The organism is Corynebacterium mucifaciens, assembly GCF_012396315.1.
Taxonomy (GTDB): domain Bacteria; phylum Actinomycetota; class Actinomycetes; order Mycobacteriales; family Mycobacteriaceae; genus Corynebacterium; species Corynebacterium mucifaciens.
Map to the genome: position 1 here is coordinate 1 of NZ_JAAXPF010000011.1, position 52,091 is coordinate 52,091.

A 52,091-nucleotide genomic window follows, 5' to 3' on the forward strand; every position below is an offset into this window, starting at 1 on the left:
CCGGGCAACCACCGGGACCTCAACAGCCGGAGCCGACGTCAACACCGACGGCACCAACTGAGGCAACTGCGAATCGGTCATGAACAAAACCTCCTACGGTTCGTCGTTCACAACCACCTTGGCACTAGGGGTGACGCAGGGATTTATTCACTGTCGACACCGAGGTGGGTGAACGAATTTGCCCGTCGCTCTAGGCGTGCTCCTCTTCGCGCAGCAGCTCCTTGAAGGAGTAGGTGCCGGTGGGGCGGGTGTCGTGGTCGAGCAGGTAGAGGCGCTTCACGGCGACCACCACGGCCTCGGCGATCGCGTCGCGCTCGTGGGGGTCGGTCAGCACGGCCAAGTCGCCCGGGTTGGTCAGGTATCCCGCCACCAGCTCCACAGACGGCATCCTGGTCATGCGCAGCATTTCCCAGGTGCGGGCGTGGTTATGGCAGTTCTGCAACTGAGTGCGGGCGGCGATCTCGCGCTGGATGTAGCCGGAAAGGGTTTCCCCAGTCAGCGAGGAACTGCCATGCTCAGAGCCGAAGTAGAACGTGGCTGCGCCGTTGGCCTTCTCGTTGGGGTAGGAATCCAGGCGCAGGGAGATGAGCAGGTCGGCCTTGAAACCGTTGGCGAGGTCGGCGCGCTCCTTGTTGGAGGGGTTGTCCCCGCGGGGCCGGGAGATAATCGTCTCCATGCCAGCGGCAACCATGCGGCCCTCGATGCGCTGCGCCAGATCCCAGAGGATCTCCTCCTCGGTGATCTGGCCGTAGGGGCCGTCCACCACCATGCCGCGGTCGCTGCCGCCGAGGTCAGGGTCGATCACCACACGCTTCCCGGCGAGGTTCGGGCCCGCCTGGCGCACGGATTCGCGCTCGCGGATGGCCTGCGCGGACCCGCCGGTGATGCGGCGGCCCAGCAGGGAAAGGGCGTGCAGGGTGTCGGGCCCGCATGTGCCGTCGTCGTCGAGGCCGGAGTTGAGCTGGTAGTTCATCAGCGCCTCGTAGGTGTACGGCCCGAAACGGCCGTCCACCCGGTGCGGGTAGAACCCCAGCTCGTGCAGCTGGGACTGCAGCTGGGCAACGTCGTCGCCGACCATCTCCTGGCCCGGCTGGTAGCTCAGCACGCGGGCGCCGAGGGTGTAGGACGCCTCGCGTAGTTCCCGCAGCGTCGAGTCATCGATGGTGCCGGTGGGCATGATCCCGCGCGACTGCTGGAAGGCTTTGACGGCTTCGCACAGGATGTCGTCGAAAAGCATCTCGCTCTCAGAGAAGCGGCGGGTGGTGTCGATGTCGCCCTCGTAGCCGTCGAGGAGTCCCAGGCGTGCAAGGGACATCCGGACCTCGGCAACTCGGGTGCTGGAGTCGCCAACGTGCAACATCTCTCGCATGCGGGCCTTTCTGGTTCAGATGGACAGAAGCAGTATACGCGCTGTTAAAGCTGCGCCTGGATCTTCGAGACGATTTCAGACTTCGGGCGAAGGCCGACAAACTCGTCGACCTTCTTGCCGTCCTTGAACAGGAGGACGGTGGGGATGGACATGACCTGGAACATGGCGCCGAGCGCGCGCTCGTTGTCCACGTTGACCTTCGCCACCTTCACCTGGCCGTCCATGTCCTGGGCGACCTCGTCCAGCAGCGGGGACAGCTTGCGGCAGGGACCGCACCACTCCGCCCAAAAGTCCACGAGCACCGGGGTGTCCGCCTCGATGACCTCGTCTTTAAAGGTTGCCTGGGTCACATCAACTGGTGCGCTCATGCGGACAGTCTACAGCGCCGCGAGGTAGTGCTGCGCGTCCAGCGCTGCCCGGCACCCGGCGCCGGCGGCGGTGATGGCCTGCTGGTAGGTCTTGTCCACCAAGTCGCCGCAGGCGAAGACGCCAGCAACGCTGGTGCTTGTCGACGGCTCCGCCACCTCCACGTACCCCTGCTCGTCCACGGCGACCTGACCGTCCAGGAACCCGGAGCGCGGGTCGTGGCCGATGGCGACAAACAGCGCGGTGGCATCGAGTACCGACTTTTCGCCGGTGGCCACGTTGAGGATGTTCAGGCCGCCGACCTTGCCGTCGGCCTCCGCCACGGACTCGACGATGGTGTTGGTGAGGAACTCGATCTTCTCGTTCTCTCGCGCGCGCTCAAGCATGATGCGGGAGGCGCGGAAGTTCTCGGAGCGGTGAATCAGGGTCACCTTGGAGCCGTACTTGGTGAGGAAGGTGGCCTCCTCCATCGCGGAATCGCCGCCGCCGACGACAGCGATGTGCTGGTCCTTGAAGAAGAAGCCGTCGCAGGTCGCGCAGGTGGATACGCCGCGTCCGGTGAGTTCCGCCTCGCCGGGGATACCCAGGTGGCGGGGTGCGGCGCCGGTGGCCAGGATGACGGCCTTGGCGCGGAATTCCGCGCCGTCCACGTATACCTTCTTCACGTCGCCGGAGAAGTCGACGCTGTCCACCAGCTCCTGGCGCAGGTCCGCGCCGAACTTCTCGGCCTGGGCTCGCATGTTGGCCATGAGGTCCGGGCCCATGATGCCGTCCTCGAAACCGGGGAAGTTCTCCACCTCCGTGGTGTTCATCAGCTCGCCGCCGTACTCGTAGCCCTCAAACACGAGGGGCTTGAGCTCGGCACGGGCGGCATACAGGGCGGCGGTGTATCCGGAGGGGCCGGAACCGACGATGATGAGGTCGTGGACCTTGTCGGTGCCGGCGGCGGCAGGTGCGGCCGCCGCTTCGGTCTTAGGGGTGACAAAGTTGAAGCCGGGGGAAGTCATGGTTGCAGATCTTAGCGCGCCGGAGCGCCCTCCCCTATTGCCGCAGCGACGGCCTCGCGGGCCCGGTAGCGGCGCGACTTTACGGTGCCCGGCCGCACCCCGAGTTCCGCTGCGGCGTCGCCCACGCTCATCCCCGCGACGTCGATAAGCCACAGCGCCTTGCGCTGCGCCGTGGGCAGGACCGCAAGCGCCTGGCGCATCGCCATGGTGCGCTCCATGCTCTCCATGGGGTTGTAGGCGAGGTACTTGTTTGCGTCGATGTCCACTGCTGCGTCGTCGTCCAGGCTGTACTTAGCGCCTGCGCGGTCGTCCTTGCGCTGGTGGTCTATCGCCGCGTTGATGGTCATGCGGTGCAGCCAGGTGGAAAGCTTCGCGTCCCCGCGGTAGGTGTGCAGGCTGCGCGCCGCCTTGAACAGGGCGTCCTGGACGATGTCCTGGGCATCATGCTCGTTGCGCGCGTAGCTGCGGGCCACCAGGTGCATGCGCTGGCGGTGGCGCCGCACGATGATCTTGAAGGCGTGCCGGTCCCCGCCTACGTAGTCAGCCACCAGCTGCCGGTCGTTTCTGTAGTCCATGGTCCCCCCGAAAAGTTGTCTCCCCCACTATGGCCCGGCCAAAGCCCCCTGGCTAGGGCCGGGCTGCGCATTTCAGTAGACACGCACGCGGCCGACGAGGGACACATCGTTCACTTCTGCCTCCCCGTCTACCTGCAGCACCACGCGCAACATGGGTTCGCTGGTCTCCACGTCGGCGGAGACCTGCCCGGAGCGCAGCGTGCCCTCCGCGAGCACGGGCGGCTGCGCCGCTTCCTGCTCCACGGGGACGCCGTAAAGCGTGTAGGGGGCGGAACCGGAGGCGTCGATAAGCACCTGCTCCAGCGAGAAGGCGGAACCGTCCTCCGGGGTGATCTCGATGGAGCCGTCGTCCAACACCTCTTGGCGCAGCGGGGCGATGACCACCGGCAACCGTTCATCCACCGTCGTGGTGGGGGCGGCGGAGGGCCGGTCCACCACATCCTCGCCCGAGACGTAATCCACCAGGTAGGTGGTGAGCAGGCCCACCAGCACCGCGGCGATGACGGCCGCGAAGGTGAGCAGGCCCACCAGCACCGGGCTCAGGCGCTGGCCGCCGAAACCGCCGCGCAGCGCGTCCGGGTCCTCCACGTGCTCCGTAACAGGCTCGACGGGCTCCACAATCTCCACGACGGGGATCTCGTCCGTCGGCGCGTCGGCGTTGGGCACCGGCAGGTTCGCCGCCTCGCGCAGCGCCTTCTCGATGTCGCGGAACGCCGCCTGGTCCACCGCGTCCGCGTCCACGAGGGCGCGGGTGCGCGCCGTGACGTCGTCCAGGTCGTCGGAGCTGACGTTGCTGGTCAACAGCGCCAGTGCGGAGGCGAAGGAATCCGCGTCCGTCGCCGGGGAGGCGTCCGGGAGCACGGCCGGGAAGGCGAGGCGGACGTGGCCCTCGGTGTCGATGCGCAGCTGCTGGCGGTTTGCCAGGCCCAGCGGCACGTCCGCCTCGTGCGCGGCGGCCATCGCGCCGGCCAGGGGTGCGAGCGCGTTGGCCACGGCCTCGGTGTGCAGCGTCTGCCCCGATTCCGCCACGGCTTTCACCGAGGACCCCTCCACCCAGTCAGCCACCACAAGCGCGCCGGAGCGGTAGGACAAGATCTCGATGTTCTCGGCCACCGCCGGCAGACCCAGCTTGGCCAGCTTGCGGGTGCGCCGGGCGACGCCGGCCGCCTCAAGCGCCGCCTCGCGCGGGGTCGCGGGGGCCATGGGCGCGGAACCCGTAGTGTCCACGAACGTCAGCGCGACGTCCCTGCCGGTAGCCACCTCGCGCGCTTGCCAGAAGCGGGCGCCGGTGGCCGCGCCGTGGTCGCGGATGAGGCGGAAGCGACCGTCGGAGACCCCCGCACCGGGCACGAGGCGTGGCCCGCGGACCACGCCGGCGGACATCGGCGGCGGCACCGGGGAGGCGTTGAACGTGTCGGAGGCGAGGAACTGGTTGGATACGTCGCGCAGGTCCACTTCGCCCACCTCCAACGCGCGGTCCTCGTCCGGGCGGATGAAGCGGCTCATGCCCGGGATGCGCTGCAGGGCACGGCCCAGGTTCTGCACCTCGGGCAGCTTCGAGCGCGACAGCACCAGGCCGGTCACCACAAGGAAAAGGATGCCCAGCAGCGCGACCTCGATGAGGTTGCCCAGGCTCGGGGCGCCGATGAGCCGGCCGAGCGCCTGCGGCAAGTGCAACCCCGCCACATCGCGGACCAGCCAGCGGATTCCGAACACCACGGCCACGCCCACCACTGCCGCGCCGGCCGCCCACGCGGAGGTTCGCAGCACGTCGCGCGCCCGGAGCGTGCCCAGCTTGCGTCGCAGCAGCAGCGCGCCGATGAGCGCACCGGCGACGAAGCCGAAACCGTTGGCCGCGCCGAGCAGCACCACCACGTGGCTCGGCTCCCGCGCGATGTGCGGCGCCAGTGCGGACAGCAGCACCTTCGTGCCGGTGATGCCGGCGATGATGAAGGTGGGTGTCCACGCCTCCTCACGCGCGTAGAACACGCGCAGGTGCAGCATCACGAGCGCGTACGGGATCAGCGTGAACGAGGACGCGGAGATGGTCAGGCCCAGGGTGTTCGCGGCCTCCGGGCTGAAGGAACCGTAGGCGAACAGCGCGCGTGCGATATCGGGGCCCAGGGCCGTCATGAAGATGATGATGGGGATCAGCGCGATAAACGTCAGCTTCGTGCCCATGGTCAGGTCCGCCACCACGGCTTCGTCGTCGCCGTCCGCGGCGTTGCGGGACATGCGCGGCATGATCGCGGTGAGCAGCGTGACGCCGATAATGCCGTACGGCATCTGCAGCAACATCCAGTGCTGCTGGTAGATGAACTGGGCCGCGGCGTCCGCGTTGAAGGCGATGCGGGTGGTGATGATGTAGCCGAGCTGGCTGATGGCCACGTACGTGACAATCGCCAGCGCCATGCCGCCGAACTGCTTCAGGCGCTCGTCGATGCCCCACAGCGGCCGCAGGTCGATGCCCAGCTTGCGCAGCGCGGGCAGCATGATCAGGCACTGCACCACAACACCTGCCGTGGTGCCCAGGCCGAGCAACAGGACGTGCGGGTTGCTTATCGACGTCGGCGCTGCGGGATTCAACTGTCCCGGCAACGCCATGTACGCCACGAGCACCGCGATGGACACGACATTGTTGGCCACCGGCGCCCAGGCGCCCGGGCGGAAGTGCTCTTTCGTGTTCAGGATGGCCATGAACAGTGAGAACATGCCGTAGAAGAAGATCTGTGGCAGCACCAGGTAGGCAAACGAGGTGGTTTGGACGAGGTTGCCCTTGGAGTCCTCGTCCATCATCATCCTGGTCAGCAACGGGGCGGTGGTTACAGCTACGAGGGTGACCACGGTCATCAGCGTGAGCGTGAGGGTGAACAGGCGGCGGATGAAGGCCGCGCCGTGGTCGGCGTCCTCCTTCTCCGCGCGCACGAGCACCGGCACGACGAGCGCGGTGAGCACCGAGCCGAGGACGATCTCCGTGATCAGGTTGGGCAGCGTGTTCGCGGTGTTGAAGGACGCCGCCACAACCTCGCCCAGCGCCGCGCCGATGAGCACGGTGCGGATGAAGCCGGTGACGCGCGAGATCAGGGTGGCGATGGCCATGGAGCCGGTGGCTCGGACGACCTTCTCCCCGCCGTCGGCTGCCTGCGGCTCGCCCACTGCCACCGAGTCCGCCGTTTGCGGCGGGGCGATGGTCTCGCCCTTGGGGCTGGTGGTAAGCAGCGACTTGTCCGGCGCGCCGCTGTCAGCCGTGTCCCGGGTGGGCTTCGGCTCCCGCGGCGCCGGCACTGGGGCGGGCGGCGCGGGGGTGACGATGCGCCGACGCAGTCCTTGCTTCACTCCCTGCCCCACTCCCTGTTCTGTCACGTGGTTCTCCGATCATGTGGTGTGCTGTCTGGCTTGCGTTCACGCTCGGAGGGCGGACTGCCGCGCGCGCCGCGCACCACAAGCAGAACCCCCAGGCCCGCGACGCCGAGCACTCCGGCCGCAATCCAGCCGTTCACCGTGAAACGGGTGGTGCGCACGGTGATGTCCACGGGCCGAGAGATGGGCTGGCCATTCGGGCTGGTCAAGTACAGCTTGAGGTCGGTTTCCCGGGTACTGTCCGGCAGGTCGGCCGTCATCTGCACCGTCACGGACCCGCGCGCTGGGATGCGCAGCACGCTGGGCGTGTTCAGCTGGGCGTCATCCGGGCCCGAGACGCCGATGGCGGTCTCCACCGGCAGTGGCAGCCCGTTCTGGGCCACGATGAGCAGGGGGCTGGACGGCGATGTGCGGGTGTACACGTTGCCAGGCGGGATGAGGTCGACGGACGCCCGCAGGTCGTTCAACACCGCGCGTGTGGCGCCGAGGCGTTCGCTGGTGGCCTCCACGGCGGCGTTGTAGCGCGACTGCGCGCGCCGGCCGTCGATGGTCAGCGCCTCCAAAAGGTCCCGGCGCAGCGGCAGCGTGAACCCGTAGCGGGTCAGGGCAATCGCGGGGTCCGGCACCATTAGTGCGGTGAGGTCGTTGATAAAGCCGGCCTGCTGCGTCACCTGCAGCACCTCGGCGTCCGTGTACGCAGTGGGGTCGGTGTGCTCTGCCGGCGCCCCGGCCGGCTCCACCTCTGGCGGGGCGGCCAGGTACGTGCCGAACGCCATCGGCGTGGCCGTACCGCCGCTGACCAGTTCAGCGACGGTGCCCAACACAGCCGCGGCGGTCTCCGCGTCCCAGTCGGCCGGCGGGGCCACCAGCACTGGCTCGGGTGCCTCCTCGGCGTCGTCGGGAACCCACGCGGATTGGGCGGATAGGCGCACCGCGGCGGCGGCGCTGACGTCGCGGGCCAGTTTGGAGTCCAGGGTGTAGTCGTAGCGCAGGTTGGGCTCGGAAAACCCAGTCGTCTCCGGGTCCGTTCCCGTGGCGGCCAGGATGGAGGCCAGGGATTGCTGGTAGCCGACGTCCATGACCCCTGGCGCGATCCACCCGATGTCCCTGCCGCGCGCGGCGGTGAGCACCTGTACCGGTTGCTCGGGCACTGGCGCGGCGGACCCGGCCAGATCCGCCAAGTCGTCTCGCTCGAGGGAGCTTACGGCGCCCGCATGCGCCTTGGGCACCGCAGCGTCCATCGCCCGTTCCCACGCGGCCTGCATGCCGCCTTCCATAACGGTGGAGCGCGAATGGTCCGCCCAGCCCAGCGCGGGCGCGGCCCCGTCTTCCACGTAGCCTGCCCCCGTGACCACGGTGTTTTGCACGCCGGTCGTACCCAGGACGCGCTGCAGCACGAATGGGCCGCGCTCCACAGCCTCGCGCATGAGCCATGTGTCGCCGGTGCGCGCCACCGCGTTGAGGTCCGCGTTGGCCCACGGCAGGGAAATCACGCAGCCGGTGGCGGCGATGTGGCGCACCTTGTCCAGCCACACCGCCGCGTCCTGCGCGCCGGCGCCCGGCTCACCGTCGGGCTCTTCTGCTCCTCCCCAGGAGTCCCGCAGCCGCTTCGGCTCCTCCACCACCGCGGGGCGCTCGTCGTCGATGGTGTACCCCGCCGTCATGCGGTCCACGGTGTCGATGAGCGCCGGGTCCAGCGCCACGCAGGTGGCGTAGCCGACCTCGGGCGCGCGGGTGGCCTCGATGTACTGGTCCACCAGCTTTGTGAGCCGCCCGTCGGGTGCGAGCTCCCCCGCCAACGAGTCGCTGGAAAGCACAAGCGGCGGGTCCTCCGGTGCCTCGCCCGTCTCGCCGGGGAGGATGTGCGTGTCGGCGGTTACTGGGTACAGCGCGGTCAGCTCCGGGGCGCGGATGCCGTCGCGCGTGCCGCGCACGCCGATGTGGAAGCGATCCGTGTCGAGGGGGGCACCGGAGGCGTCGAGAAGCTGCAGCATGATCGGGTACGTGCCCACATCCGGCAGGTCGAGGCCGAGGCCAAGCTCGAGCTCCATGGAGTCGCCCGGGGGCAGTTGCCTATCGACGTCGCGCGTGTCCCCGACCACCCCATATTCCTGCGCGTCCGCGATGGCGGCGTAGCGCTGCTCGGTCAGGTTGCCCACGGCCGACGCGCGCCGCGGTGCGACCGTGAAGCCGTCGAGCGTGTCCTCGGAATGGTTGGTCACGCGAAGTTTCACGTGAAACGGATCGTGCGCGGACAGCGAGCGAGGCGCGTCGACGAGCTCGACGCTCGCGATCTGCCCCTCCCCCGGACGGATGGACTGGTTGGCCCACTGCTGTGCAACCTCGGGGTTATTCGGTGCCAGCGGCACGGCGGGGGCGGCGAGAACGACGGCCGCCAGCGCGGCAATCCGGTTCATCGCGGCGTCGCCCTTCCGGCTTGAGCTTCCTTCCTGGCCAGGTCCGGCATGCGGTCGCACGCGATGCGGGCAAGCTTGCGTTCATCCGCGTAGGCGAGGTGCTCCATCAGCTCGCTCATGGGTACCCAGGCCACCTCGGTCACCTCGGGGTCTTCATCGTTGAAGACGCCGTCCACGTAGCGCAGCAGGTTGTGATGCACGGTTTTGTGGATGCGGACGCCGTCCGAGACAAACCAGTAGTCGATCGTGCCCAGCGTGTCGAAGGCCTCGCCCGTGATGCCGGTTTCCTCCCACACCTCGCGCTCAGCCGTCTTCCACTGGTGCTCGCCGTTTTCCACGTGCCCCTTCGGCATTGACCACAGCAAGCGCCCCCGGCGGTCCAAGCGGCCGATGAGCGCGACGTAAATCCGGCTCATGTCCACCTTGCCGTCCGGGCCCACCGCCTCCGCCATGCCGGAGACGACAAGCCCGCCCGCCGAGGTCTCGTCCCGAGTCTCAATGGAGCTGTCGTGCCGCTGCTGGTACTGCGACTTACGCCGGTTGTTCTGGTTGCGCCCGCCGCGGGAATTCTTCCCCCGCCGGTTATTCCGCTTCCGCTTCGGCTTGTCTCCCTGCTGCTGCTCGGCCGGCCTGCCCCCGCGCCGGCGCCGCGGACGGCGCTTGCCGCCGCCGGAGCCCCCCTTGCCGTCGGCGGGCCCCTGACCCGGGCGCTGGTTGTCACTCATTCGTGTCATGGTATCGGTCTTGCGGCCGGTTGTGGTACTTCCCGCGCGGGGGTGGCGGGTATCGTGTCCCAGGTGACGCAGAAGCTCTTCGATATGCCAGATCCAACCGACCCGCTCGCGGCCACTGCGCTCATGGCGCGGGCACAGGATGTCGTCGTCAAGCACGCTGCTTCGCTCGAGCCCCTCGCGCGGTTGTTCGCGGACCGCGGCGAGACCTTATATATGGTCGGCGGTTCCGTGCGTGACGCGATGCTTGGCCGCGGGGTGCACGACCTGGACTTCACCACCTCCGCGCGGCCCGACGTGGTGCAGGAGATCCTGGGCGAGTGGGGCGAGAAGGTGTGGGACACCGGCATCGAGTTCGGCACCGTCTCCGCTATTCGCCGCGGCGAAACGGTGGAGGTGACCACTTTCCGCTCCGACCTCTACGACGGCGTGAGCCGTAACCCTGAGGTCACGTTCGGCGACACCCTCGAGGGCGACCTCATCCGCCGCGACTTCGCCTGCAACGCCATGGCCATCGAGCTTTCGCTTGACGACGAGCTCCGCCTCTCCCCCACCTTCCACGACCCCGTGGACGGGCTGGCGGACCTTGCGCGCCAGGTCTTGGACACCCCGCAGGAGCCCGAGGTGTCCTTCCGCGACGACCCGCTGCGCATGCTCCGCGCCGCCCGCTTCGTCTCCCAGCTCGGCTTCACCGTGGCGGACCGCGTGTTTGCGGCGATGCGCGACATGGCCCCGGAAATCAGCCGCATCACCGCCGAGCGCGTGCAGGCGGAGCTGGACAAGCTGATGCTGGGCGCGCGCCCGTGGGACGGCATCGACCTGCTCGTCTCCACCGGGCTGGCGGAGTTCATCCTCCCGGAGATCCCGGCCCTGCAGCTGGAAACCGACGAGCACATGCAGCACAAGGACGTCTACCGCCACTCCCTGACCGTGCTGCGCCAGGCCACCGAGCTCGAAGACGACGGCCCGGACCTGAAGCTGCGCTGGGCCGCCTTGATGCACGACATCGGCAAACCCGCGACGCGCGCGCTCAAACCGGGTGGCGGCGTGACGTTCCACCACCACGAGGTCGTGGGCGCGAAGATGGCCCGCAAACGCCTGAAGGCATTGAAGTACCCCAAGCACGTGATCTCGGACGTGGGCCAGCTCGTGTTCCTGCACATGCGCTTCCACGGCTTCGGCGAGGGCCAGTGGACCGACTCCGCCGTACGCCGCTACGTCACCGACGCGGGCGAGCTGCTGCCGAAGCTGCACAAACTCGTCCGCGCGGACTCCACCACCCGCAATGCCAAGAAGGCTGCCCGACTGCAGCGCACCTACGACCACCTCGAGGAGCGCATCGCGGACATCGCCGCCAAGGAGGACCTCGCGCGCGTGCGCCCGGACTTGGACGGCAACGAGATTATGCAGATCCTCGGGCTGGAACCCGGCCCGGAAGTGGGCAAAGCGTGGAAGTATCTCAAAGAGCTGCGCCTCGAACGCGGCGAGCTTGCACGCGACGAGGCCATCGCCGAGCTGAAAGCATGGTGGGAGAAGGAACATGCCTGAGTATTTCTACGCAGACCGCTTATTCAACGCCCTCGAACGCGTCGACCCGGAACCCGGCATGCTCCTCATCGCCGCCCCGGGCATGCTCTCCCCAGACTTCGCCCGCACCGTTGTGCTCGTGCTGGAGCACGACGCGGACCATACGCTCGGCGTGGCGCTCAACCGCCGCAGTGAGGTGGCCGTGGCCAACGTCATGCCGGGGTGGGAGGAGCTGGCCGCGAAGCCCCAGGCCGTGCACATCGGCGGGCCGGTGAGTCCGAAGTCCGCCGTCGGCTTGGGCGTAACCAAGGCGGGCGTTGACATCTCGGCGACCACTCACCTCAACCGTCTTGCCAACCGCCTCGTGCTCCTCGACCTCAATGCCTCCCCCGCCGATCTCGAGCCTGTGGTGGACGGCATCCGCATCTTCGCCGGCTACGCCGAGTGGGCACCGGGCCAGCTCGACGAGGAGATTTCCCGTGGCGACTGGTTTGTCGCGCCCGCCCTCCCTTCGGACGTCGTGGCCTCGGCTGGCGCCGACCTGTGGGGCGACGTGATGCGCCGCCAAGCAATGCCACTGCCGTTGTTTGCGACCTTCCCCGCGAACATCGAGGACAATTAGTGGCCGTTTCACGTGAAACATCCCGCGAAATCCGCCTTGGCCTTCGCGACATGTGGCTGGTCGCTCTCGGCCTGATCCCGCTGGGCCTGGCGTTCGGGCTGCTCATGACCCAATCCGGCTTCGCCTGGTGGTGGACCCCGATTTTCTCCACCGTCATCTACGCCGGCTCCATGGAGTTCCTGGCCATCGACATGGTGCTCACCGGAGCCGGGCCCGTGTCTTCCGCGATCACCGGCTTCATGGTGAACTTCCGCCACCTCTTCTACGGCCTGACGTACCCGCGCACCGCAATCCGCCCCGGAGTGCCGATCGCATACGCGACGTACGCGCTTACCGACGAGGTCTACGCCATCACCTCCACCCTGCGCGGGCCCCTGAGCGGCGCCCGCCTCCTCACCATTACGGCCGTGTGCCAACTGGCGTGGGTCCTCTCGGGCATCGTCGGCGCCCTCGCCGGTGCGGTGATTCCCGCCGGCGTGGAGGGTTTCGACTTCGCGCTGACGGCCCTCTTCGCCGTCCTCGCGTTCGAGGCGTTTCAGGCCAGCCGTGACTTGTCCGCTCCCCTGATCGCCGGTGGCCTCGCCCTCGGTGCTGCACTAGTGCTGCCCAGCCAGGTGATCATCGTGGCGCTCGTGTCCTACTTCCTCGTCCTTGTGCTGCGCTTCTGGGCACCCCGCCTCGACCGGGCGCTCACCTGGCGGCTGCGATGAGCAACTACAGCCTTCCCGACGGCGTCTCCCTCGCGATGGTGGCAGCGGTGCTCGTTCCGGTCGGCATCGTCACCGTCCTGCTTCGCGCGCTGCCGTTTTCACTGCGACGCGTTTTGAAAAGTAGCCCGTTTATCGATTTCCTCTCGGTGATGATGCCCGCTGGCGTGATGACCGTCCTGGTCGCCTACACCATCCTCGGTTACGCTGCGTCCTCTACGAATCTCATTGCCGCGCTCCTTGCGCTGGGCGCGACCCTGGTACTGCACTGGTGGAAGCGCCGCGCGGACCTCTCCATTTTTGTGGGCACCGCGTTGTACATGGTGCTGGTGAACGTGGTGTTGTAGGGCGCGCCTAATCGTCGAACGACCCTCCGCATTCATCCATCGTCACCGCACCGTCGCGCCGCCGCGGCATGGAGTAGTTCTCCGAGACATAGCGGGTGCCGTCGCGGTACACGAAGTGGATGTCGGCGTCATCTTTCAGCGTCTGCAGGTAGCCCTCGGTGACCAGCGAGTGACACGCCGAGCACAGCGGCAGCAGGTTCGCTAGGTCGGTCAGCCCGCCGGTAGCCCAGTCCTCGATGTGGTGGATCTCGATAAATCGGGTGTGGGTGCAGCCGGGTGCAGCGCACTGTCCGCCCCACATCGCCATGAGCGCGTTGACCTGCGCGGCGGTGGCGAGGCGGGTTTGCCGGCCAGTATTCAGGATGAGGCCGGCGGAATCGACCGTCGAGAGGCGGACGTTCGCGTTGGCGAGCAGGTTCGCAATCGCCTTCGACGGTGCCCCAGCGTTATTCGGCATGTATCCGCGGCCGTCGGGCGAGGCGAGGATGTTCACGTGCGCGCCCGGTGTGGTGAGGGTGCTCCTGGGGCGGGTGCGGGCCATATGCACGATGCCCATGAGGGCCTGCACCAGCATCCTGCCCACGGGCAGCCCATAGCCGGAGACAGTCTTGCGGGCGGGCAGCGTCTCTTCGATCCCCTCCGCACGTTCGCGAGCAAGGTCCACTTCCCCGTCGGCCTCGGTATCCAGTCCCTCGAGGATGGTATCCAGGTCGCAGTAGCCGATCTCCCCCAGCTTGAGTGCGGCGATAAATGCCGCGCCGTCGGCGGCGTTGAGGTTGCCGTGGAACGCCACGTCGCCGTTCTCCCGGGTGTGCAGGCGCAAGTAATAGTCTGGGTCGTCCTCGCCGTCCTCGTTGTCTTGGGGCTGCTTCCCCGCCAAGGCGACTTCCAGCTCGTGGTAGCCCAGGCGCAGGGCCAGCTCCACCAGCTCGCGTTCGTTCTCCGGCGTGAGATACTTCAGCAGCAAACGAACCACGGAGTAGTTGATCCCGCCCGTGGAGAAATGCTCTTGCAGGTACGTAAACGGCGCTAACCGGTGCGCGACGCTGACGTACTCGTGCGCCGTGGAAGCCGACACGCCCAGGCGCCGGATCAGAAACTGCGCGGTGGTTCTGGCTCCGCATTCGTTAGCCAGTTCGAGCGAGTCGAACGTCTGAATCGCGGACAGCAGCGATGCTTTGTTCTGCGATATCGCCCGGTGTGCGGACTCGATTTCCTGGCTTAATTCGACAGCGATTGGATTTGGTTCGGCGGTGAGTGCGGTGGTCATTCTGGTCCCCCGTCAGACGAAAGTAGATTCGAATGAGGGAATTATAAAGTTTGCATCCGACATTTCTCTGACCTGCGAAAATGAGGTTTCTAAACCGAGCTATAACTTGCCCGCAACTCCGCATTGCGGACAAGTGGGTCCCACCAACTATTGGCTATTGCTTATCGACGTCAGCTCCGCCCATGCCCGCCCCTCAGACCGCTCCGCAACTCCGCATTGCGGACAGTTCCGAAACCACCAACTATTGATATGCACCAACGAAAAAAGGTCAAGTCTCGTGTGGTGGCGTAGCTGTTTGTGCTTTCGGCTCGGTATGAAGTTGGGGGTTTTGGTCGCCCTGTTTGGTGTGTTCTTGCTGGATCCAATAGTCGCGGTATGTGTTCTGGGATTCGTCATGGCGGTGCGAGATCAGCGCCCCTTTGCCTGATGGGTGTGTTGTGACGTGGCGGGTGCCAGCTGGGGATGCATCGTGGTCTTGTCCACAACTCCGCATTGCGGACAACCCCGGACCTACCAATGATTGGATCCCACCAACGAACGAGGCCCGCCGGGATGTGGCGGGCCGAAGGGGCGTCGATAGGCAGTTAGCCCGGGAACTTGGCCCGGGCCTCGGACCAGAGGCCCTCGAACTCCTCCTCGGTAAGGTGGGTTGCAGTGATTCCCTCCATGGTGTCGTATGTGCGGGGGTGCGGCACGGTGCTCATGGGCTGGTTGGCCTGGCCGATGACGCGGCCGTCCACGTAGATGCCCGTGATAGCTTCGCTGGGGTCGAGCTCAATCATGCGTAGCATCGTGCACTCGTGGGCGGAGACTTCCTCGAGCTCGGCGATGTTGAGAAGCTCGCCACCGAGCTCCGGCACGCTGTACTGGATGCGGACAAAGTGTTTCACGTGAAACTCCTAAGCGAGGCGGGAGACGTAGGCGGAGCAGACGATCAGCTGGGACATGTGGTAGATCATCAGCGGGATAATTAGCACACCGAGGGACGCGCTGCCGAAGATGACCGTGGCCATGGGCAGGCCGGTGGCGAGAGACTTCTGGGTGCCGCACATCTGGATGGCAATGCAGTCCTCGCGGGAGAAGTGCAGCAGTTCGGGCACGACGCGCGTGAGCCAGAGCATCGCGGCAACCAGCACGCAGGAGAACGCGACGAGGAAGGCAATTTCCCACCCGGAGACGTTTGACCACACGCCGGAGACGACGCCCTTGGAGAACGCGGAGTAGACCACCATCCAGATAGAGCCACGGTCGACGATCTTTGTCGCCTTCGACTTGGCCAGCTCCCCCACCCGCGGCACGAAGTTGTGCGCCAGCTGGCCCAGTGCGAACGGCAGGAGCAGCTGCAGCGCGATGTCGGTGAAGACTGACGCGTCAATGTGTACGCCGTCGCCTGCGCCCATGAGCCACATCACCAGCAGCGGGGTGGCCACGACGCCGACGAGCGACGACACGGATGCCGCGACGACCGCGCCGGAGACGTTGCCCCGCGCCACGCCAGTGAGCGCCACAGAGGACTGCACAGTGGACGGCACAAGCGACATGAACAAAAGGCCCTGGTACAGCTCGTCGGAGAGGAACGCCGTTGTGGGCCGCGCCAAGAGGCCAATGAGCGGGTACGCCGCGAACGTGAACGCCAAAATCATGCCGTGGAGGCGCCAGTTGGTCAGGCCCTTCAGCGCCTCCTGTGTGGACAGACGCGCGCCGTAGAGGAAGAACAGCAGCGCGATGGCCAGCTTGACGGCTACGGCGAAGCCGTCCGCGAACCCGCCGCGCCCGGGCAGGAGAAACGCGAGCGCCGCCGCCGCGACGATGCCGACGAGAAGCGGGTCGAGCTTCTTCATCTACTCGGCGGCCGCGACCGTATCGCCGTTGTCGGTCACCGGAACCTCGCGCATGCCGGTGACCGCGGGGCCGGAGACGCGCTCGCCGTCGACAATGCTGAAAACGGAGCCGTGCGCCGTGCACTTCACCGTGTCGCCCTCGACCTCCGTGATCTTCTTCTGCTGGTGCGGGCAGACGGTGGAGTACGCGACGTACTCCCCGGCGGTGGGCTGGGCGATGATGAACTTATCCAGGATCACCGCGGAACCGACGGGAATCTCGGTTTTGGCGATCTCATCGGGGGCTTCCTCACCACAGGCGGCCAGGAACGCACCGGCGACTGTGGTGGCGGTGCCGAGCAGGAACATGCGACGTGAACAGGTCATGATGCGATCGTAGCGCCCTTCATGGCCGCGACGTACTGGGTGAGCTCGGCCTTCAGGGCGCCCATGTCTGCGACGCGGTTGCCGTCGAGATGCTTCGCGATGATGTTGGTGATCGCGGATCCCGTGATGGCGCCCGCAGCGCCCGCAGCGATGGCGTCTCGGACGTGTTCCGGCTTGGAGATGCCAAAGCCCAGCAGGACCGGGGGCCCACCGAACTTGCGCACACTATCGACGACCTCACGGAGCCCCTCCACCGTGGCTTCTTTGTCTGCGCCGGTCACGCCGTCGCGGGAGATGGCGTAGATGTATCCGCGGGAGTTCGCGGCCACAGCTTCGAGCGTTGTCTCTGAGGCCTTCGCCGGGGCGATGTAGATCGGCTCGATGCCCGCCGCGCCCGCTGCTGCGCTGAAGGGGGCGGACTCGCGCACGGGGACGTCGGGAAGCAGCACGCTGTCTGCGCCTGCCTCCTTGAACTCGCGGTAAAAGCGCTCGAGGCCGCGGGCGTGCGCGACATTGCCGTAGATCAGCATGCCGATGGGCAGGTCCGGGTAGCGCTCGCGGATGGTGCGGATCTGCGCAAGCGCCTTATCGACGGTCGCTCCGCCTGCCAACGCCCGCACGTGCGCCCCCTGGATGGCTGGCCCGTCGGCAACCGGGTCGGAGAACGGCACACCGAGCTCCACGGCGTCCGCGCCCGCCTCCACCACGGCGGCGACGATCTCGACCGCATCCTCCGGGGTCGGGTCCGAAAGCATGATGAAGGGGACAAAGGCGCCCTCTCCCCTAGCGAAGAGTTTTTCGTAGCGGCTCATTTACTTTTCCTCTCTATCTGCGAGCGAAGCTCGCACGTGGGCGATGTCCTTGTCGCCGCGGCCGGAGAGGCCGACAAGGATGTGCAGCGGTTCTGCGTCCGCGGGGTGCTCGGCGGCGCGCGTGAGGGCGTACGCGAGCGCGTGGGAGGACTCCAAGGCGGGGATGATGCCCTCGTGGCGGGACAGGGCCTGGAATGCGTCGAGAGCCTCGTCGTCAGTGACCGGCACATACTTAGCGCGGCCCGATTTGGCCAGGTAGGCGTGCTCGGGGCCCACGCCCGGGTAGTCCAGGCCGGCGGAGATGGAGTAGGACTCCTCCACCTGGCCGTCCGCGTCGCACATGAGGTAGGAGTACGTGCCGTGCAGCAGGCCCGTGGTGCCCTGTGCGATCGCGGCGCCGTGGGCGCCCAGGCCGAAGCCCTCTCCCCCGGGCTCAGCGCCGATGAGCTCGACGCCGTCGTCGTCGATGAAGTCCGCGAACATGCCGATGGCATTGGACCCGCCGCCCACGCAGGCGACGACGGCGTCGGGGAGTTTCCCGGTGCGCTCAAGGATCTGGGCGCGGGCCTCGGCGGAGATGACGCGGTGGAATTCCTTGACGATTTTCGGGAAGGGGTGCGGGCCGGCCGCGGTACCCAGCAGGTAGTGGGACTCGTGGAAAGTGGCGGTCCAGTCGCGCAGCGCCTCGTTCACGGCGTCCTTGAGCGTGCCCGCGCCAGATTCCACGCCGACAACCTCCGCGCCCATGAGGCGCATGCGGTAGACGTTCGGCGCCTGGCGCTCCATATCCGTCTTGCCCATGTAGATCACGCACTCGAGACCCAGCAGCGCGCACGCGAGCGCGGTTGCGGTGCCGTGCTGGCCCGCGCCCGTTTCCGCGATAATGCGGGTCTTGCCCATCTGCTTGGCCAGCAGCGCCTGGCCGATCACCTGGTTAGTCTTGTGCGCGCCACCGTGGACAAGGTCCTCCCGTTTGAGGAAGATGCGGGCGTTGCCCTCCAGAGGCAGGTTGCGACACTCGGTGAGCGGGGTCGGGCGGCCGAGGTAGTCGCGCAGCAGCGCGCGGTATTCGGCCATGAACGCTTCGTCGTTGAACGCGTCGACGAAGGCCCGCTCAAGTTGGTCCAGCGCCGGGATGAGCGACTCGGGGACGAACTGTCCCCCGAACTCGCCGTAGTAAGCAGGTAACAGTGTCATCTGTCCGTCCTTTTAGTAATGGAAGTTGCGGATGGTGGCGAAGCCGCGTCGTAAGGCAGCCGCGTCCTTGTGACCGCGCGGGTCCTCGAAGCCGGAGTTCATATCGAGGCCGAGGCAGCCGGTGCCCAGCGCCTCACCGAGGTTGTCGGGCGTGAGACCGCCCGCGAGCAGCGCGTCGGTGGTGGTGATGCGGGACCAGTCGAAGCGTTCCCCCGTCCCTCCGGCGCCGGAATCGAGCACAAGCCTATCGACGAGCTCCGCAATCCCCGCCACGTCTGGTGCTGAGGTCATGTCGACGGCGCGCCACACCTCGACGTCCACTTCGTCGCGGACGCGCTGGATGAGCTCGCGCTCAGCCACGAGGGAACCCTGGTAGGGGGCGTGCACCTGCACGGCGGTGATGCCGGGCTGGACGAGGGCGTCGTAACCTTGCGTGCGGCGAGAGACGGCAACGTAGTCTAAGCCCGGCTCGGCGGCGATGATGCCTGCCGCTGTTTCACGTGAAACATCGCGTGGGGACGCGTCCTCGAAGACGAGCCCGCCGTACAACGCGCCCGCGGCCTTGGCGGCCTGTGCGGCTGATGCGGAACGGAGACCGCACACCTTGTTTGGCCCGTACACCAGCTCGCGGCAGGCGCGGTCGATATCCGGCTGCGAGGTCAGCTGCGAGCCCACCAAGAAGGCGTCGGCGTGCCCGCCAAGGCGCCGGACGGTGGCGGCGTCGCGGATGCCGGACTCGGCCACGACCACTGCCCCGTCCGGGGCGAGCTGCGCCAGGCGGGCGGACCGGTCGAGGTCGATAGAGAGGTCGTGCAGGTTGCGGTGGTTGACGCCGAAGATCCTCGCGCCGAGTGCGGTGGCGCGCGCTGCCTCCTCCTCGTCGATCACCTCGGTGAGCACGTCCATGTGGAGGGAGGCGGCCACAGCGGCGAGGTGCGCGTACTCGTCGTCGGAGAGCACCGAGAGCATGAGCAGGATTGCGTCCGCGCCGAAGTAGCGGGCGGCGTAGATCTGCACCTCGTCGATGATGAAGTCCTTGCACAGGACGGGCAGATGCGTTGTGGCCGCAACGGTGGCGAGGTGGTCGTAATCGCCCCCGAAGTAGTCGGGCTCGCACAGCACGGAGATGGCGGAGGCGTAGCGGGAGTAGACGCTCGCTATCTCCCCCGGCTTGTAGTCCTCGCGGATGGTGCCCAGCGACGGGGACGCGGACTTGCATTCCATGATGTAGGAGGCGCCAGGGGTACTCAGGGCGTCGTAGAGGGACCGTTCAGATAAACGTAACGTGTCGTAATGAACATGGGAGATGCGCTGTCGAATATCGTCAAGGTGACGCTTTCGATTCGCGACGATCTCCGACAGAATCCTAGCCACTGTAGTCCGCCTCCTCGTGGGTGTGGAGCCAGCGGGAGACGGTGCCGTCCGCCAGCAAAGCCTTCGCGTGCTCGGTTCCCGCGGCGATCGAGTCCGCCATGCCGTAGAGGTAGAACATCGCGCCGGCGTTGACGGCGATGGCATCGCGGTGGGCAGCTGGGCCCTCCCCCGCGAACGTGGCGCGCATTGCCGCAGCATTGTGCGCGGCGTCGCCGCCCCGGAGGTCCTCGAGCGTGTAGGTATCTGCGCCGAGTTCTGCTGGCGAGACGGTGTAGTGTGAAATCTCGCCGTCTCGAAGCTCCCACATCAGCGTGTCGCCGTGCACCGCGATTTCGTCTGTTCCTGCGCCGTGCACGACGAGGGCACGGTTTCGGCCGAGGGTTTTCAGGGTCTCCGCAATAATTGGTCCCAACCCAGGATTTGCAATACCCATTATTTGGAATTCAGGCCTTGCGGGACTCAACAATGGACCCATCGTATTAAATAGCGTGGTCACACCCAGGGCTTTTCGCACGGGCTGCACAAACGCGATGGCGGGATTGTAGGCCGGGGCGAACAGGAACGTGAAGTTGGCAGACTCGAATTGGCGCACGGCGCGGTCCGGGTCCAAGTCTAGCGGGATGTTCAGCGCCTCCAGCACGTCCGCGGAGCCGGACTTCGAGGACACGGAGCGGTTGCCGTGCTTGATCATTTTCACCCCGCCGGCGGCGGCGACCAAGGAGGCCGCGGTGGTGATGTTGATGGTGTTCGCCCCGTCGCCGCCGGTGCCCGCGGTGTCCATGATCCCCTCCCCCGTCACCGGGAACGGGCGGCCGGCGGCGAGGAACGCCTGGGCCGCGCCAGCGATGTCCGCGAACGTCTCTCCCCGGGTGCGGATAGTGGCCAGCAGGGCCGCGATGTGCACGTCGTCGTAATCGCCGACGGTCAGCGGGGTAAACGCCTCCGTCGCCTCCTCCAAGGTGGGCGCAGGGCTATCGATAAAGCGGCGGAAGATGTCGAGGTGGTCAGCCATTGTTGCGTCCTTTCTCTAGCAGACGGTTCACGCAGCGCTCGAGGAGCTGGGGTCCTGATGGGGTGAGGATGGATTCGGGGTGGAATTGGAAGCCGACGGACATGCCGTCGGGGGTTTCGGCGGCCATGATGACGTCGCCGATCTGCGTCGGCGTCCACGCCAGGGGCACGATGCCCTCCGGCGCGTCCGTGGCGCCGAGCGAGTGGTAGCGGGCCACCGGCACGTCTAGGCCCGGCTTGCCGGGGGCGCCGCCGACCGTCAGGCCGTCGAAAAGCGGGTGCGGCTGGGTGAGGCGCATGGGCACCGAGGTGCCGTGCTCGGGGCCGCAGGGTTGGACGCGGCCGCCGAAGTGCTCGATGAGCGCCTGGTAGCCCAGGCAGATGCCGAGGATCGGGGTGCGGCCCTGGGTCCGCTCGATGACCTCCATCATGCAGCCGGCGTCGGCCGGATACCCGGGTCCGGGTGAGAGCACGATGAGCTCGGGGTCGGCGGCGAGCACCGTGTCGGCGGATACGGTGTTGCGGTAGACCACGGTGTCGTAACCCGCGAGCGCGTCCACGAGGTTGTAGACGAAGGAATCTTGGTTATCCAGTAAGACAATCATTTCTGCACCTCCAGGTCGCGGCCGCCGGCGAGGGCCTGCAGCACGGCGTAGGCCTTGTGCAGGGTCTCGTCGGCCTCGGCTTGCGGGTTGGAATCGCGCACCACGCCGGCGCCGGCCTGCACGGTGGCAACGCCGTCCGCCACGAACGCCGAGCGGATCACGATGCACGTGTCAAAGTCGCCGTTGCCGTGCAGGTAGCCCACGGCGCCGCCGTATGAGCCGCGGCGTAGCCCCTCCGCTTCCCGCAGTAGTTGGGCAGCGCGCAGCTTCGGAGCCCCGGTGAGCGTGCCCATGTTCATGCACGCCCGGTACGCGTCCAGGGCGTCCAGGTCCGGCGCGAGCGTGGCTGTCACGCGGCTGACTAGGTGCATCACGCGGGAGTAGCGATCCACCTGCAGCAACTCTCGTACCCGGCGGGTACGCGGCTCGGCCACGCGGGCCATGTCGTTGCGGGCCAGGTCCACCAGCATGGTGTGCTCGGCCACCTCCTTGGCGTCCGTGCGCAGCTCTAGCTCCATGCGGGTGTCCAGCTCGTGGTTCACGCTGCCGTCCGGGTTCAGCCCGCGCGGGCGGGTGCCGGCGATCGGGTACAGCTCCACCTGCCGTGTGGCGTGGTCGAACTTCAGGTTGGATTCGGGCGAGGCGCCGAACAACTCAAAGTCCTCGCCGCGGAGATAGAACATGTACGGCGAGGGGTTGGACTCGCGCAGCCTGCGGTACGCGGTGAAGGCGTCGGTGCATTCGACGGTGAACGCGCGGGCTGGCACCACCTGGTAGATGTCCCCGTCCGCGATGTGGTGCTTGAGGTCCTCCACGCTCGCACGGAAGTCCGCGTCCGACACGGAGGCCTTAGCGACGAGCGGCTCCGCCCTCCCCGCCAACGGCGCGTAATCCGGCACGGGCTCGTCCATGCGCTGCGCCAGGGGCTCTAAGTCGATCCCCTCCCCCGCGGCGTCCACGCCGGCGAGGTACGCCGTGCCGTCCTCGTGGTTGACGCGCAGCAGCACCTCGGCCAGCACGAACTGGTAGTCCGGGTACGTGTTCGGGCCGTCCTCTACAGCCGGAAGAGTTTCGAACGTGCCCAGGTAGTCGAAGGCGAACCCGCCGGCGAGGAACGGGAAGTCCTCGTTGCCGTAACCCGCACGGGTGGTCAGCGCCCGCAGCACGTCGGCGCTGGAGGGGGCGGTGAGGCGCTCGCGCTCGTCGGCCGCCTGGGAAGCCGGAAATTCGTACGTGTGCTCTCCCACACGGAACTGCTCGAGCTCCAGGTCCGCGGCAATCACCTCGCCGGACGGGGTCAGCGGCTGGACGGTCACGCGGCTCCCGCGGCACGTCACGCGCAGGGACGCGCGCAGCACCGCCACGGACTGCAGCCCGGAGCGTGTGGTGATGTCGGCGGATTCAAGCAGCACCGAATCGGGCGCCTCAAGGCCGCCGACGTGCGCGAATAGGCTGGCCACGTCCTCGTGGTAGCGCACCTCGCGGTGGGTGTAATGCATATGGTCCTCGGTTCTTTCTCCATCGCACCGAGGGGTGAAAAAGGCCCGCGGCGCTTGGTGTGCAAGCTGGCGGGCCGTGACTTCGCAGGTGGCGCGCCAGTTAGGCGAGCCACCACCAGTTCAGGGAAGTCGTACACGTCACAGGTGACAACTATAGCGGAGCAGAAACACCGGGGCGGATTTTATTCAGCCAATTGGTACTGGCCGCGCGGGGCAGCGGCGACAATGCCGTCCACCTTCAGCCCCGTGATGGCGGCGTGGGTAGCAATCTCCGGGTTGATGTCCGGGGCGTCCACCAAACCACGGGACACGATCTGCGCGGCGATGTCCTTGTACGCCATGGGCTCCCCCGCCTCGCGCAGGATGGTCAGGATCGCTTCACGCCAACTCACGGGAGCCTACTTCTGCTCGTCGGCGCGGCCGGCGGCTCGTCGCAAGGCATCGATGTTCACGGCGGGCTTGGGCTCCTCCGCCTGCTTCTCGCGGGCCTGCTCGACAGCGGCGGCGGCGCGAGCGCCGAAGTTGCCGCCGAGGGAGGCCGCCACCACCGCGGCGACGAGTGCCGCGGCCGGGAGGAGCCACATCCACCCAGACGAGATGAAGGCGAACGCCGCGCCGAACGCGAGGGCAACGCCCGCAAGCACCCAGAAGGGGCCGGCGACTTTGTGGGCCTGGTCCCAGATCCCGCGGTCCTTGCGCACGGCGGGGACGTGGAGGCCGAACCACTTGTTGCCCGGCAGCTTGCCGGTGGACGCCAGCGCGCCCGGGATGAGCAGCAGCAGGGTCAGCACGATGAAGACGATGCCGACGACGACGTTGAGGGTGCTCATATTCTCAAACGGGCTCATGGCACCCAGCATACGGCCGGTGCGCAGGCGAAAGAAAAGCGCGGAAAATTGCCGTTTGGCGCAAAGCCACTGGCTACTGTGGACACATGAAAAACAAGCTCTTGCGCTCGCTGCTCTTTTGGGTGGTTGTGGCGATCATCCTCGGGTACATATGCAGCCTGTTCTTCCCGGACTGGCTCGCGCGCGTCTTTGTCACCTTCAATGGTCTGTTCTCCAACTTCCTCGGCTTCTTCGTGCCGGTGCTCATCTTCGCGCTGATCGCCCCCGCGATCGCGGGCTTGGGCCGCGGCGCCGGGAAATGGCTCGGCATCACCGCGGGCGTGGCGTACGGCTCCACCATCATCTCCGGGCTGATCGCCTGGGGCACGGCCTCCGCGCTCTACCCCACCCTGCTGGCGGGCAAGAGCCTGGTCACCGACGTTGCCGACCCGGAGGCGGGCGGCCTCACGCCGTACTTCAGCGTTGAGATGCCGCCGCCGCTGGAGGTGATGTCTGCGCTCCTGCTGGCCTTCGTGGTGGGCCTGTCTATGACGGCCGTGAAGTCCGACAACCTCTACAAGGTGCTTGAAGAGCTCAACGCGATGGTGCTCAAGGTGGTCACCACCTTTGTCATCCCGCTGTTGCCGATCTACATCTTCGGCACCTTCCTCAACCTCGGCATGAACGAGAACTTCGGCGACACCATGGCCGCGATGGGTGTCGTGCTGGTGCTCTCCATCGTGATGACCCTCGTGATTGTCCTCCTGCAGTACCTCCTGGCGGGCGCGGTCGCCGGCGTGAACCCCTTCACCGCGCTGAAGAACATGCTCCCCGCGTACTTCACCGCGCTGGGCACCTCGTCCTCCGCCGCCACCATCCCGGTCACCTACGAGTCCACGTTGAAGAACAAGGTGGAGGAGGAAGTCGCCGGCTTCGTCGTCCCGCTCTGCGCCACCATCCACCTGTCCGGATCGATGATGAAGATCACGCTCTACGCGCTCTCCATCGTCTACATGGCCAGCTTGGACATCTCCGGCGGCCAGATCATCGGCTTCATCCTTCTGCTGGGCATCATGATGATCGCGGCCCCGGGCGTCCCCGGCGGCGCCATCATGGCGGCCGTGGGCCTGCTGCAGTCCAACCTCGGCTTCGACGAGTCCATGGTCTCCCTCATGATCGCGTCCTACATCGTGGTCGACTCCTTCGGCACCGCCGCCAACGTCACCGGCGACGGCGCCATCGCGCTCATCGTGAATAAACTCGCCGGCGGCAAGGTTAAAGGGCAGCAGCTTAACGACGCCCCTTCGGTCGAATCCGCCCGGTAACCCCCGACGAAACGCCGAACCGCCCTCCGGGGCGGTTTTTCTTTGCCGTGTTTCACGTGAAACATCGGCTACCCTCGACCGCATGTCATTCGAGATCGTTACCACCCACTTCGTGGCACACGAGCACGACCTCGACGAGGCGTACGCCCTGTACCGCCAGCGCATTGAAACCAGCGGCGCGGTCATCGCCGCGGTGTCCCCGCACCCCCACCCCATCGAGGACGAGTTCTTCCTCTGGGACCTGCGCTGCCAGGCGGCGTACGACAACCTGCCCGCACCCGAGACGATGCAACTCTACGAGCTCAACGCGCTCGTGGACTTCGCCACCACCAACCGCGACACCGCCATCGAGCAGTTCTTCTTCGAGGACCACACCGAACGCACCCGCTTCCCCGCCACCCTCGGGGGCCTGACCAACCTCACCCTCCGCGACGAACCGCGCGGCGCTCTCTCGCTGACCACCATCGTCTACCTTGGCGCCTCCCCGAACGTGCTCCTAGCGCAGCAGCTTTTCGACGCCACGGTCGCCGACCTCAACGCCGTTGCCTACCAGCCGTACGTCGCGCCGCTGGAAGGGACCGAACACGCGTCGGTGGTCGGCCCGCTGTGGCTGCGGGACGCCACGTTGAACATCATCGGCAAGGGCGACGGCATCTTCTCCCCCGGCAAGGAAGCGTGGGCGGGGTGGCTGTTGACGTCGGACGGGCCGGAGGACGTCGAGAGGCAGCTGCGCGAGCGCATCGAGCCGAACGCGGTGGTGATTTCCCGGGCAGTGTCGGAGCCGTTCTAGGACTAGCTGTGGTGGGCATTTCCGCCCTTGTTGGCCTTGGCGGCGCGGCCGTCGGCTACAACACCGTCGACGTGCCGGAGCTGGACCAGGTGACCGTGCAAACCGCCGGTGCGCCGAGCGCGACCATCGACGACCCGCAGGGCGTCCTCTCCCCCGAGGACCGCGAGCGCCTCCTGCGCGACACCGCGAACATCGACGCGCCCGACGTGGTCACCGACTTCCACTACATGGTGTTCCAGACTAACCACGAGAACATCCTGGACGACGTGGAGGAGCTGCAGCGCTCGCAGCACCCGGAGCTGATCGACCAGTCCAAGGGCGAGAACGGCCGCCCCGCCGACGGCGTGCTTATCGTGGGCGTTGGCCTGGACCCGCGCCAGGCGTTCATCTACGGCGGCGACGACGTGACCGAGACCCTCATGCTCGACGACGACTCCTACCGCGAGTCGCTTCTCGACGCCATGAAGCCCGGCGTGAAAGACGGCAACATCCCCTCCGGGCTGTTCCGCACCGCGAACCTGGCGATGAGCGCTGACACGCTGGCGCAGCGCCGGGTCAGTGGCGCGGAGGACGACCGGACGGGCGCGACGATAGGGCTCGGCGCGGCCGGCGCAGGCGCTTCGGGGGCCATCGGGGCGTTTGCGGTTGCGGCGCGGAGCAGGCGTCGGAAGGCAATAGCAAAGGCGCGCGAGGACTACGACCTTGTCACCAGCGAATACACGCGCCTCACCGGGCGCTTGGACGAGGTGGACGTGCGGGCGAACTCGCTGTCCTCGGCGTTTGCGGACGAGACGCTGCGGCGCCAGTGGGCGCAGGTGCGCGACCGGTTCTTGGGGTTCAACGAGCTGGTGCACGGCGCAGGCGGTCTGAGCGCCATCAACATGGATGACGAAAAGGAGGTCTACGAGCACCGCAAGCAGCTGGCGGATGCCGCGGAATCCGTAAACCACGTCTCCAACGCCGAGGACAACATCGACCGCCTCTTCGCCGTCGAGCACGGCGACCCGCAACCCGCCGCGGGGACCTGAGTACCATCCGCGAGGACGTGCTGCGCGCCCGCTCGGACGTGAAGGACGAGGGCCTGCGGCGGGAGCTGGATCTGCTGATGCAGCGCATCGAGGCCCTCGACGCCGACCCCTCCTCCCCCACCTTCCTGGACGATTTCGTGCGCGTACTCGGCGACTACCGCGTGATCCTGGACCAGGTGAAGCAGAAACAGTTCAGCGACGTGAAGGAGCGCGAAAAGCTCGAGGCGCCGGCGGTGTACGAGTCCGGGTTCTGGTACGGCGGGTACGTGCCGTACGTGCACATGCACAGCTGGCACGAATCCAACGTGGAGGCGGAGCGGGCCGCGCAGGCGTCCAGCTCCAGCAACGTGTCCTCCTCCGGTTTCAGCGCCGGCGGCGGCAGCTCCAGATTCTAAAGCGGAACCCTTTCGCCTACTCGCACTCTAAATGGGGGGGTGGGTGAGTGCTCTACCGGTCTCGGGGGGTGGACCGTGGGCGAAAGGGTTCGCAACGATGAATATAGACCATTGTTGCGTGTGTGTCTAGACGGTCGGCGGGTTTGTCGGGCTCGGCGATGTTTCACGTGAAACGCAGGCACTAGGTGCCCCTGCGGCCCAGTGGCCGCCCCTGCTACCCTCGCGGAGGAAACCGCGACCTCGACAGGCTTCTTTCCGCCGGTGAGATAGGCCTCCACGTCGCACGATTTGTCGTGCACGGAGGCTTTCATGTCGGGCTTGTGCCTGAACGCTCGGGAGTTCGTGCGGGTCGCGCAGGATCCCGACTCGCTGGTGGAAACGATGCTGCAGCAGTATATGAGCGACTCTGGGGCCGCTGCTGGGCAAGCGGAACAGCGTTCTTGGCGCAAAAGCTTGCCGGCGCTGGCGGACGACCTCGCAGCGGCGGGCCTGGATGGGGTCGACGTGTTGCTCGAATTCGGGCTGCCCCTCACATCGCAGCGTGCCGACGTTATTCTCGCGGGCACGCATCCTGGTACTGGGAACCCGTCGTTCGTCATTGTGGAGTTAAAGCAATGGAGTGCGGCGGAGCCATTCGAAGGCGATGACGCGCTGGTTTCTGTGCCTGGGCTTCCCGGGCCGGTGCTTCACCCAGCTAAGCAAGTCGACGGATATCGGCGGTACCTCACCAACTACCTAGTCAATCTGCACGGTCATGAGGACTGGGTCGACGCAGTGGCCTATCTCCATGGCGCAGAGAGTGACGACGATGTGTCAGAGATTGTCGGCGCTGCGGAGGCCCGGGTGTTTACCGGCGGGCGTCGAGAAGCATTGCGTGCTCATCTGCGGGAGAGACTCGGTGGCGCAGGAAGCGCCGACGTGCTGCTGACATCGAGCGTCCGACCGTCCACCAAGTTGATGCAAATCGCCGCGGACGAGGTGCGTGACCGTGAGAAGTTCATCCTGTTAGGAAACCAGCAGCTGGCGGTGGACATGATTCGGCACGAGGTTGAGCGGGCGGGGGAAGCGAAGCGAGTCATCGTGGTCTCCGGAGGCCCGGGCAGCGGGAAATCGGCCATTGCGCTTTCAGCGCTTGGTGAGCTGGCCAGGGAAGGCAAAAGTGTCTTGCACGCGACGGGGTCTCGGTCATTCACGCAAACCTTGCGCAAGGTTGCTGGGCACCGTAGCAAGGACACGCAGAGTCTGTTCAAATACTTCAACTCGTTCACCAAAGCGACGCCAAACGAAATTGATGTTTTGATCGCGGATGAAGCGCACCGTATCCGAGAGACATCCAACAATCGGTTCACCAGGGCCACGGATCGGAGCGACCGCCTGCAGATTGACGAGCTCATCTCTGCCGCTCGTGTTCCGGTATTCCTGCTCGACGACCACCAGGTGGTGCGCAAGGGCGAGCTAGGAACGGTGCGCGATATCGAAGCGTTTGCGTGTGCGCAGGGGCACGAAGTTGTGCGCATCGATCTGGACGGTCAGTTCCGATGTGGAGGATCCGCGGCGTACGTGGAGTGGGTCGAGCAGGTGCTCGGGCTAACCGACGGCGTTCCGTTCGAAGCCGCGCTGCCCGAAGACGACCCTTTTGTGGTGGAGGTAGTCGATTCCCCGTGGGAGCTTGAACAGCGCCTGCGCGAGCGCAACGACGGTGGCTACACCGCCCGAATTTCCGCAGGGTATTGCTGGAAATGGTCGGACGCCAAGCGCGATGGCCTAGTTGACGACGTGGTGATCGGCGATTGGGCCCGTCCGTGGAACAACAAGGAGGATCGGCGTGTCGGCACCGCTCCCCCGGCCGCGCTGTGGGCGACGCAAGAGGGTGGCTTCGACCAAGTCGGGTGCGTGTACACCGCGCAAGGCTTCGAGTTCGACTGGGCGGGAGTCATCATCGGGCCGGACTTGGTGTGGCGTGACGGGCGCTTTGAAACTGTTCGGTCAGCCAATAAAGACCCACACTTTCGTAACCCGAAAACGGTGCCCGACGATGACTTCGATTTGCTGGTGCGCCATGTGTACAAAGTGCTGCTGACACGCGGGATGATCGGTACCATTTTGTACTCACCAGATGCGCAGACCCGGGAGGCTCTGCGCGCCCTGTTGAACTGACCCGACCCTTTCGGGCCCAACGGACTTCCCCGCCGGACATGTCCTCACCCCGCGAAACGCAGATGAGGCATACCCTGTGGACGCTTTTCCCAAGCCGTTTATCCAACGAGTCCGGTACGACGACCAATTCGCGGCCAGCCTAGAGACGGCCTACGGCGAGCGCTCCGAAGACGAGCGCGCGGACTGGATTACTCACCAGTTGAACTTCCCCACCGTGTACGTGGTTCGCAGCCGCCGCGAGTACGAACACGGGTACCGGTACAAGGTGTACGTCGGCGAGACCAACGATATTAAGAAGCGCACCCGCCAGCACCTCTTTCAGGACATTAAGACGCGGCCTGATTGGAGGGAATTCAGCGACGCGGAGGACGTGGAGATGTACGTGATCGGCCACCCGTTCTTCAACAAGTCCCTCACCCTTGATGTGGAGAACCGGTTCCTTCACTACCTGGAGTCATGCAAGTCAGTTGAGCGGCGCAACAACCGTCGTACGAACGAGCAGCGCGACTACTTCACCTACGAGTATCTGGACCGGCTCTTCGACAAAGTTTGGGAAGAGCTCCACGGGGTTGAGCCAGAGCTCTTCGAGTCCAAGGAAGCGATTACCTCCTCGGCCATTTTCAAGGCCTCTCCGTTTCAGAAGCTCAATGAGGAACAGCTGAATGCGCAGAACCAGATCTTTGAGGCGGTAAACAACGCGCTCGAGGAAGGTGTCGGCGACGATCCGTTGGACCACAAACTGATCTTGGTCTCCGGTGAGGCAGGCTCCGGCAAGACCGTACTCATCAGCAGCATCTTCAACGGCATCATGATGGGCGTCGAAGACGAGGACGAGCGCTTCCGTGCCCTGGCCGCTGGGCTCGACATTGACGGCACCGGCATCGACGGATACCTGGTCTCAGGTCACAAAAACGATGGCGGGCAACTGGCGGTGTACAAGGAAATCATCAAGAAGGCGGGTATCCCCGACTCCCGCAAAGGCGGCGACAGGGAGCGCGTGTACAGCCCCACCCAATTCATTAACCGCTTCTCCCCCGACGATCCAGCGGACGTTGTACTCATCGACGAAGCCCACCTTCTGCTCACCCAAAAGGCACTCGGGTACTTCCACGATCAACCGCAGATCGAGGCAATCTTGGATCGCGCCAAGGTGGTTATCGCCGTCTACGACCCGAAGCAGACTTTGGAGACGCCGCAGCACTGGGAGGTGCCGGTTGAGGATTACTTCGCCGACCGTATGGCCCAGCCGCCGATCCGATTGACCAACCAAATGCGGTTGAACGCCGACCCGAAGACGATTGCCTGGATCCGCACGTTTGTTGACGACGGGCTGATTCTGCCGATGCGCAACGACTCGAAGGGGTACGACCTTCGTGTCTTCTCAAACCCGACTGACCTCGATAAGGCGATCCGCGAGAAGGATTCTGCAGTCGAGAACAACCTGTCCCGCCTCATTGCCACCTACGACTGGCCGTACAGCGCTGCCAAGAAGAACGAAAATGACCCGGACGGATGGTGGTACGTCGATGTGGAGCACGAGTCAGGCAGTCTGCGACGCCCGTGGAACCTCCAACTACGAGAAGAGCGCAAAGAACGCCGGATTGCCTACCGCAAGGCGTGGTCTGAAACCCCGGCCACGGTTGGCGAGATCGGTTCTACCTACACAATTCAGGGATTCGATCTGAACTATGCGGGAGTGATACTCGGTCCATCGGTGAAGTACCGGAATGGCCGCGTGATTTTTGACCCGTCTGAGTCTGCACACAAGAAGGCTGTGCAAAACCGTGTGCTCGCAGACGGTTCGCGAGAGTCGTTCGGGGAGGAATTGCTCCAGAATGAGCTCAATGTGTTGATGACGCGCGGCACCCGGGGCATGTTTATCTACGCGGTGGATGAGCAGCTACGAGAGGCGTTGCTGGATGCGCAGGAGCGAAAGTTGCCATAAGCAAAATAGGCGAGCGGGTTCGTGTTTTCGCAGCCGGCCGCGCACTGGGTGGAACGAATACTGCGCCACGCGGTTCAAAATCTTGATTAGAAATCATCCGGATTTGTATCACTCGCGTTGGCGGCGAGCAGTACTCCATCCCTTGTTCGTTGTTGCTGGAATAGACCAGCAACGCGCGTCCATCCTTGATCAGTTCGGTCGTTCGTTGCCAGAGCAGTTCACGGATTCTCGCGGACGGCTCGCTGACAAACGTGCCGGGCGCGATCTCCATCAGCCATTTGGTGAGATCTCCACGCAGACCTGCTGGGCATGCGGTGACTACCAAAAACCATCATGGTGAGATCTCGTGTTCTGACCAATTCACACCAGCAGCGATTACTTCGAGCTCGCTCCAGAGAAAAAGTTCCGCATCTGGATACGCGGATCCTCGGTTACGTCCATCACATACTTGAGGTCGTTTTCCATCTTCGGCATGAGGCGTTTGTCAACAACAGCATCGCGGACGAGCCGCCTCACCGCGACGCCAGGTTTCATCTCACCAGAGGCGACGGCATCAAATGCTGCAGGGATTGCGATCTCCGCCTTATAGAGGTCAGCGATGTCATAAACAAACGCATGGTCGGTTCCGTTGTGCACAACCCCAAGCGCAGGCACAAAACCGAGCCCGGCGATCACCGCATGTGCGATGCCATACAGCGCCGAGTTCGCAGAGGTGAACGCTTGGTTGATCGGATCAGAAGAATCGTAAGCATTTGGATCGTATGCACGCCGGTCCCAGCTGACACCAACGCGCGCCGTTTCGTCTGCGTACACCTTTTTCATCCGCGCGCCTTCTCGGCCCCGAAGCTTCGCCATGGAAAGCCCGGTGAGGTCTTCTCTGGCGCAATGTAGGCTGTACATGCGTTTTGCGCACGCAAGGCTCTGTCTCTGACTCGTGACTATCTCTGCTTGAAGTTCCGCCATTCGCGATGACTTCGCGGGGGTCTACCACTCGCGTAGTAGCGCACTCCCCGCTCTCCTGCCCATACGGTTGACACGCCGGCGTCTCCGAGAGTCGCCCGCTCGATGTACAGAAACGAGATTCGGCTACCCGTCTGAGACAGCGCATGTCTCGCGATAGGTACCTCCTGTGGAGTCGGAGACACTATTTCACCGGCGCTAGGCATCGCGGCCTTCGACTTCAGCGCCGAGTATCGGCCGAGCTGAGATCGCCAAGCTTTAAACTGGGGCATGGGTTGACACAGCTGAAAACGTCGTTTTACTCGGCCCACCCGGAACCGGAAAAACCCACCTCACCACAGCCCTCGGAATCACCGCAGCCCAGCAAGGCTACCGAGTGCTCTTCGACACCGCCGCCGGCTGGGTCAACGCACTGACCCAAGCACACAACACAGGCAGACTGGAAGCGCTGCTCAAACGCTGCAACGGGTACCACCTACTGATCATCGACGGACTCGGCTACATCCCCGTCGAAGCTGATGTCGCGAACCTGTTTTTACAACTCGTCTTCGGACGCTACGAGCATGGCTCCATCATCGTCACATCCGACCTGGCGTTTTCCCAATGGGCGCAATGCTTCTGCGATGTCACCGTGGCCACTGCCATGGTCGACCGCATCGTCCGCCACGTCAAAATCTTCCAACATCGCGGGGTCAACCACCGCATCAAAGGAAGAGAAATACCCGCCCCAACGACCAACCAACAAGACCAACACCAGGCACAATGACTACGACCACCCTGGGCTACTTTTCGGGGAGCACTTGCAGGTGGAGTAGATGCACGACTAGGGAGGCGGATACGAGGGTGTCATACATGCGGTCTGAACGGGAAGCTCGAAGTAATGTCTAGTTTCTTGCAGTGGCTAACTAGCGCAAATGGGACTTCAATAATTGTTGCAGTTCTAACCCTGATCGGCGCTTTTGGGACAACACTCATAACCAACCGTAAAGCGGACCAACGCCGAATAGCGGATCAGATCGCCGAGGATAAACGCCGGAGAAGCGAACGGGCTGCCCAGCTGGTTCTGGAAGAGACAGCGCGAGAGAGACGGGAAGTTAGTCAGTGCGTCAGGGAGATTAACGAAGCCGCCGAGGAAGCGATAGGGATTGTCAAAAAAAGCGTAAGTGCCTTGCTGAGCAATAGTGGAAGCGGAGACAGCAACGTGCTACTCGAAGCAAAGGTTCTTCAAGCCCAGGCGCGGGCGGAGTTCTACCTCCGAGCGATAAGTGCAACGGACAGGCTCCGTTTGGAATTGAATCAGCCCGACGTGAGGAGCAGAGCGGAGGAATTATCGCGATTCCTTCACGATGAGTCTAACCGGTTCAGATTCCGCTACGGTTCGGATTTTGAGGCTTTGCTCGGTGCCGTATCGGATGAGCCAATAATCTCTGGCGATCTGAAGAAGAGCATTACGGCCCTCATTGATTCAGCGTTCGAGCACCTGCACATGTCACTTCCGAATGGAGAAAACAAAAGAGAATCGAACAGGGGCAATGGTGGCTGAGAACTCGCAAGAGAAAGGAAACATGTTGCAGGAAATTCAGACATTGAGAGCTCTAAAAAAAATTCTTGGGCCAACTGCGGAAAGTTTGAGTGCCGAAATGTCGGATTGGTCGAGCAGCGATAACGTGCAACGAGTAGCTGCGAAGGCCAGTGCAAAGAACATTAACCGTGGGAATGCTTCAATCCCGCCCCGGGCGGCGCGAGCGGTGCTTATCGAATCCTGCTGGGCAGATAACGAGATCTTGGCAGAGTATCTATCGGGGGTATTAGCGTCATCTCAATCCGGAAATAGCGGTGATGGTGGTGTGATGTGGGCATCGCTAATCGGACGACTGCCTAGTGACCAACTGGCTCTGCATTGGGCGATCTACACCGCGGCACATAGGCGTACTCGGGGGACCGACTACGAGTCTGTTTTTGAAGCGATAGATGAGCAGTATGTTGTTGACGCAATATCCATAATCAACAAGTTTGGTTGGGAGCTTGACCACTGGAGAGTAGTCACCCGGCTTTTCGAGGCGGCGCATGGGCTTGAACGTGAGGGCCTTTTGAAGAAATTTTCCTACGGCCCACCAGATTTTTTGGAAACCCAGTGTGTCTACACCAAGGGGCATAGCTTCGACTCCCATAGGGTGTTCATGACTTTTTCACTGACGCACCACGGGGTGGGCTTGCTTTTACAAGTGATGGGCCTGCCGGATACCTGGTTGAGCGATTTCATCTCAAGGTCCGAGGTGACAGAGCGGATTGACTCCGTAACCAGCCTGCCAACGTTTGATCCAGCAAAGCTGGTGAGTGACTTTCCTCGAGCGCACACCTAAGTTAGGTGCTTAGTGTGCCTCAATTCCCTTTCAGCTCAAATGGGTCAGCGTAGAAATCGGAGAGCCGTAAGCGACACCTAAGTTAACAGCGGTAGTCAGAGATACCTCAATTCAATATTCTCGAATGGGTGTCTTCCCTTATCCCCGTCCAATGTGGCGCACGTGCGAGCGCTCGCGGGCGGAGCGTACAAATTCAGCGGCAAGCATCTGCCCGGTGTGGAGACGCACCTGTGCCCGGTGTGGAGACGCACCTGTCGGTGCGCGAGGATTCCCCCATCGAGCGCGCGGTTACGCCGGCCGAGGACGGCCAGGTGTTCCGCTCGTCACAGACGAGGGCCAGCTCGGCGCCGAGGACGCCGCAGTGTGGCTGCCCGCGATCTACTGCTGCGGGTGCGGCCGCGCCGGGTGGATGACGGCGCTTGAGCCCGGGACTGATGCGGTGGTCTTGGATGGCGGCGAGATCCGGGAGGCGAGCGTCGATAGGCCTGAGCTCCCCCGTCCTTTCATCGATGCCACGAATGAGTATCGCGGCGCTGTCGCCGATGGCGCGGAGCTGAGCGCGTTTGACGATGAGGACGGCAAGCGCGCGCTGATGTGGTTCCACACGTCTATGCGCACGCTGAGCATCACCGGGCCGAGCGAGGAAGCGCGCGCGGAGGGCAGCTCAGTGCCGGTACTCACGTACTCGGACTTGGGCGCGGAGGGTTACGCGCGCGACCAGGTGTGCCTGAACTGTGGGGAGCCGGACGCGGTGCGCTACATCGGTTCACGGGTGGTCACGCAGGTCTCGGTGATGACAATTCACGGTGCGAAAGGCATGGAGGTCACCCACGTGAGCCTCATGGGCGTGGGCAAGGAGTTCATGCCGCTGCGCTTCCGGTTGAAGAACCTCTCCGAGCAGGACGCCCGCGCCGCGCTGCAGCAGGAACGCTCGCTGCTCTATGTTGCGGCGTCGCGCGCCCGCGACGAGTTGGTGATCACGACGGTAGGCGAGCGCTCGGAGCTGCTGCCGGAGGGGTAGAGGCGCCACGCCTACTAGCGATTCGGAGAATATCTAGCGGGCTGACATCAGATTCGGGGTAACTTATTAACCGAAATGTTGGATCGTGGCCGACTCATGCGTCGGCGCAGCTAGTTTTCGGCGGGAAAGTGGATTATTTAGCGGACAAGGCCTCCAGGCTTTTTCAGTTCCTAGCAGACCTTCAGGCCCAAAAGGATCGGCCTGTTAAGCGCATAAGCGAATATGGAAGCGGTAGCCAATGGTTGACGCTGCATCAGCTCAAAGAAATCGCGGATGCAGTCCCCCTCGAAGTCTCGTTCAATCCCTCATTACTCGGTGGCCTGACGGGCATCGCTCCGTCTGCTGACGATGTCGATGGCTACCTGGTACGTATCGAACGGCCCGCGGCGCCACCCGCCTTGACGCTTCCCGATGAGCTCAAACAAGCCATCCCCGGCAGCATTGACAATCCCTCTCGGCGTCCTCAGATTGTTGTGGATGCAACAGCGGTAGGACCCAGTGCTGACCAGCTGACAAGCGAAGCCGAAGCATGGCTGTTGAAGTGGGATAAATGGGCTGCTGCAGCTCGAGCCCTCAACCTCTATCAAAGCTTCTTCGATATGCAGGTAAAAGCTACCCAACAAGCAGACGAGTTTGAACTTGTCCTCGGTAGCGGGTGGCTGACTTGGGCGTTGGGAAACGACGAATCCATTGATCGCCCAATCTTCATGCTGAACCTAGAAATCAGCATGGACAAGATCTCAGGGGCCATCGAGATTCGCGATGCAGGTGAGCCAATTCACGCGGAATTGGAAGCGCTGTCAGCCAGCCACATGGATGACGGCCGGTTCATTCAGGGCCTGAAAGCGTTCCTGGATGAGTTTGCCGGTTATTTGATCGACATCGACGAGTTCGAAGAGCTGGCCCAATTCACAGTCAATGGGCTGAGTGCTCAAGCCCGCTATGAGCCAGAGTTGGAACCAGTGGAAAGTGACGGGCGTGCAGTACTTTCCTGGGCCCCAACCATTTTGCTCAGACCGCGCCAGCGCGCTGGATTGTCATCGACGTTTCGTCTTATCTCCCAGTTGATCGAGGACGAGGAGCAAATTCCTGCGGGGTTGCGACCGTTGGTTGACCCTAGCTACAGAGCGGAGGTTGCGTCAACAGATAAGCCAGGGGCGATGTTTGAGGTTGGCGGCGATCTGTACAGCCCGTTGCCGCTCAACGAGAAGCAAAAACGCGTTCTTGAACACGTTGATTCACATGCACACACCATTGTGCAAGGCCCCCCGGGCACCGGTAAAACTCATATGGCGGCCGCGCTTTTGTCGCACCTTCTTGCACAAGGAAAGCGAGTGCTAGTCACGGCAGAAACGGAACGCGCCCTCTATGAACTGCGGGATAAGCTTCCTGCGGAGATAAGAGAGTTAGCGGTGTCGGTCATCGGCTCGTCTTCTCGGGAAATGTCCGAGCTTCGCACTGCGATTGAAACGATCCAACGCCAGTCCTCGAACTTCGATGAACGCATCTCCCAACGTAAAATTGCGGCCCTCGAAACGGAGCTTGACAGCTTGCGGGAACAACGTATGCAAGCGGTTCGGGCTTGGGCAGGTCAGCTGGAAGCGGAACAAAAGCCTCTCAACATCGAGGGTTACCAGCTGCCGCTGCCCCAGTTGATACAGAAAGTGGATCAGGATCGCGAGAAGTACAGCTGGATCGAAGAAATTTCCCTTGCTGAACCAATTTCATCCTTTCCACTTGATCCGGACGAGGTAAATCTGCTGCTGGATCGGATCGAAGATCCTACTTTCGCGCAGGGTAAGCCGTACTCTGGAGCAGCAGTGTTGGATCCGGGATTGTTCTCATCTCCTACCCAGTTTCGCACCGCTGCTCTCCGGCTTGAAGAAGCGAAGCGCGAGGCCGCATCGGTTAAGTCCTTTGCGAATCCAGTTTTCTTGCCGGCTTGGTTAAAGCTCACGGCAGCAGAACGAAAGCTGGTAGAAGGTACTGTCGTTGATTTGAAGGAAGCTCGTCGCAGCATCGATAGTTTCCCACGCGCGTGGGTTGAGGCAGTCCCGCCGGGGACGCACCTGCACGATCTTGAAAGCTGGGAAACGAGCAGGCAGCGGATCCTCGAAAAACTTGAGTCAATGAATGGAAGTCTCGACTTCCTTGGAGACGTCCAGCGAATCTCAGTAGACGGACAGTTCGATGCTTTCGTCCCACAAGCGCAGAATCTTCAGCAGTATTTCCTGTCCGGAAAGACATTGAACGTTCGGCCGGATGGATCCGTGAAGCACTCGCTATTCGGTGGTGGAGCCGTAAAAGCAGCAATGCCATTCATTGAGGCGGTGCGAATCAACGGATTGCCCCCGACAAATCCGGAGTTAGTTGGAAAATATCTCACTTACGTATCTGTAATTTGGGAACTGCAATCCTTGCAAAAGAGCTTGAATTTCACGGACCTGGACATTGCAGACCCGGTCGGATCCGCACGTTCATTTAGGGAGGATGCCGAAAAGTTCGGAAAGCTTCTCGACTTGGTCCGACGGATTTCGAACGATTTGGAAGCACTTGATCAGCGCGGGTTTGAGATCGCATTGGGCGACATCGAGAACCTCGAAGTCCAGCTTTCAACGCTGAATCGTGTGGAAGACGCCAACCGGGCCGTCGAAATAGCAGATCGGGAATACGCTCAGACAAGTGGATTGCTAACGATCCAAAAGCATCAAGGTCCGCGGCATCAGTGGATTGAGAAATTGGAATCTGCAATCGCGTCGCATGATGTCAATGCGTACGAAGAGGCAATGAGCGCAGCGGCAGCGTTTCACCATTCAGGTCTTGAGCGCCAACGCTTCCTTGAACTGTTGAGTACTTTACGGAGATGGTCTGAGGGTTTTGCAGAAAAGATTGAAGATCCAGTATCGAGAGGTATTTGGGGTCCCAGGTTGAAAAATGCCCGGGAGGCGCGAAACTGGCTGCTGGCGCGTCGCAAGATCGAATCGATGGCTTTATCTTCGCGTGAAGACTCTCAGAGCGACCTCGAGCGAATCGATAGGAAAATCCACGATGCTATCTCCTCTCTGGCTGCAGAACGAGCTTGGTCAGAGGCAGTCGGTGGTGCACGTATGGACGGTGCAATGCGTGCGACGATGCAGGCATACGTGCAGGCAGTTCGCAGGCTAGGTAAGGGAACCGGCAAGTATGCCGACCAACGCCGCCGGGATGTGCGGCGGCACTTGGATAGCGCACGCGAGGCTGTGCCGGTCTGGATCATGCCTATTTACAAGGTTGTCGAGCAATTTGAGCTGAAACAGAACATGTTCGATGTCGTCATCATTGATGAGGCGTCGCAAGCCGGTGTCGAATCGATTTTCCTTCAGTACCTCGCACCTAAGGTGGTCGTAGTGGGAGATGACCGCCAGGTTTCTCCATCGGGCGTAGGTGAGGACATTGGTCGTCTTCAGAAGCTTGCGCGCCAGTACCTGTATGACTTTGACGCTATCGATGCATGGGTAGACCCGAAACGTTCTCTCTTTGACGATGCCAACATGCGGTACGGAGGACGAATAGCGCTTGACGAACACCGCAGGTGTGTGCCAGAAATCATCGAGTTTTCTAATGAGTTGGTGTACCGGCCCAACAACATCGAACTCAAGCCGGTTCGTGAACCTGCTAGTGAACGCCTAGCCCCGTTCCGACTTACCCGCACTCCCAACGCCTTCCAAACTGACAAGAAAAAGGTCAACCGGAGGGAGGCGGATGTGCTGGTTGAGCGGCTGATTGGAGTGTTGGAGGACGAAGCGTATGACGGGAAAACAATTGGTGTTATTTCGCTATTAAGCACCTCAGGACAAGCTGATTACATCCGAAATCAACTACTTACTGCTGTTCCCCCTCACGTCTGGGAGGAGCGGGATCTCAAGGTCGGAAGCCCCGCGGATTTCCAAGGCGCCGAAAGGGACGTCATTTTCCTCAGCTTGGTTACCGCAGTTCCGCACCAAACCCGGGTCCAAGCACTCACTCAATTGCAGCATGAGCAGCGCTACAACGTTGCGGTCAGTCGCGCGAAGGACCAGGTCTGGCTCTTTCACTCGATCGGTCTTGAGGATCTTCCGAATCAAGATGATGTGCGGTACAAGCTACTGGAATACGCCTACCGGGTAGCCGAATCATCTCCGGAAAAACGGATTTCGCAGCTTGTTTCGTTTGACGAGCGCGTCGATCCGTTCGACTCTCTATTTGAACAGCGTGTTTACAACGAGCTGGTTCGGAGAGGCTACTTTGTCATTCCTCAATTCGATGCTTTCGGGCGCAAGATTGATCTGGTAGTTCAAGGGCAGGGTGGCCGTTTGGCAGTTGAGTGTGACGGCGATTTTTGGCATAGCGAGGAGTACGCGATTGCGGATCGTTCTCGGCAAAGAGAGCTTGAACGCCTTGGGTGGGCCTTCGCTCGACTTTTCGAGTCTGACTTCTATTTGGATCCGCACGGCCAGATTCAACGGATCGTTGATCGGTTGGACGAGCTCGGGATCCAACCGGGCTACGTTGAGGGCGTCGATTTTGCATCGGCCGATAACATTGAAATCATCGAAACGGAATCTGATCCTGATGACACGAAAGTGCCCTTCAGCCAGGAATCGACTGCACCTGGCCTCCCGCTCGACGCGATTGCACAGCCACCGCTGGATGATGAGCTTGCAGCCGTGATCCAGGAAGACGAATTGTCATCAGAGCCGGTCGTTGAAGGAAGCCGATCCACTCAGTCATTAGATGGCCTTGAGCCCTACGTTGAATTCAAAGGCTCAACGGTGTCTGTATACGCAGCGGGACCCGATCAAATTGACCAAGGTCTTGCCGAGATCATCGCCGTCGAGGGCCCAATTCCGGAGGTAATGCTGTTCCAGCGATATGTGAAGGCTGGTGGAGACCACAAGGTGGCGGGAACAGCACAAGCCGTCTTGCGGGCTGGGATGAAACGCCTTCTGCGACGCGGAACTGTCGTTGAAGCCAGCGGTTCGAAACGCATCTACAAAACGCCGGATCAGCCAGACGTGCGGCCTAGAACTAAGGGATCGCGCATTGCTGATGACATCTCACCGAACGAATGGGAGATGCATATGAGGGCGGTTATGGCAGCCCAAGAGTTCCAAGATGAGGAAGAGCTTTTACGCGCTACTCATCGTCGTGTTGGATACGGTCGGTTCACAGGCAAGATGCACGAACGCCTCGCTGAAGTGCGAGACCAGATTGGGGACGAGTAACCCGAGCCGCGCCGATTGTGTAACAGGATTCAATGTTCGCATACTTCTCCGGTGAATTGCACCTGTGCCTCGGGATGCGACGTATGGAGGTCGGCCTCGTTGCCCTCGCGGTCTTCCCAATCCGCCAGGGTGACGGCGGGGTCGTTCTGAAGGTGCCACATGACTCTGCCGTTTGCAGAACCGCCGAGGAGAAACGCCGCGGCAGCAGACGGGCTGCTGAACTCAATGTCATTGAGCAGAGCGCTGTCTTGAATCTGGTCCGCGTAGCGTTCCCGGGTGGCATGAACACCGCGCGGGGCACTAGGGCGTAGATCTGCCCGCAAGGTGGATCCACCGAGTACCAAGAAACCGCTCGTGGTGCGCTGGCCCAGTCCTTGGACGCTATGGAGCGGAAGGGTCAGCTCGAAAGTTGGCTCGTCCTCGCTTGACGCAGGTGTGGGAGTTTGGCCTGTCCGTCTTTGCTTGAGGGACTTCGAGGATATTGCCTTTGGCTGGAACGCGGATATACCCAGCGCGCTAATAATGAGGTTGGTGTTTTCGATGAACTCATCCAGCTCCGCCTGGGTCTCTTCACTGAGACTGCCCGCCGACGGGGTGTTGCCATTAGCGACTTCGTACCGGTCAGCCTTGATGGCCCGTTGATGAAAGGCATTCTCCAAGAAGGTGATCTCGGTGGCGCCCCAGGAATCGTCGACCACGACCACGTAAATGATGCGGTTGAAGAAGTCCTTGTCTTCGCTGCGGGAGTGCTCGGCGGCGCGGGCAAAAGCAACGCCGTTTTGGCGTGGTGCAGTCTGCCCGATGTAAATGCGGGGCTTGTCGGTCTCCGGGTTCGTGCCCACGAGAAAGTAGACTGCAGGGTGGTTGAGTTCAGCGCGTCGACGAAGCTCTTCGGAGTTAAGCTCGGTGCGTGGAATCGAATACACGCGACCGACCCAGTTTCTGATTGAGGCCTTGATCGGGCCGTCGGCAGTGCCATGCATCATGAAAAGCTGCAGTGTTTTCGGGGAGCCCATGAGGCAGACAGTAGTAGGAAGCCGCGCTCACCATGGCAGCTTGAGCGGTCAATCAACCAGCAATACGGACTCCGCATCGCGGACAACAGGGCGCGAAAATGATTGGTGGGCGGCACCTTTGGTTCGTCGTCAAGCGGGTGTCCACTCAAATGAGCGGCGAAGGGGCTGTGCTGGCGGCGGCCGCGCCGTAGTGTGCCGGGCGCGGGGATGAAAACTTGGAAAATTGAGGCCAAGGCGCCGGGGGCGCACGTTGGGTCTCATGTGGCCACTTGTTCGTAACGACAAAAGTTACGTCGACGTTGCAGCATCCGTCACCGGAGGGGTGACCGCCCCGCGCGCGGGCCGAAGGGACGTCGATAGGCAAAAGCGCTGAACGCGCAGCGCCGGCCCCGGTAACGTAGATCACTATGAGTAACACCGAGCTACCGGAGCAACACAGCGAGGAACACCTCGAGCTCTCCCGCGCAGAGTTCGACCGGGAGAACCTCTCGGACGCGGACATCGAGCAGATCAGGGAGCAGCGCGAGGGCAAAGAGCCGGATGGCTCGTTTATGCGCTGGGTGATCACGCTGTTTGGCACCGGCGTGGGCGCGGGCATCCTGTTCCTCCCCATCAACGCGGGCAGTTTCGGGTTCTGGCCGCTGGTGATTGCGACGCTGCTGATCGGCCCGATGGTGTTTCTCTCCCACCGCACCTACGCTCGCATCGTCTCCGCCTCCCCGGTCAAGGGGCTGGACGTGTTGCAGGTGATCACGGCGCTGACGGGGCGCAAGCGCGGGTTCGCCTCCGCGGTGCTGTACTGGCTGGGCATTTATCCCACGGTGCTCATTTACGCGATCTCGATTACCAACACGCTGGACAGTTTCATTGTGAACCAGCTGGGCGGGGCGCAGGTGAGCCGGTGGCTGCTGGCGCTGGTGGCGGTGGGTGTGATGACAGGCGCGTACGCGTTTGGCAAGAAGCTCACCCTGTGGCTGGCCAACGCGCTGGTGTACCCGCTGATTATCGCGCTGGCGGCGGTGTCGCTGTACCTCGTCCCTTCGTGGGATTTCGCGGGCTTCCGCTCGTACGAGTCCTCCTACCCCGTGTGGCAGGGGCTGCTGCTGATTCTGCCGGTGCTGGTGTTCTCCTTCAGCCACATGGCCGCGCTGAGCCAGTTCGCCCTGGACACCCAGAAGAAGATGGACGGCGACGTGGCGGCCACGGAGCGCGAGGTGTCCAAGGTGGAGCTGGTCACGGCGATCCTGTTAGTTGCGTTCACCATGTTCTTCGTGTGGTCGTGTTCGCTCGCTTTGGGCGCGGACGGCATGGACGCCGCCCGCGAGCAGAACGTGCCGGTGCTGTCCTACCTGGCCAACGAGACCGACGCGCCGTTTATGGCGTGGATGAGCCCAATCATCGCCATGTGCGCGATTATCACCTCCTACTTCGGCCACCTGCTCGGCACGGAGGAGGGCACGGCCTACCTGGTGCGCAGTGTGGCGCCGGACGTCGCGGCTCGCTTCTCGACGTCTACCCTTCGGTGGGCCGTCAATATCTTTGTCCTGGTCACCGCAGTGCTGGTCGCCGTGCTGAATCCCTCGATTCTGGACATGATCTCCGTGGTCGGCGGCATCTTCGTGGCGTTTCTGGTCTACATCATGCCCGCGCTGCTGTTTGCCAAGGCCACGGCGTTCAAGCACTACGCCCGCCGGCCGGACACCATCTTCGTGTTCGTGCTCGGCCTGGTCATTATGGGCGTAACGGTATGGGGCATGATCGCAGGGTAAGGGTTTTCGCGCCCGAAAAGATATAGAAAGATATCGGAAAGATATCGAAACAATTCGCTGAACAGGGGAAATGGTGAATTCCGGCCCGCATTCGCCCTGCTATATCTTTCCGATATCTTTCGGAGCCGAAAAATGGGTCCGAAAAGAATTCCCTGGGGAAATGTACAATCGTTGGCATGGTTACGGAATCTGCCTGGGGTGATCTGGCACCGAACGTCCGAGATGCTCTCGAGGCGATCCATGGTGGGGCAACGGCGGACTCGCAGGAGTCTCTCATCTTGGAGTTCAAGGAGGATCCGGCTGTCCGGGAGGGGGAGAAGGGGGCGAGGGCGAAGCTCGTCGAGAAGCTGCTGAATGAAGCCATCTGCATGGCAAATAGTGAAGCTGCAACTGGCCACATCGTTGTAGGGTGGCGGATAAAGCCACGGGCGAGGCCGCGTTCACCGGTACGCAGATGGACGAGGAAAAGCTCGCTCAGAAGATATTCAACGGCACGAAGCCAAACATGAATGTGCAGATCGCGCCAGTACGAGCGTGGGGAGCGAGGCTTCTGGTTATCCATGTGCCGGAAGCGCGGGCGCTCTACACCCGGGGTGACGGCGCTGCGAAACGCCGCACGGCAGATGCCCAGTTTTCCTGCCAGCCGATGACTGAGGAAATGCGCCGCTCGATTGACGAGGCTCGGCGCAATCCCGACTATTCGAACGGCCCCGCGGACATCTCCGTGGACGATCTGCCGTTGGCTGTGATTGAAGAGGCGCGGAGGATGCTTCGCGAGCACAGAAGGGCGCGCGGTTCTGAGGCCGCGGTTCCGCAAACAACGACCGGGCTGCTGCGCGAGCTCGGCCTGGTGCGCGATGACGGCCAGCTCAAGCGGGCGGCGGAAATTCTTTTCGCCGATCCTGACCCCACAGACGTTGTAGTCCGGCACCTGTGGCGCAGTATCCCGGGGGAAGACCCGAAGGCCACGCTGATTTCGGACCCGGTTTTGCTGGCGTTGCCCCGCCTGCGGCGCCTGATTGCGGAAAATGGGGACAGGGAGATCGAACGGGTGCAATTTGACGGCGGTGAAGAGATCGCTATTAGTCGTTTTCCTGAGCAGGCTGTTGATGAGGTGGTTTCCAACGCGTTCATTCACCGCGATTGGCGGCTGCCTGGGCCGGTCGTGGTTGAGCAGACCTACCGCACGCTAAAAATCACCTCGCCCGGTCCCCTGCCGCCGGGAGTAACGGTGGATAAGCTGCTGACCACCACATCGGTTCCGAGGAACAACCGGCTCATGGCGGCGATGCGAACGCTCGGTCTGGCGGAGGAAGAATCGCGTGGCTTCGACCGCATGTGGGCGACCATGATCCGCACTGGTCGAAACGTTCCTGAGGTTTTTGCCACCGAGTCCTACGTTCAAGTGGTCCTGGCTGCGCAGCAGCCCGACACGACCTTCATAAAGGGGCTCAGGAAGCTCTCGGAGCGTTACGGCGAACCGGTTATCAGTAACGTCGCAACGCTGATTGTGCTTTGGCACCTAAATTCCGCTTCTTTGATCACTGCGGCAACTGCAGTCCGCAAAACGCAACTCACTGCCCTTGAGGTGGAAGAGCTTATGGGCGCACTCGTTGAACTTGGAATGCTCGACTCTGTAGCGGACGCCAGCGAGTGGACGCTCAGCGGCGAGGCGCGAAAGCTGCTCGGCCGTGGGCAGGCAGGCGACCTGGCGACGGTGAGCATCCAGGAGTGGATAGAAGCAAAGCTTCTCGACGGCGAATCGCTCCGGTCTGCCGATATCGCAGATCAAACCGGAGTCAGCGTCGCTGGAGCCGGGCGAATTCTCCGCCACCTCCGCAGTCTTGGACGTGCGAAAATTGATCCAGAAGGCCCTCCGCGAGGGCGCGGCACCCGCTGGATTCGGGCGTGAAAGATATCGGAAAGATATCGTAACAATTCGCTGAACAGGGGAAATGGTGAATTCCTGCCCGTGTTTGTTCCGCTATATCTTTCCGATATCTTTCGAATCCGAAAAATGGGTGCAAAAAGAATTCCCTGGGGAGACAGGGTGAGGGCGGAGCGTGGGCGCCGCAAAGCTTAAGTTTCACCTGAATTTCACCGCAGTGGAGTTTCTGGTCTACATCATGCCCGCGCTGCTGTTTGCCAAGGCCACGGCGTTCAAGCACTACGCCCGCCGGCCAGACACCATCTTCGTGTTCGCGCTCGGCCTGGTCATTATGGGCGTGACGGTATGGGGGACATGATCGCCGGTTAAGCACGGTTACGGGAATATGAATTTTCGGCGCTACCTGTAGTGTCGCGCCAGCTAGAGGCCAGTGGGCCGCGGCGCAGAGGTTGCCGGGAGATGAACATACGGTTCCGGACGTATTTTATGTGCTAGTGCAGGAGCATAATTTCCCGCGTGAGCATCACAATCCTCCTCGTACTCATCATCGTCGTTGCCTTGTTCTTCGACTTCACCAACGGCTTCCACGACACCGCAAACGCGATGGCTACCTCCATCGCCACTGGCGCGCTCAAGCCCAAAGTGGCTGTGGCGCTCGCCGGTGTTCTTAACCTTGTCGGCGCGTTTCTCTCCGTCGCCGTGGCCAAGACGGTCGCGGGCGGCATTGTGAAACTTGACGTCTTCGACCTGAACGACACTATTGATTCTGAACGGCTCCTCCTCGTGGTGTTCGCCGGCCTGGCCGGCGGCATTATGTGGAACCTGTTCACCTGGCTCTTCGGCATCCCGTCGTCGTCCTCTCACGCGCTGTTCGGCGGCCTGATCGGCGCGGCAATCGCGGCCATCGGCTTCGACGGCGTGGTCTGGGGCGGCGTGCTGGACAAGATCATCCTCCCGGCGCTGTTCGCCCCGTTCGTCGCCGGCCTGATCGCCGCCATCGGCACCTGGCTGGTGTACAAGATCACCGCAAACGCGGAACAGGACCACCGCGACAACTACTTCCGCTGGGGCCAAATCGGCACCGCCTCCCTGGTGGCACTGGCGCACGGCACCTCCGACGCGCAGAAGACCATGGGCGTCATCTTCTTGGCCATGGTGGCCGCGGGCCAGTTCGGCCAAGATCACCCGATGCCGTTCTGGATCCAGTTCGCCTGCGCATTCGCCATCGCGCTGGGCACCTACTCCGGCGGCTTCCGCGTGATCCGCACCTTGGGCAAGGGTCTGGTGGAGATCCACCCGCCGCAGGGCATGGCCGCTGAGACCTCCTCCGCCGCCATCATCCTCACCTCCTCCCACCTGGGTATGGCGCTGTCCACCACCCACGTGGCCACCGGCTCCATCCTCGGCTCCGGCCTGACCGGCCCGAAGGGCGAGGTCCGCTGGGGCGTGGCCGGCCGCATGGCGCTCGCCTGGATCACCACCCTGCCCGTCGCCGCACTCGTGGCGTTCTGCACCTGGTGGGTCGGCCACTGGGCGGCTGAGCTGGGCGGCGACCTGCTGTGGGGCGGCGTCGCCCTCGCCCTGATCATCCTCCTCGGCGGCGGCTACATGTTCTGGCAGGCATCCCAGAAGCCGGTGCACAAGGACAACGTCAACGACGACTGGGACGGCGACTCCAAGTCCCCGGCCCACACCACCAGCGACGCGACCAAGGGCTCCCGCGACTCCGGCGAGCCGGCCGACTTTGTGGACACCTCCCGCGGTCTCGAGTCCCTCCACAGCGGCTCTACCGCTGACCGCCACGACCACCTCCACCGCTAACCGCCGGAAAGGACACTCATCATGATTGACCTACTGCAATCCCTGTTCCTCGTCACCGGCGTGGGCATCCTATTGGGCGCAGGCCTGCCGGCGCTGTTCTCCCTGAGTATCCACTTCCTCTCCCCGTCCGGGGACGGCACGGCAGCCTCCGGCGGCCGCCGCGCGCTGGGCTGGATCTTCATGGCCATCGTGCTGGTAGCCGTGGTCGCCGCGATTCTGCTCATCGCCCGCGAGCGCATTGAGTACTTCACCGGGTGGGACCCCTACCCGTTCCTGTAACCGCCAAGCTCCTTCGCCGCCTCTGCACGCGCCCCGGTCAACCCCGGGGCCTTTTTCATGGACACGGCCCAATCGTTGGTGTTGACAAACTATTTGTCACAACCTAAGGTTGCCAGAACATGAACGGAAGGTTAACAACCTTCCCCGGTAATGAAAGGAGGTGGGCCATGAAGGGCTTCATCAATAGCATCCGTGCATGGTTCCGCGACGAGGAGCGTGGCATCGCGTCGCTGACCGAACTCTCCCCGCTCGCCGTGCTCCCGCACGCCGACGCACGTTCGTAGAACGCCGCTGAAAAAACCGGGCCTGTCCCCCGCAAGGGGGCAGGCCCGGCTTCGTTGTTCTGGTATCTCCGCCGAGAACTTACTTCTCCAGCGTGCTCTCGTGCTGAGCGAGTGCCACGCCAGTGAGCACCCCGCAGGACTGCCATACGGCCTACCTACTGGTCATGTGCGCGGCCATCTGGCAGATGTTCGCGGTCTCGAACCTAGAGGTGCACGACCTCAAAGTCCCCCTTCTCGGCGAGGTACTCCGCGGCCACAGAGCGGTGGCACACGGCCGGGTCGGGCTCTGAGCAGAGGAGAGCGGAGCCGTCGATAAGCTTGGGCATCTCGCGCTCGGCGAACTCCGCGCGAAGCTTCGTCGCAAATTGGTCGAACGGCAGGCCCTCCTTGCGGTACGCGCGCATGAGGTCCTCGCTCGGCGCGAGCGCCAGCTCGTGGGAGTAGCCGATGCCCGCGATGGTGTCGAGGAACCACGGCAGGTCCGACTGCTTGGTAAATCCAGCGAGCTGGTTCGAGTTGTGCCGCCGGATGTCCACGACCTGGGTCACGCCGTTGTCACGGAGAATGTCGAAGAACTCCTCCGCGGTCTTTTTGCTGTAGCCGATGGTGTAGAGCCGCATGTGCGCGACTGTAGCGGTTGTGGACTCTGCATTGCGGACAATTCCGGTTAGGGCAACTATTGGTGGTAACCAACGAAGAAACGGGGGTGGCCTGCGGGGTTGCCCTCGCCCGGCTCGTAAAAGTTGACATGCGAAACTGTGCATAAGTCCGTGACCTGCCGGTTTGAAGCTGTACGTCTGTCCACGGTGTCAGTTCTTGCGAAAATGGCACCCGAATGATCTGCTAGTTCCGCGCCAAAGCCTATCGACGCCCAAGGCGCGGGAACGGGGAGGGCCGGAGGTGCGTCGCAAGGCAAAGGCCCATCACTACACTGCATAGCCATGACTGAGGCGACCCCCCACCGCTATACGGCCGAGCTGGCCAACACCATCGAGCAGAAGTGGCAGGCGTACTGGCGCGACAACCAGACGTTTTATGCCCCGAACCCGGTCGGCGACCTTGCTCCGCAAGCGTCGCAAGGCCAGGCCGAATTGCCCAAGGACAAGCTCAACGTCCAGGACATGTTCCCCTACCCCTCGGGCGTGGGGCTGCACGTGGGCCACCCGCTGAGCTACATCGCCACCGACGTCTACGCGCGCTACAACCGCATGCTGGGCAAGAACGTGCTGCACACGCTGGGTTACGACGCCTTCGGTCTGCCCGCCGAGCAGTACGCGATCCAGACCGGCACGCACCCGCGCGTGACCACGGAGGCGAACATCGCCAACATGCGCCGCCAGCTGGCCATGCTGGGCCTGGGGCACGACCCGCGTCGCTCCGTGGCCACCACGGACCCGGAGTTTTACAGGTGGACGCAGTGGATCTTCCTGCAGATTTACAACGCGTGGTTCGACCACGAGCAGCAGAAGGCGCGCCCGATCGAGGACCTGGTGCGCGACCTCATGTCCGGCGCCCGCAAGACGAAGGACGGGCGCAACTTCCGCGACCTGACCACGCAGGAGAAGCACAAGGCGATCGACGAGTTCCGCCTGGTCTACCTCTCGGACTCCATGGTGAACTGGTGCCCCGGCCTGGGCACCGTGCTGGCTAATGAGGAGGTCACCGCGGACGGGCGCTCCGAGCGCGGCAACTACCCCGTCTTCCGTAAGCGCCTGCGCCAGTGGATGATGCGCATCACGGACTACTCGGACCGTCTGCTCGACGACCTGGAGCTGCTTCAGTGGCCGGAGAAGGTCAAGAGCATGCAGAGCAACTGGATCGGCCGTTCCCGCGGCGCGGAGGTCGCGTTTTCCTCCCCCGCCGGCGACATCACTGTCTTCACCACCCGCCCGGACACCCTCTTCGGCGCGAGCTATGTGGTGCTCGCACCGGAGCATCCGCTTGTCAGCGAGCTCGTGGCCGACGCCTACCCCGCAGACGTGGACGCCCGCTGGACCGGTGGCGCCACCACCCCGCGCGAGGCCGTGGACGCCTACCTGCGCGCCATCGCCGCGAAGTCCGACGTTGAGCGCCAGGAGAATAAGGACAAGACCGGTGTGTTCCTAGGCTCGTACGCCGTGAACCCGGTCAGCGGCGAGGAAGTGCCCATCTTTATCGCGGATTACGTGCTCACCGGCTACGGCACCGGCGCCATCATGGCGGTGCCGGCGCACGACGAGCGCGACTACGAGTTCGCCTCCGTCTTCGGCCTGCCCATCACCGCAGTGCTGGACGGCGACGTCTCCGAGGCCGCGTTCACCGGCGACGCCGCCCACATCAACTCCGCCAACGACGACGGGTTGGACCTCAACGGTCTGGGCAAGGACGAGTCGATTGAAAAGGCGATAGCTTGGCTCGTCCATAAGCAAGCAGGCTCCGAGAAAATTCAGTACAAGCTGCGCGACTGGCTGTTTGCCCGCCAGCGCTACTGGGGTGAGCCGTTCCCGATCGTCTACGACGAAAACGGCCAGGCGCACGGCCTGCCCGAGGACATGCTGCCGGTGGAGCTGCCGCAGGTGGAGGACTACAACCCCGTCGCATTCGACCCGGACGACGCCGACTCCGAGCCCGCGCCCCCGCTGGCCAAGGCCACCGAGTGGGTCGAGGTGGAGCTGGATCTCGGCCACGGCAAGCAGAAGTACTGGCGCGACACGAATGTCATGCCGCAGTGGGCGGGTTCCTCCTGGTACCAGCTGCGCTACATCGACCCGACGAACGCTGACGCGCTCGTCGACATCGAAAACGAGCGGTACTGGACCGGCCCGCGCCCCGAAGAGCACGGCCCGAACGACCCGGGCGGCGTGGACCTCTACGTCGGTGGTGTGGAGCACGCCGTGCTGCACCTTCTCTACGCCCGCTTCTGGCACAAGGTGCTCTACGACCTGGGCTTTGTCACCTCCAAGGAGCCGTACCGCCGCCTGTTCAACCAGGGCTACATCCAGGCCTACGCCTACACCGACGCGCGCGGCGTGTACGTGCCGGCCGCCGAGGTGGAGGAAAAAGACGGCCGCTTCTTCTACCAGGGCGAAGAGGTGAACCGCGAGTACGGCAAGATGGGCAAGTCGCTGAAGAACGCCGTCGCGCCCGACGACGTCGTGGAGGAGTACGGCGCCGACACCCTGCGCGTCTACGAGATGTCGATGGGGCCGTTGGACACCTCGCGCCCGTGGGCGACTAAGGACGTCGTCGGCGCGCACCGCTTCCTGCAGCGACTGTGGCGTCTGGCTGTCGACGAAACCTCCGGCGCCCCGGCCGTGGTCGACGCCGAGCTGACCGACGAGGATTTCAAGCAGCTCCACCGCACCATCGCCGGCGTACGCGACGACTACGAGCACCTGCGCGACAACACCGTGGCCGCCAAGCTCATCGAGTACGTGAACTACCTGACCAAGACCTACCCGAACGGTGCCCCGCGCGCCGCCGTGGAGCCGCTGGTGCAGATGGTCTCGCCCTTGGCGCCGCACATCGCGGAGGAGCTGTGGTCGGTGTTGGGCCACACCGAGACCATCACCTTCGAGCCGTTCCCCGAGTTCGACGAGCAGTGGCTGGTCGACGACACCGTCGAGGTTCCCGTCCAGATCAACGGCAAGGTCAAGGCGCGCATCGACGTCGCCGCCGACGCCTCGAAGGACGACCTCGAGGCCGCCGCCCTTGCCGACGAGCGGGTCGCCGAGCTGGTGGACGGCAAGAACGTGGTGAAGGTGATCGCCATCCCGGGCCGCATGGTGAACCTGGTGGTGAAGTAGGGCCTCGGCCGCGGATTTGTTCACTCGCAGGTGTCCAAGTGGTGAACAAATGCCCTATTTGCCCTTAGTGCCAAGGTGGTTGTGAACGACGAACCGTAGGAGGTTTTGTTCATGACCGATTCGCAGTTGCCTCAGTTGGTGCCGTCGGTGTTGACGTCGGCTCCGGCTGTTGAGGTCCCGGTGGTTGCCCGG

At 63.5% G+C, this 52,091-nt stretch carries 40 protein-coding genes and 4 pseudogenes; 21 read left to right on the plus strand and 23 right to left on the minus strand.

Annotation, left to right across the window (positions count from 1 at the left end):
* Window positions 1-190: 190 nt before the first annotated feature.
* The 7 genes from HF989_RS08970 to HF989_RS09000 form a co-directional block, all read right to left on the minus strand.
* A complete protein-coding gene (locus tag HF989_RS08970) occupies window positions 191-1,369 on the minus strand; it encodes an N-acetylmuramoyl-L-alanine amidase (protein ID WP_168685808.1) in 1,179 nt (392 codons plus the stop codon).
* A 44-nt stretch (window positions 1,370-1,413) separates the two neighbouring features.
* A complete protein-coding gene (gene trxA, locus HF989_RS08975; protein WP_168685810.1) occupies window positions 1,414-1,737 on the minus strand; it encodes a thioredoxin in 324 nt (107 codons plus the stop codon).
* Window positions 1,738-1,746: 9 nt separating this feature from the next.
* The gene (gene trxB, locus HF989_RS08980) at window positions 1,747-2,742 is read right to left on the minus strand and encodes a thioredoxin-disulfide reductase (RefSeq protein WP_168685812.1); all 996 of its coding nucleotides are present in this window, start codon (window positions 2,740-2,742) and stop codon (window positions 1,747-1,749) included.
* A gap of 11 nt (window positions 2,743-2,753) precedes the next feature.
* Window positions 2,754-3,317 (minus strand): RNA polymerase sigma factor, encoded by a 564-nt coding sequence (locus HF989_RS08985; protein ID WP_168685814.1) that lies wholly within the window; start codon window positions 3,315-3,317, stop codon window positions 2,754-2,756.
* Window positions 3,318-3,389: 72 nt separating this feature from the next.
* A complete protein-coding gene (locus HF989_RS08990; RefSeq protein ID WP_246233917.1) occupies window positions 3,390-6,416 on the minus strand; it encodes a lipid II flippase MurJ in 3,027 nt (1,008 codons plus the stop codon).
* A gap of 260 nt (window positions 6,417-6,676) precedes the next feature.
* Window positions 6,677-9,094, minus strand: a complete 2,418-nt coding sequence (locus HF989_RS08995) for a DUF6049 family protein (protein ID WP_168685818.1) — start codon at window positions 9,092-9,094, stop codon at window positions 6,677-6,679.
* Window positions 9,091-9,921 (minus strand): NUDIX hydrolase, encoded by an 831-nt coding sequence (locus HF989_RS09000; protein ID WP_288865870.1) that lies wholly within the window; start codon window positions 9,919-9,921, stop codon window positions 9,091-9,093. Before HF989_RS09000 ends, HF989_RS08995 begins: the two co-directional genes overlap by 4 nt.
* Between HF989_RS09000 and HF989_RS09005 the strand changes: the two genes are divergently transcribed.
* From HF989_RS09005 to HF989_RS09020, 4 genes are read left to right on the plus strand one after another with little or no spacing between them, the layout of a single operon-like run.
* Window positions 9,913-11,373 (plus strand): CCA tRNA nucleotidyltransferase, encoded by a 1,461-nt coding sequence (locus tag HF989_RS09005; protein ID WP_168685876.1) that lies wholly within the window; start codon window positions 9,913-9,915, stop codon window positions 11,371-11,373. The two genes, HF989_RS09000 and HF989_RS09005, sit on opposite strands and share 9 nt — an antisense overlap.
* Window positions 11,366-11,974, plus strand: a complete 609-nt coding sequence (locus HF989_RS09010; RefSeq protein WP_168685822.1) for a YqgE/AlgH family protein — start codon at window positions 11,366-11,368, stop codon at window positions 11,972-11,974. The genes HF989_RS09005 and HF989_RS09010 overlap by 8 nt, the downstream gene beginning before the upstream one ends.
* 50 nt (window positions 11,975-12,024) lie before the next feature.
* Window positions 12,025-12,684: an AzlC family ABC transporter permease gene (locus HF989_RS09015; protein ID WP_168685878.1), complete on the plus strand. Its 660-nt coding sequence runs from the start codon at window positions 12,025-12,027 to the stop codon at window positions 12,682-12,684.
* On the plus strand, window positions 12,681-13,028 hold the full coding sequence (locus HF989_RS09020; protein WP_168685824.1) for a branched-chain amino acid transporter permease: 348 nt from the start codon (window positions 12,681-12,683) through the stop codon (window positions 13,026-13,028). Before HF989_RS09015 ends, HF989_RS09020 begins: the two co-directional genes overlap by 4 nt.
* 7 nt (window positions 13,029-13,035) lie before the next feature.
* Here HF989_RS09020 and HF989_RS09025 read toward each other — a convergent pair whose 3' ends face one another.
* From HF989_RS09025 to HF989_RS09075, 12 genes are all read right to left on the minus strand, one after another.
* Window positions 13,036-14,298 (minus strand): HNH endonuclease signature motif containing protein, encoded by a 1,263-nt coding sequence (locus HF989_RS09025; protein ID WP_168685826.1) that lies wholly within the window; start codon window positions 14,296-14,298, stop codon window positions 13,036-13,038.
* 584 nt (window positions 14,299-14,882) lie between these two features.
* On the minus strand, window positions 14,883-15,188 hold the full coding sequence (locus tag HF989_RS09030; protein ID WP_168685828.1) for a hypothetical protein: 306 nt from the start codon (window positions 15,186-15,188) through the stop codon (window positions 14,883-14,885).
* A gap of 9 nt (window positions 15,189-15,197) precedes the next feature.
* Window positions 15,198-16,139 carry a bile acid:sodium symporter family protein gene (locus HF989_RS09035; RefSeq protein WP_210729142.1) on the minus strand — a complete coding sequence of 314 codons (942 nt, stop codon included), beginning with the start codon at window positions 16,137-16,139 and terminating at the stop codon, window positions 15,198-15,200.
* Window positions 16,140-16,505, minus strand: a complete 366-nt coding sequence (locus HF989_RS10705; RefSeq protein WP_210729143.1) for a Rieske (2Fe-2S) protein — start codon at window positions 16,503-16,505, stop codon at window positions 16,140-16,142.
* Window positions 16,502-17,317: a tryptophan synthase subunit alpha gene (gene trpA / locus HF989_RS09040; protein ID WP_168685830.1), complete on the minus strand. Its 816-nt coding sequence runs from the start codon at window positions 17,315-17,317 to the stop codon at window positions 16,502-16,504. Before trpA ends, HF989_RS10705 begins: the two co-directional genes overlap by 4 nt.
* On the minus strand, window positions 17,318-18,514 hold the full coding sequence (trpB, locus tag HF989_RS09045) for a tryptophan synthase subunit beta (RefSeq protein ID WP_168685832.1): 1,197 nt from the start codon (window positions 18,512-18,514) through the stop codon (window positions 17,318-17,320). It lies immediately after the preceding gene.
* Window positions 18,515-18,526: 12 nt separating this feature from the next.
* Window positions 18,527-19,888, minus strand: coding sequence for a bifunctional indole-3-glycerol-phosphate synthase TrpC/phosphoribosylanthranilate isomerase TrpF (gene trpCF, locus HF989_RS09050; protein WP_168685834.1), 1,362 nt, complete (start codon window positions 19,886-19,888; stop codon window positions 18,527-18,529).
* Complete coding sequence (gene trpD / locus HF989_RS09055) at window positions 19,881-20,900, minus strand: anthranilate phosphoribosyltransferase (RefSeq protein ID WP_168685836.1); 1,020 nt, start codon at window positions 20,898-20,900, stop codon at window positions 19,881-19,883. The genes trpCF and trpD overlap by 8 nt, the downstream gene beginning before the upstream one ends.
* Entirely contained in the window at window positions 20,893-21,504 is a 612-nt protein-coding gene (locus HF989_RS09060; protein ID WP_168685837.1) for a glutamine amidotransferase-related protein, read from the minus strand. Before HF989_RS09060 ends, trpD begins: the two co-directional genes overlap by 8 nt.
* Window positions 21,501-23,003: an anthranilate synthase component 1 gene (locus HF989_RS09065; protein WP_168685839.1), complete on the minus strand. Its 1,503-nt coding sequence runs from the start codon at window positions 23,001-23,003 to the stop codon at window positions 21,501-21,503. The genes HF989_RS09060 and HF989_RS09065 overlap by 4 nt, the downstream gene beginning before the upstream one ends.
* A gap of 182 nt (window positions 23,004-23,185) precedes the next feature.
* Entirely contained in the window at window positions 23,186-23,395 is a 210-nt protein-coding gene (locus HF989_RS09070; RefSeq protein WP_168685841.1) for a winged helix-turn-helix domain-containing protein, read from the minus strand.
* Between the two features lie 6 nt (window positions 23,396-23,401).
* A complete protein-coding gene (locus HF989_RS09075) occupies window positions 23,402-23,851 on the minus strand; it encodes an SdpI family protein (RefSeq protein ID WP_236627215.1) in 450 nt (149 codons plus the stop codon).
* 86 nt (window positions 23,852-23,937) lie between these two features.
* Between HF989_RS09075 and HF989_RS09080 the strand changes: the two genes are divergently transcribed.
* From HF989_RS09080 to HF989_RS09105, 6 genes are all read left to right on the plus strand, one after another.
* Complete coding sequence (locus tag HF989_RS09080; RefSeq protein ID WP_168685843.1) at window positions 23,938-25,155, plus strand: dicarboxylate/amino acid:cation symporter; 1,218 nt, start codon at window positions 23,938-23,940, stop codon at window positions 25,153-25,155.
* Window positions 25,156-25,237: 82 nt separating this feature from the next.
* Window positions 25,238-25,945, plus strand: a complete 708-nt coding sequence (locus HF989_RS09085; protein ID WP_168685845.1) for a hypothetical protein — start codon at window positions 25,238-25,240, stop codon at window positions 25,943-25,945.
* A gap of 11 nt (window positions 25,946-25,956) precedes the next feature.
* A complete protein-coding gene (locus HF989_RS09090) occupies window positions 25,957-26,973 on the plus strand; it encodes a DUF5129 domain-containing protein (protein WP_168685847.1) in 1,017 nt (338 codons plus the stop codon).
* A 17-nt stretch (window positions 26,974-26,990) separates the two neighbouring features.
* Window positions 26,991-27,368, plus strand: a complete 378-nt coding sequence (locus HF989_RS09095; RefSeq protein WP_168685848.1) for a hypothetical protein — start codon at window positions 26,991-26,993, stop codon at window positions 27,366-27,368.
* 309 nt (window positions 27,369-27,677) lie between these two features.
* Entirely contained in the window at window positions 27,678-29,525 is a 1,848-nt protein-coding gene (locus HF989_RS09100) for a DUF2075 domain-containing protein (protein WP_168685850.1), read from the plus strand.
* Between the two features lie 76 nt (window positions 29,526-29,601).
* Entirely contained in the window at window positions 29,602-31,470 is a 1,869-nt protein-coding gene (locus HF989_RS09105) for a DNA/RNA helicase domain-containing protein (RefSeq protein WP_168685852.1), read from the plus strand.
* A 130-nt stretch (window positions 31,471-31,600) separates the two neighbouring features.
* On the opposite strand, the pseudogene cas2e reads toward HF989_RS09105, so the two are convergent.
* Together cas2e and cas1e are read right to left on the minus strand one after the other, a co-directional pair.
* Window positions 31,601-31,795 (minus strand): annotated as a pseudogene (gene cas2e / locus HF989_RS09110) (type I-E CRISPR-associated endoribonuclease Cas2e); the annotation flags it as partial.
* Window positions 31,796-31,801: 6 nt separating this feature from the next.
* Window positions 31,802-32,636 (minus strand): annotated as a pseudogene (gene cas1e / locus HF989_RS09115) (type I-E CRISPR-associated endonuclease Cas1e).
* 74 nt (window positions 32,637-32,710) lie between these two features.
* On the opposite strand from cas1e, the pseudogene HF989_RS09120 reads away from it, so the two are divergent.
* The 5 genes and pseudogenes from HF989_RS09120 to HF989_RS09140 all read left to right on the plus strand — a co-directional run.
* Window positions 32,711-33,196 (plus strand): annotated as a pseudogene (locus HF989_RS09120) (ATP-binding protein); the annotation flags it as partial.
* A gap of 114 nt (window positions 33,197-33,310) precedes the next feature.
* Complete coding sequence (locus tag HF989_RS09125) at window positions 33,311-33,973, plus strand: ATP synthase subunit B family protein (RefSeq protein WP_168685854.1); 663 nt, start codon at window positions 33,311-33,313, stop codon at window positions 33,971-33,973.
* Complete coding sequence (locus HF989_RS09130) at window positions 33,966-34,793, plus strand: hypothetical protein (RefSeq protein WP_168685856.1); 828 nt, start codon at window positions 33,966-33,968, stop codon at window positions 34,791-34,793. The genes HF989_RS09125 and HF989_RS09130 overlap by 8 nt, the downstream gene beginning before the upstream one ends.
* 784 nt (window positions 34,794-35,577) lie before the next feature.
* Window positions 35,578-35,814 (plus strand): annotated as a pseudogene (locus tag HF989_RS10940) (3'-5' exonuclease); the annotation flags it as partial.
* Window positions 35,815-35,942: 128 nt separating this feature from the next.
* Window positions 35,943-41,057 carry an AAA domain-containing protein gene (locus HF989_RS09140; protein WP_168685860.1) on the plus strand — a complete coding sequence of 1,705 codons (5,115 nt, stop codon included), beginning with the start codon at window positions 35,943-35,945 and terminating at the stop codon, window positions 41,055-41,057.
* Between the two features lie 29 nt (window positions 41,058-41,086).
* Here the strand turns inward: HF989_RS09140 and HF989_RS09145 are convergent, their stop codons facing one another.
* Window positions 41,087-42,073, minus strand: a complete 987-nt coding sequence (locus tag HF989_RS09145) for a GIY-YIG nuclease family protein (RefSeq protein ID WP_168685862.1) — start codon at window positions 42,071-42,073, stop codon at window positions 41,087-41,089.
* 407 nt (window positions 42,074-42,480) lie between these two features.
* Between HF989_RS09145 and HF989_RS09150 the strand changes: the two genes are divergently transcribed.
* The 5 genes from HF989_RS09150 to HF989_RS09170 all read left to right on the plus strand — a co-directional run bounded on the left by HF989_RS09150 (window position 42,481) and on the right by HF989_RS09170 (window position 47,830).
* Window positions 42,481-43,842 (plus strand): SLC5/6 family protein, encoded by a 1,362-nt coding sequence (locus tag HF989_RS09150; protein ID WP_168685864.1) that lies wholly within the window; start codon window positions 42,481-42,483, stop codon window positions 43,840-43,842.
* 409 nt (window positions 43,843-44,251) lie between these two features.
* On the plus strand, window positions 44,252-45,754 hold the full coding sequence (locus HF989_RS09155) for an ATP-binding protein (RefSeq protein ID WP_343033588.1): 1,503 nt from the start codon (window positions 44,252-44,254) through the stop codon (window positions 45,752-45,754).
* A gap of 151 nt (window positions 45,755-45,905) precedes the next feature.
* A complete protein-coding gene (locus HF989_RS09160) occupies window positions 45,906-46,088 on the plus strand; it encodes a hypothetical protein (protein ID WP_168685866.1) in 183 nt (60 codons plus the stop codon).
* A gap of 158 nt (window positions 46,089-46,246) precedes the next feature.
* Entirely contained in the window at window positions 46,247-47,551 is a 1,305-nt protein-coding gene (locus HF989_RS09165) for an inorganic phosphate transporter (protein ID WP_168685868.1), read from the plus strand.
* A 21-nt stretch (window positions 47,552-47,572) separates the two neighbouring features.
* On the plus strand, window positions 47,573-47,830 hold the full coding sequence (locus HF989_RS09170) for a hypothetical protein (RefSeq protein WP_168685870.1): 258 nt from the start codon (window positions 47,573-47,575) through the stop codon (window positions 47,828-47,830).
* A gap of 487 nt (window positions 47,831-48,317) precedes the next feature.
* On the opposite strand, the gene HF989_RS09175 is transcribed toward HF989_RS09170, so the two are convergent.
* Complete coding sequence (locus HF989_RS09175) at window positions 48,318-48,734, minus strand: DUF488 domain-containing protein (RefSeq protein ID WP_168685872.1); 417 nt, start codon at window positions 48,732-48,734, stop codon at window positions 48,318-48,320.
* A gap of 321 nt (window positions 48,735-49,055) precedes the next feature.
* Here HF989_RS09175 and leuS point away from each other — a divergent pair, with 321 nt between their 5' ends.
* Window positions 49,056-51,899, plus strand: coding sequence for a leucine--tRNA ligase (gene leuS, locus HF989_RS09180; protein WP_168685874.1), 2,844 nt, complete (start codon window positions 49,056-49,058; stop codon window positions 51,897-51,899).
* The last annotated feature ends 192 nt before the right edge of the window (window positions 51,900-52,091 follow it).

Excerpts from the sequence above, each read along its gene's own strand:
- HF989_RS08970 (WP_168685808.1), bottom strand. The coding sequence starts at position 1,369 with ATGCGAGAGATGTTGCACGTTGGCGACTCCAGCACCCGAGTTGCCGAG.
- trxA (WP_168685810.1), bottom strand. The coding sequence starts at position 1,737 with ATGAGCGCACCAGTTGATGTGACCCAGGCAACCTTTAAAGACGAGGTC.
- trxB (WP_168685812.1), bottom strand. The coding sequence starts at position 2,742 with ATGACTTCCCCCGGCTTCAACTTTGTCACCCCTAAGACCGAAGCGGCG.
- HF989_RS08985 (WP_168685814.1), bottom strand. The coding sequence starts at position 3,317 with ATGGACTACAGAAACGACCGGCAGCTGGTGGCTGACTACGTAGGCGGG.
- HF989_RS08990 (WP_246233917.1), bottom strand. The coding sequence starts at position 6,416 with ATGGCCATCGCCACCCTGATCTCGCGCGTCACCGGCTTCATCCGCACC.
- HF989_RS08995 (WP_168685818.1), bottom strand. The coding sequence starts at position 9,094 with ATGAACCGGATTGCCGCGCTGGCGGCCGTCGTTCTCGCCGCCCCCGCC.
- HF989_RS09005 (WP_168685876.1), top strand. The coding sequence starts at position 9,913 with ATGCCAGATCCAACCGACCCGCTCGCGGCCACTGCGCTCATGGCGCGG.
- HF989_RS09010 (WP_168685822.1), top strand. The coding sequence starts at position 11,366 with ATGCCTGAGTATTTCTACGCAGACCGCTTATTCAACGCCCTCGAACGC.
- HF989_RS09015 (WP_168685878.1), top strand. The coding sequence starts at position 12,025 with ATGTGGCTGGTCGCTCTCGGCCTGATCCCGCTGGGCCTGGCGTTCGGG.
- HF989_RS09020 (WP_168685824.1), top strand. The coding sequence starts at position 12,681 with ATGAGCAACTACAGCCTTCCCGACGGCGTCTCCCTCGCGATGGTGGCA.
- HF989_RS09025 (WP_168685826.1), bottom strand. The coding sequence starts at position 14,298 with ATGACCACCGCACTCACCGCCGAACCAAATCCAATCGCTGTCGAATTA.
- HF989_RS09035 (WP_210729142.1), bottom strand. The coding sequence starts at position 16,139 with ATGAAGAAGCTCGACCCGCTTCTCGTCGGCATCGTCGCGGCGGCGGCG.
- HF989_RS10705 (WP_210729143.1), bottom strand. The coding sequence starts at position 16,505 with ATGACCTGTTCACGTCGCATGTTCCTGCTCGGCACCGCCACCACAGTC.
- trpA (WP_168685830.1), bottom strand. The coding sequence starts at position 17,317 with ATGAGCCGCTACGAAAAACTCTTCGCTAGGGGAGAGGGCGCCTTTGTC.
- trpB (WP_168685832.1), bottom strand. The coding sequence starts at position 18,514 with ATGACACTGTTACCTGCTTACTACGGCGAGTTCGGGGGACAGTTCGTC.
- trpD (WP_168685836.1), bottom strand. The coding sequence starts at position 20,900 with ATGGCTGACCACCTCGACATCTTCCGCCGCTTTATCGATAGCCCTGCG.
- HF989_RS09060 (WP_168685837.1), bottom strand. The coding sequence starts at position 21,504 with ATGATTGTCTTACTGGATAACCAAGATTCCTTCGTCTACAACCTCGTG.
- HF989_RS09065 (WP_168685839.1), bottom strand. The coding sequence starts at position 23,003 with ATGCATTACACCCACCGCGAGGTGCGCTACCACGAGGACGTGGCCAGC.
- HF989_RS09075 (WP_236627215.1), bottom strand. The coding sequence starts at position 23,851 with ATGAGCCCGTTTGAGAATATGAGCACCCTCAACGTCGTCGTCGGCATC.
- HF989_RS09080 (WP_168685843.1), top strand. The coding sequence starts at position 23,938 with ATGAAAAACAAGCTCTTGCGCTCGCTGCTCTTTTGGGTGGTTGTGGCG.
- HF989_RS09085 (WP_168685845.1), top strand. The coding sequence starts at position 25,238 with ATGTCATTCGAGATCGTTACCACCCACTTCGTGGCACACGAGCACGAC.
- HF989_RS09100 (WP_168685850.1), top strand. The coding sequence starts at position 27,678 with ATGTCGGGCTTGTGCCTGAACGCTCGGGAGTTCGTGCGGGTCGCGCAG.
- HF989_RS09125 (WP_168685854.1), top strand. The coding sequence starts at position 33,311 with ATGTCTAGTTTCTTGCAGTGGCTAACTAGCGCAAATGGGACTTCAATA.
- HF989_RS09145 (WP_168685862.1), bottom strand. The coding sequence starts at position 42,073 with ATGGGCTCCCCGAAAACACTGCAGCTTTTCATGATGCATGGCACTGCC.
- HF989_RS09150 (WP_168685864.1), top strand. The coding sequence starts at position 42,481 with ATGAGTAACACCGAGCTACCGGAGCAACACAGCGAGGAACACCTCGAG.
- HF989_RS09170 (WP_168685870.1), top strand. The coding sequence starts at position 47,573 with ATGATTGACCTACTGCAATCCCTGTTCCTCGTCACCGGCGTGGGCATC.
- HF989_RS09175 (WP_168685872.1), bottom strand. The coding sequence starts at position 48,734 with ATGCGGCTCTACACCATCGGCTACAGCAAAAAGACCGCGGAGGAGTTC.
- leuS (WP_168685874.1), top strand. The coding sequence starts at position 49,056 with ATGACTGAGGCGACCCCCCACCGCTATACGGCCGAGCTGGCCAACACC.